This is a genomic window from Paenibacillus sp. SER-28, assembly GCF_052906305.1.
The window spans coordinates 1-57,671 of record NZ_JBRECM010000003.1 but is presented as its reverse complement, the minus strand read 5'-3'; the positions used below and the strand labels follow the sequence as shown (position 1 = coordinate 57,671).

Sequence of the window (57,671 nt, the reverse complement as noted above, 5' to 3'; positions counted from 1 at the left end):
TTACCATTATCGGCCCTCTTGGGCGAGAGTTAGCTAGTCTGGTCACCGTTTCGCTGCTTTGGATGACGCAAAACCTTGGGATATTCGGTTTTATGTTTTTTGCAGGCATTCAGCAGATCATTGTTATTACAGGCTTACATCATGTTATGGGTGCGGTAGAAGCGCAGTTGTTAACCGATACAGGCAGAAATTTTATCAACCCGTTGGCATCAGTAGCTTTGATGGCTCAAGGGGGCGCCGTTTTGGGGTATATTCTTTTGAATCGCAAAGACACCAAGGTTAAAGAAATGGGTTACTCTGCATTCGGGTCTGTACTTTTTGGAATCTCGGAACCAGCGATCTTTGGGGTCACTTTAAAGTATAAGTTCCCCTTAGTTGCTGGATGCCTCGGAGGAATGATTGCGGGAGCATATGTATATTTAAGCAAGCTGACAGCCATAGGATTCGGAACCACGGCTCTTCCCGGCTTTGCAATTGCCGCGTCAGAGAACCATGGTCATATGAATTATCTTATCGCTCATCTTATTGCCCTATTATGTGGAGCATTATTTACATTGGCTTACGGTGCTTTCAAGAGTAAGAGGTCAACAGTCTGAACCAAGAGAATATTGATAGGTTGAAAAAACTTAATCAGTTATAATCAAGCTTTTATGAAAACGGTTATAAAGAAGAGAATATTCGTGGAGTGGACAAGAGAGCATAGATGATAAAGTAAAAGAGCCGACCTCAGTCGTTAAAAATGACAGGGGACGGCTCTGAGTCACATAAATATACTTGTACATTCGTTAAAGCTAATCAATACTACGATCGGTCTCAATCAGCCCTTTGCCGATTACATTGGCCGAAACCGGAGGCTTGCCTAGCTCCCGAGACCATATGGACAACTGCCCAATATGGTGGATTTGGTGGGCAATGACATGCCGCATCACCTCGCCCCAGGCATCAATTACAATCCTGCCGTCCGGGAGGTGATCTTCGAACCTTTTTCGTTCCAGACCATCATGCCAGGCGAGCACGAACGGCTCGACATCGAGTCGAAACTTTGCATCCAGCTCACGGACTTTGTTGAGCGTATCATAGAGAGAGAAGTCCTCTTGAAAGTCGGGTTTGCCCTGAATCGTTTGAATCCAGCTCCACTCTACATCAACGATATGAAAGAGTGTCTTTAGAATGCCGCCGACTCCGCCGACGCGTTGTTTCAGTAATTCCTCCTGCGACATCTCTTCACACCAGCGGTACCATTGTTCCCGAATCATCCAGTTGTAACGAAAAAAAGTCTGCATCCATCAACCTCCAGAGCTGTATTTGAGAATCATCTCCACCAGTTTACCATGGAATGCCAAAAGGGCTGTCTCATTCGTAGAAAATCTACTTTTGAGACAGCCCTTTATAGGATAGAGATGTTGTTACTGGCTTATTTCTTTGCAGCCGCGTAACGTTTGTTTACTTCATCCCAGTTGATTACATTGTAGAATGCTGCAATGTAGTCTGGGCGTTTGTTTTGATATTTCAGGTAGTAAGCATGCTCCCAAACGTCCAGTCCAAGTACCGGAGTCAGACCTTCAGACAGCGGGCTATCCTGGTTTGGAGTGCTAGTGATCGCCAGTTTGCCGTCTTTGCCGACAACCAACCAAGCCCAACCGCTACCAAAACGTGTTGTAGCTGCTTTAGTGAAGTCTTCTTTAAATTTGTCGTAGCCGCCCAGCTCGTTGCTGATTGCTTCAGCAATAGCACCAGTCGGTTGTCCGCCGCCGTTAGGACCGATAACTTCCCAGAACAGGCTGTGGTTGTGGTGTCCACCACCGTTGTTGCGAACCGCAGTGCGGATGCTTTCAGGAACGCTGTCCAGATTGGAGATCAGATCCTCAAGGCTTTTGCTTTGCAGTTCAGGAGCGCTCTCCAGCGCTGCGTTTAAGTTCGTTACATATGTGTTATGGTGACGATCATGGTGAATTTCTACTGTCAGTGCATCAATGTGCGGTTCCAGTGCGTCTTTTGCGTAAGGAAGTTCTGGTAATTGAAATGCCATAGTAAAATCCCTCCTGGTTATATGGTTGGGTAAGTGTTCCTATGTAATAATACCCTCGATAGTTATATTAAACCGCATTCAGCCTATTTTATCAACATTTTTGTTTGTAAAATAGCAAACTGGGCAATACGGCCTGGTAGCTAGCATGTCCAAAAACCCGATTGGAATACACAATACATAGGTAATAAGAGGTAAATTGTGAACTTTAAAATGTAAACGCTTTATATGCAGCGCTTACATGAGAAAAAGGGATGTATTCCGTCAAAAAGTATGGTTTAATGGTCAAGGAAGCAGAAATTTCGGCTTTTTTGTCGTCTGCTATAATCTGTCATGTCTATGACATGACGAACTTGAGGGCATACACCCTTTTCCTGTTCTTCATTTCATATATAGCAGATCGTATGCATTTTTATCATAATGCCTTGTGATTAACACCATGATAAGAAATTTAAGGATTTATGTAAAAATGACGGTGCTGTCTCAATTTTTTTATTATGCTTACGAAAAGGGAGATATTACTTATGCACGTTCGTTCCTTTCAATTAAGTGATGTGAACTCAGTAACGGAACTCATGCAAATTGCCTTGTCAGAGGAGTGCTACAAAGAGACGGTGAGTGCGTTTGCCCGTCAGCTTTCGTGGGATTCCGGTTTGATCATCGTTGCAGAAGAAGAGGGAGAGATCGTTGGTGCTTTGATCGGCACGATGGATCAGAATGATGGTTGTTACTATCGTATCGCTATTCACCCGGATCGTCGTCGGATGGGAATCGGCAAATCGCTTGTGGAGTCCATGGAGCAGCGTTTTCAGCAACGTAAGGTTAGCCGTATTTGGGTAGCAGGGGACAAGCATAACAGTGCGGCCATGCCTTTGTACGAAGCGATGGGCTATGGAGCAAGCCAGATTTTACAGGCTTTTCAGAAGCTGAGTATTTTGGCGCCTCATTAATCGGGAATCGAAATAAAGAGAATTGAATAACATTAAGTATAATATTTACATTTAGAGCATATCTGAGTAACCGTTGCAATCGGGTACGGGATATGCTTTTCTATTTATAACAGGGTTGAGGAGGTTTAATTATGGACGCTTTGGCTCCTTCGTCAGGCCCGCTTCCCTCGCCGGAAACGTCCAAACAAGCAGGCCGCTCTGGTTACATACGCGATTGGTTAGTCACTCTGCTGATCGCCATGGTCGTCTTGCTGCTTCTAAACCTGTTCGTATTTAACTTGTCCACGGTCAGAGGACATTCGATGCAGCCGACGCTAATGGAAAGCCAGCATTTGTTCGTTAACAAGCTGGTTTATAATTTTCATGATCCGGGCAGGGGGGACATTGTGATTTTAAAAGATCCCGATTCCAAGCTGTCGAGCCCAAGATTTTTAGTGAAGAGAGTCATAGGTATTCCCGGAGATGTAATCCGAGTTGAACATAATCAATTGTATGTGAACGGTGAACTACTAAATGAACCTTACACCAACTCTGACGTGGAGGATGGTGATTATGGTCCTTTTACGGTGGAGCCGGAGCACTTTTTTGTCATGGGGGATAATCGCCATATTGCAGCAAGCAAGGATAGCCGCTATTTTGGCAGCATTAAATCTCAAGATTTACTGGGACGTGCAGAATTTATATTTTGGCCGATATCTGAGTGGAAATGGCTATAGAGCAACTATAGTCTGAAATCAATGCGGAACACGTCCAAACCGATCAGGACCATGACGGATCAGGCGGTTACCGATGAGGAAAGGAAGAGGATGATGAAAGAAGTGATGGTATATACCGACGGTGCTTGTTCGGGAAATCCGGGCCCTGGGGGCTGGGGGATCGTTTTGCTGTATGGGGAGCATCGTAAGGAGCTGTCAGGTGCCGAGAAAATGACGACAAACAACCGTATGGAGATCAAGTCCGTGATTGAAGCGCTAAAGCTGCTCAAGGAGCCTTGCCATGTGAAAGTACACAGTGACTCTGCCTATGTCGTCAATTGCTTTAAACAGGGCTGGATTAAGAATTGGCTTCGTAATGGCTGGCGCAACAGTAAAAATCAGCCAGTGGAGAACAAGGAACTATGGGAAGAACTGTGGGAACTGATGGGTAAGCATGAGGTTGAATATGTGAAGGTTAAAGGGCACAGTGACAACGAACTGAATAATCGCTGTGATTTTCTGGCGACCAGTGCTGTTAAAAATTTACGGTAGCATCTGCTGCTGTTTTCTGTTGAAATTTGAGATATGGGAATTTTGCAAATCCTCATATCTGTAATGATAAAAAGTGGAAGAGAGGTGAGTATCGGATGCAACGCGGATTGACTCAGGCGGCTGCCGGAACCGCTTCGACTTGGGCTGCGCTCAAGCAGGAAATTATTGAGGCAGCTCCAGGGCTGGGTATCGACTCCATCGGGTTCGCATCCGCCGACCCCTTTCTGTCTCTGAAAGCTATATTGGAAGAGCATCGTGCGAAAGGCTATGAATCCGGCTTTGAGGAGCCAGATATTGATAAGCGGATCTACCCGGAGCTGTATGGCTCACAGCCTGCATCTCTGATTGCTATTGCGGTGGCGTACCCTTCTAAAATGAAGGACCCGCCGAAGTCGGACAAGGGGAAGTACCGTGGTATTTTGGCGCGTTCAGCCTGGGGGAAAGATTATCATCTGGTACTACGCGAAGCGATGGAAAAGCTTGAGGCTTTTATAAGTGAGCGGGTGCCTGATGCCATATTGAAAAACATGGTGGATACCGGAGAACTGTCGGATCGAGCTGTTGCGGAGCGCGCAGGGATTGGTTTTAGCGGCAAAAATACGATGATGATTTCACCGACGCTGGGATCATGGATTTATCTAGGTGAGCTGTTGACGAACATTCCTTTCCAGCCAGATGAACCGGTAACGGATGGTTGCGGCGAGTGTACCAAATGTTTGGATGCCTGTCCTACGGGCGCGCTTGTGGGTCCTGGACAGCTGAATGCCCAGCGGTGTGTGTCCTTTTTGACGCAAACGAAGGGCTTTCTGGATGAGGAGTTTATGCGGAAGATAGGGAATCGGCTGTACGGATGTGATACCTGCCAAATGGTATGCCCCAAAAATCGGGGTCTCAACTGGGATCACCATCCCGAGCTTACACCCGATCCTGAAATTGTGAAGCCGTTGCTGCTGCCGTTACTGGATTTGAGCAACCGTGAATTTAAAGACCGATTCGGTCAAAGTGCAGCGGCTTGGCGGGGGAAGAAGCCCATTCAACGCAATGCGGTCATTGGACTGGGCAATTTCAAGGATATCAGCGCGGTGCCCAAATTAACGGAGGTTTTATTGGATGATCCGCGTCCCGAGCTGCGAGGCACGGCGGCGTGGGCTTTGAGTCGAATAGGAGGGGAAAACGCTATGACAGCGATCAAGCAAGCATCAGAGAAGGAACAACATGAGCAAGTACGCGAAATGATCGCGCAAGCGCATTCCAAACTAGAGGAACAAGAGCAGGCAGAACAGCAAAAGGCGTCTGAATTAATGATTGAGGACTCGCAGGGTCCAACTACGATTTATTATGATGAAATGGAGACACCTGTGGGCACGTTGACGCTGTGCGCTACAGATCGGGGGCTGTGCCGAATAGACTATGGCGTTTTTCATGCGAGGGAAGCACTGCTTCAGCAATGGGCCCGGACATGGATTGGGGAATATGTCTATGTGCAGGAACCTGACAAACTGCGCGAAGCCGCAGATCAACTGCGTGAATATTTTGCGGGAGAACGACGGGAATTTAGTATAGCCTATGATTTGAGAGGGACTCCTTTTCAAGAACAGGTATGGCGTGCACTGCAAAATATTCCGTACGGGCAAAGTGTGTCCTACAAAGATATTGCGGAATCGATCGGCCGAGCCAAGGCGGTACGTGCTGTTGGGGAAGCAAATAATAAAAATCCGTTACCCATCCTGTTTCCATGTCATCGGGTATCGGGTGAAAACGGAAGTTTGGTCGGTTATGCTGGAGGCTTGCCAGTCAAGATGAAGCTGCTGGATTTGGAGAAACAATAAGGACATATGTTTGCAAAAAGTGATTTGCTAGCTGTCCCATGTTTTGCTATGATAGGTTCGTGCAATTCAAGATGTTTCATATAAATATACAGAGGTGACGACTTCGTGGTGTGGAATATTGTCATTCCGATTATTACCCTGATTGCTGGTTTGGTTGGGGGATTTTTCATCGGTGCTTATTATCTTCGTAAACAGCTTGAAAAGATGCAAAACGACCCTGAAACGCTGCAAAAAATGGCCAAACAGATGGGTTACAACCTGAATGGGAAACAAATGCAAAAAGCCCAGCAGATGATGAAGAACCAACAGTTCTCCAAAAATCAGCCTGGTCCGCGTAAAAATCAGGGCCGTCGGAAATAATGAGCAACGTGAGCACGGATGCCGCATGAGGTTGCTGCATAGAGGAGGATTACTGTGGCTGGCGTAAAAGATTATATTAACCGCAAAGCTGCGGATAACCGGGATAAAATCGAGTACCATGTGGAGCAGATTTTACAACTGATCGGTGAGGACCCCAAGCGTGAAGGGTTATTGGAAACACCGGCACGCGTTGCGCGCATGTATGAGGAAATATTTGCGGGTTATGAGGTTGATCCCCGGGATGCGTTGGGTGTGACATTTGACGAGAATCACGAGGAGCTTGTGATCGTGAAGGACATCGTTTATTACAGCCAGTGTGAACACCATATGGCTCCTTTCTTCGGAAAAGTGCATATCGGCTATGTACCCAGCGGCAAAATTGTAGGACTGAGCAAGCTTGCACGTCTGGTAGAGGCAGTGACCCGCCGATTGCAGGTACAGGAGCGTATTACTTCACAGATCGCTGATATTTTAAATGAAGCAGTCTCCGCTCACGGGGTTATGGTGGTCGTGGAAGGCGAGCACCTGTGCATGTGTGCAAGAGGTGTCAAAAAGCCTGGTAGCAAAACGGTAACGTCTGCGGTACGTGGTACGTTTCGTGATGATGCAGCACAGCGCGCAGAATTTCTGTCGCTGCTCAAGGATTGATCGAACATCGCAAGACGTTTATGTGATGAACAAAAAAAGGGTGGTTTACGCATAGGCGTAGCCACCTTTTTTTGTTAACATCAGAAATAGAGACGACGGGATAGCCGCCTTAAAATACAATTAGCCTATGGATAACAGTTATTTTTACAGATAGGGGATAACGTATGGAGAATGTACATAGATCAACAGAAAAAACAACAGCTTTGCCTGAGTTGCAGTGGTTTGAAGCGCCACTCGCGGCCACTCAGGAGGACGTTTTGTCTCCGCTGGCTTGGGAGGAGCTGGCCTGTCGGCGAGTAGGGAAAGGAGCTGCACCCATTTTGCATCTATGGCGGCATCCGTCAGCGCTTGTGATCGGTCACCGGGACCGCAGGCTTCCCTACGCCCCACAGGCGATGGAGCGAGTGCGCAGCGCGGGAACCTCGGTATGCGTACGCCCCTCGGGTGGAGCAGCCGTCATGCTGGACAGGGGGGTGCTGAACCTGTCCTTGATCCTGCCGAATCCACAGCGGGCCATCAGCCTGCATGAGGATTTTCGGCTCATGGCAGCGCTAATTGCCGATGCGCTGGTTCCGTGGTCTGGCGAGGCGAAGACCGGAGAAATCCCCGGGTCCTTCTGTCCCGGGGATTACGATGTCAGCGTCCGAGGCCGCAAGTTTTGCGGCATTGCACAGCGGCGCCAAGCCAAGGCGTATATCATCACAGCTTTCGTGATGATTGAGGGCAGTGGTGTAGAGCGTGCACAGGCGGTACAGGAGTTCTACACAGAGGCAGCCGGGGACACGTCGGCAGGCGTGCAGCAGCAGGATTACCCCCGGGTGAATCCAGCAACAATGGGTAGCCTGGCAGAGCTGGCTGGAGTGCCGTCTGTTGAGGCGTACACGGCATCTCTGCGCCGTATCGTTGAGAGCCGGACAGCCGTTTTACCTGCCGCTGGCTGGCTGGTACAACCGGAAGGATGGACCGAACAAATGGCAGCACTCAGAGAGCGATACGATTTGCAGGTGTAGTTTTTCTTTAGCTTAGAAGCTTAGAAGGGTTGCCATCTCAGTTTGGAGGCTTGGGTATAGCGCTCTGCAACCTCTGGCCAGTTAACGACATGCCACCAATCTTCAATGTATTTGTTGCGTTCGGCCTGATGCTTTAAGTAATATGCATGTTCCCATACATCTAGCGCTAGCAGCGGAATGGACTCCCATTGAGTCAGATTCTGGTGCTTTTCGGCCTGCAAAATTTCAAGTCGTCCCGCGCGTGGACTCCATACCAGGATAGCCCAGCCGCCACCCTCGACCTTTTCGGCTGCTGAACTGAATTGCTTTTTGAATGCATCGTAGCTGCCAAAATCCTTTTTAATCTGTTCAGCCAGCGGTCCGCTTGGGTTTCCACCACCTTGTGGACTCATGATCGTCCAAAAAAGAGTATGCAGATAATGGCCTGCGCCGTTGAATGCCAGTTCCCGTTCCCAATGCTTTACGAGGTCAAAATCACCTGTTTTTCGAGCTTCTTCCAGCTTCTTTTCCGCTTTATTCAGGTCATTCACATAGCTCAAATGATGCTTGTTATGGTGAATACGCATTGTTTTCTCATCAATATACGGTTCAAGCGCATTATAGGGGTAAGGGAGCGGCGGTAGCCGATGTCCCCCAATAGGAACCGACCGGCCGATTGTGGTTTTTTCCGTTGCCGAAGGTTGCGCCTGGCTGGACTTGACGCCTTTAGTCGTCCATGCGCCTTCTCCCCTTATGTCTGCCTGCCGTTCTCGAAGTTCTTCCTCTGGGTAATTCTCACCCTCTGTAGCTACATGATACAACCTAGCAGCCCTTGCGATGGAGCCAGGTTCCTGAAAGGGGGTTGTCGAGATCAGGAAATATTGGCTTTCATGTGCCGCGTGTAATACAACTCCGGCGGATTTTGGTTGCTGACGCAATGCATGACTGTGCTCGCTTAGCAGCCCGAGCTGCCGTACATACTCCTGTGACTGACGGTTTGCGGTTTGCAGCAAATCGTCCAGTCGACGATTTAATTCTTGTGAGTCAAGCTGAGAGTTTGAGGCTGACTCTGACAATGGCATTTTTACAGATGATGATGTGTCTAATCCCCTTGACTGTTTAGAATGTTCAGTGAATTCGTGTGTATGTGCTTGTGGAGCAGCTGACATCTGTTTCCATTCCTGATGCCACGCCTGATCTGCCGGATCGAGTGCGCTCCGTTGCTCTTCAAGCAACTCTATGGCGGTGCGTTCCGTCTGTTCGAATACAGTCCGCCAATCATCCAGCAGCCGTACATAAGTAGGCTCCAGTCCCTCGGTAGCGGATTTAATCACTTCCACATGCCAACTTTCCTGCTGCTTCCAATGCCGAATTTCCTCCAGCACACGTAAGGGCAGGAAAGACCCATAAGTACTCAGCATCGTTTTTTACCTCCCGTATCCCACTATGGCTATCCGGCCGATCTGATAGATCTGCCCTGGATGCATACGTACCCAGTATATTCGCTGTCTCATCAGGAATATGTCTACGAACTCCCTTAATCCGGTCACATCTGTTAGGTAAAACAATGAATACCCATGGAACACGAAAAAGAAGCCCAGCTACGGCACGGGTTAAGTGTCCATAGACAGGCTTCTTCAAGGGGAAGAATAGAATATAGTTCTTCGAAAAATAATTTTTTACTTCGTATTCGTTTGTTTGTGGGCATCAGCGGTGGTTTTCTTGTCCTCCAGCTCCTGTACATTGCTTAGAAACGTCGATACCCGTCGCAAATATTCACGAGGGTGCTCTCTAAAAATAAGCTCATGTATCCCGTTTTTAACAATCCATACACTGGAAAGCGGGTTGGTTTGATTGGCAGCGAGCTTTTCCGCAATAGGATAAGGAGCTTTTTCATCCTGTGTACCATGCACAAACATGATCGGGAACGGGTAGTTTTCCTTTTTAACCTCCTGATATGGAATCTGATGCAAGCTGGTACCGTTCAAAACTGGAAACAGCAACTCCAGAATTTCCAAAGACGGATGCCTTGGCAGATTAATTTGATTGTGAATGTTATGGTACAGCGTATCTGGTTCCAGCAGGAAGGTGCTGTCCAAAATCATTGCGTCCACATCCTTGGTTTGCAAGCCCGCCTGAAGAGCGGTGCCTGCCCCCATGGAGAAGCCCCATACGATAATCTCCGATGAGCCGCGTTGCTTCGCAAGCTGAATTGCTCCGAGGAGCTGTTGGGATTCTGCTTTGCCTCCGGTTGCGACTGCTTTGCTGTTTTGTGACGCAAATCCATAATCGAACATGACCACATTAAAGTTCAAACTGTGGGCATAATGCGCCAGATCATACATGGGAATCCAGCTTTCTTCGCGGTTAGCCCCATAACCATGGCTGAAAATAATCGTTTTCCGCGATTGATCCGCCGGGATATACCAGCCTTGTACCATGCGGCTACCATCCTTGGCAGGGAAGCTGACTTCCTCATAAGGCATGCTTTTGGCCTGCATCGGATTAGAGTACAGTGGTGCAACGGTGGGATTCGTAAGAACCCATGCGATGTAAGCATGCAAGGCAATAAAACAAAACAACAGAAAAAAGACGACCGACAGCAGCAGAGCAATCACAACGTGCTTGAACCGCAGCAGACGGGGATTAAAGAGTGGGGTGGACGGCTCCTGAACAGCGGTCTGTAGCTGAGCGTTGCGCTGGGATGTCGAAATCATGTAAGAGCCTCCTTATATAAAATTGATCTTCGTTTCATAGAATTTAGGTATAATTCCACTTGAAAATAGTAGTGTAGATCCGTATAGATACCTATTATCGTATGATGGGGATTATCCAAAGTCAACGCCTGAACCGGAAAAGTAAAAATGATGCAAAGAATTGTCGATGTTTGTTCTCGTTCTGTAATATGGTTGTCACAAAAACATCGGTTTACAGTAGCCGCAACTATTCTATATAATTTATGTAACCATGTTTCATAGTGTGAAACGAATATGGATACAAGAGGAGCGGTTCACGATGGAAGACCGTAAATTAACCGTTCGCGCTGTAGAGCGTGCACTTGATATACTGCTGTGTTTTACTGCAAATTCGGATCTTGGCCTGACGGAGATTGCCTCCAAAATTGGTCTACATAAAAGCACGGTTCATCGGCTGCTGACTACGTTGGAGGATCGGGGCTTTGTCGTTCGGAATGCCGAAACGGAAAAATATCGACTTGGCTTCCGCATTTGGGAGCTATCCACGCATTTGTCCCAAAGTGACGAGCCGGCGGTGCTGTTACAACCTGCAATGGAAGGACTACGTGACCGTCTGGGGGAGACGGTCAGCTTGTACTTACGGGACGGCAGCATGCGTATTCGCATACAAGCCGTGCAGAGCAATCAGGCGATCCGCAGGGTCGCGCCTGTAGGTGCGCGTATGCCGCTGGCTGTAGGGGCCTCCAGCAAGGTGCTGGCGGCCTTTATGCCGCCGCAGGAGCTGGAAGCCCTGCTAAGCGGGGATGAATGGCCGCCCTCAGTAGACCCGGAGGTCTATAAAGCCCAGCTGCAGGACATTCGCGAGAAGGGCTATGCGACCAGCTATGAAGAACGGGAGCCAGGGGCTGCTGCTGTGGCAGCGCCAATTGTGAACCGGAAGGGACAGGTCACTGCGGCTTTATCTGTATCCGGCCCGGTCAGCCGACTTGCACCCGAGACGCTACATGACTTTGCTCCGATTTTGATCGAAGCGGCGAAGGAAATGGGGCTTATGCTTCCGTAACAAGAATGAACACAGTTGAAGCAAGCAGAGTGATTTGATAGGGAGTGTCTTCTTGGTAAAAGGGTACCTAGAAGGGTTGCCAAAGCCATAAATTTGAAGTAGTCTGGTAAGGAAGGCGGATGTCTGTTATATCCGCCTCATGTGAATAGAAGTATCACAGTTACTGGGGGAGCCTGTAATGCCGGGCTGAGATGGAATCGTGCAAGATTCCGGACCCTTTGCACCTGATCTGGATCATACCAGCGTAGGGAAGTAATCGGCCATTGAAATGTATACGCGGCTGCTGTCTACAGTGGCGCATTGGAATGGATTATTCCATATGCGCATTGTCTGGATAGCTGTCTCGTTAGATTAGCCGGTTCCCTGGGGAACCGGCTTTTTTGCATAGATCAGCGCCACCCTGGGAATGGTTCCGGATCGGTGTGTTATTTCATCGAAACGGGAGGAATGGACAATGAAGCCGACAGAAGCAGAAGGAACAAAAGGAACAGAATTGAAATCAGCAGAAGTAAGATTGGTAGGAACAAAAGAAGTTGAGGTAGAGAAGACAAACGGGGAGCAAGCCAGTGGGGTAACGCCCTTTCCAGGAAGCCGTAAGGTATATATTCAAGGCTCGCGGCCGGACATTGCCGTGCCAGAGCGCGAAATTGCTCTTCATCCTACACATACGCCGCAGGGCACGGAGCATCATGAGCCATTGCGTGTATATGATACAAGCGGTCCCATGACCGACGAAGCCTATCAGGTCGATATCCGTCAGGGCCTGCCTCCATTACGGCGAGCTTGGGCACTGGAACGGGGCGATGTGGAGGCTTACGAGGGACGCGCCGTCCAGCCGGAGGATAATGGACTGAAACCTGGCTCCAAACGGGAGACAGTGGAATTTCCCGGCGTGACCAATCGTCCGCTTCGTGCTTCGCAAGGGCGTACAGTGACGCAAATGCATTATGCGCGGCAAGGGATCATTACGCCCGAAATGGAATTTGCGGCGATCCGCGAAGGGGTGGAGCCTGAGTTTGTACGGCAGGAGTTGGCGGCTGGACGAGCCATTTTGCCTTCGAATATCAATCACCCGGAAAGCGAGCCAATGGTCATTGGGCGTCATTTTCACGTGAAGATCAATGCGAACATTGGTAATTCTGCGGTTACCTCCTCCATCGAGGAGGAAGTGGAGAAAATGACTTGGGCTGTGCGTTGGGGCTCGGATACGGTTATGGACCTGTCTACAGGCCGTAATATCCATACAACACGTGAATGGATCATTCGGAATTCTCCTGTACCGATTGGGACTGTGCCGCTGTATCAGGCACTCGAAAAGGTGAACGGTGAAGCAGAAGCGCTGACGTGGGAGTTGTATCGCGATACGCTGATTGAGCAGGCGGAGCAGGGAGTGGACTATTTTACAATTCATGCGGGTGTATTGCTGCGGTATATTCCGATGACGGCGAATAGAATGACGGGAATTGTATCCCGGGGCGGATCAATCATGGCAGCCTGGTGCCTTGCGCACCATCAGGAGAATTTTTTGTATACACATTTTGAAGAAATTTGCGAAATTATGAAAGCCTATGATGTAGCCTTTTCTCTCGGGGATGGTCTACGTCCGGGTAGTATCTATGATGCGAATGATGAAGCACAGTTTGCAGAGCTGGAAACGTTGGGCGAGCTAACGCAAATCGCATGGAAGCATGATGTTCAGGTCATGATTGAAGGGCCGGGACATGTCCCTATGCATAAAATCAAAGAGAATGTGGATTTACAAATGGAGATTTGTAAGGAAGCTCCTTTCTATACCTTGGGACCGCTCACGACGGATATTGCCCCCGGATATGATCATATTACCTCAGCCATCGGGGCGGCGATGATCGGTTGGTTCGGGACGTCCATGCTGTGTTATGTTACGCCTAAGGAGCATTTGGGTCTGCCCAATAAGGATGATGTCCGTGAGGGTGTCATTACCTACAAAATTGCGGCACATGCTGCCGATCTGGCGAAAGGGCATCCACGGGCGCAGCAGCGGGATGATGCTTTGTCCAAGGCACGCTTTGAGTTCCGCTGGCGGGATCAGTTCAATCTGTCGCTTGATCCCGAGCGTGCCTTATCCTACCATGATGAAACGCTACCGGCAGAGGGCGCCAAGGAAGCACATTTTTGCTCGATGTGTGGCCCTAAATTTTGTAGTATGCGTATCACTCAGGACATTCGCGCCTATGCAGCGGATAAGGGGCTGGACACTCAAGAAGCAGTAGCCGCGGGGATGCGCGAGAAGGCAGAGCAGTATCGGGATGGAGGTCAGTAAAACGAACGTGGGAGTTTAGGGACAAATGAATTAAAAAAGCCGTGGTTCTCTACAGTCGATGTAGGAAACTACGGCTTTTTAGCATATGTAAAGCGAATCATGCAACCGGATAAACGGCGCCTTATTTTTTACCCATTTTTTCATTTAAAATATCCTGAAAGCTGAGCTTCTTCTCCGAGCTATCTTCTTTCTTTTGCATACTCACCGCGTTGGCACGTTGGTATTGGTGGTGAAAGGGCATCAGGGTGTGGACGGTTAAGTTCATTGTATTCATGTAGGTCATTCCTCCAATTCCATATTGTCAAATTCAGATTGAGTTGCTTAGGACGTCTGTATAGGACTATTTGTATGTACTTGATGTCGTAATGCTATGTAGGTTGCTTGGTAATGTTTCAATCATTATACCCACATTTTTTCAAAGTAAAACGCTTTTGACATAAAACAGGAAGATGGTCATATGTGTCCAAAATGTCGATTAGGAGGATGGTCGTTTTAGAGGAAAATGTGCCTAGGTCTAAAACAAGGGCTAGAGGCCCGTTTTCTTAGTTTAGTAGTCGGGATTGTGTTATTTTGTCGAATAACCTTGTAAAAGGAGAATTTCGCGGAATCCAAGTCAGGATTGAGGCAGTCTGGTGGCGAATTAAAGTGTCAAAGTTGTATTGACTTTATGTTTGGTAGTAGATACCATGAACTGGTTGTCAGCGTATTTTGACAACAAGAATCAGCCAATCCATCTGGCGATTCATCCTTTGAAATGTTAGAGAAAGGATTAGAGCATATATGAAAAAAAGTATTGCAGATATTGCATTTATTATTCTGGGTGCATTTTTTTTCGCACTAGCTGTTAATCTGTTTGTGATTCCGAATGAGTTTGGGGAGGGGGGCGTTACTGGGGTCACGATCATCCTGTACTACCTGTTTCAGTGGTCTCCCTCGATCGTCAATCTGGTGATTAATGGCTTGCTGTTGATTGTCGGATATAAATTTTTGGACAAGAGAACGACCCTGTACACTATAATTGCGGTCGCCTTTAACTCGCTGTTTTTACATTTAACGGTCAACTGGCGGATTGATTCGCATGAACCGACGATTAATGCTGTATTTGCCGGAGTTTTGGTGGGGGTCGGCATTGGCTTAATCGTACGGGTAGGTGGCACAACGGCAGGAACGGTCATTTTAGCCCGGATTGCCAACAAGTATCTGGATTGGAATATCAGCTATGGCCTGCTGTTTTTTGATTTGATTGTCGCGTTCTCTTCTTATTTTATTATTGGTCCAGAAAAATTGATGCTAACTATCGTTATTTTGTACGTTGGTACGAAGGTGATGGACTTCATGATCGAAGGACTGAACCCGAAAAAAGCAGTCATGATCATTTCGGAGCACCAAGATAAAATTGCCGAGATGGTCATTACGAAAATGGATCGTGGAGTTACCGTGCTGTCAGGCCACGGATATTACACTAAAAATCCAAAAGAAGTGCTGTATATCGTCATTAGTAAACAAGAGGTGTCAGCGCTTAAAAAGATAGTGAAAGCCATCGACACAGCAGCGTTTATCACCATTCATGACGTGCGAGATGTGTTCGGAGAGGGTTTCCTGGATATTTCGAAGTAACTCGCGTGCGAAGGTAAGGTTATAGGAGAATATAGTTGGAAGTCGATCCTGAGAGGATCGGCTTTTTTTGTCCTATTTTTTACTTTATATAGGGTCTCATACAGATAAAAAAACACCCCCGAACCGCAGATAAATCTGCACTCGGGGGTTCTGTATATATAATGTTACATTATTAAGCTTGAATCATTTGACGCAATACGGTTTGCAGAATACCACCGTTGTGGTAGTAGTCGATATCGACGGTGCTGTCTAGACGGGCAATTACCGGGAATTCGAACTTTGTGCCATCCTCGCGTTTAGCCACCACTGTAAGCTCTTGACCAGGCTTCACGTCATTGTCGATGCCAAGAATGTCAAACGTTTCACGACCGTTCAGACCCAGGCTGGACCAGCCATAGCCCTCCTGGAATTGCAGAGGCAGTACACCCATGCCGACCAGGTTACTGCGGTGAATCCGCTCGAAGCTTTCGGCAATGACAGCCTTAACGCCCAGCAGAAGCGTACCTTTGGCCGCCCAGTCACGAGAGCTGCCTGTGCCGTATTCCTTACCAGCAATGACGATCAGGTTCTGATCGGCTGCCTGATATTTCATGGATGCATCATAGATGGACATTTCCTCATCCGTTGGCAAGTATTTGGTCACGCCGCCCTCGGTGCCTGGAGCCACATTGTTGCGGATACGGATGTTGGCGAATGTACCGCGCATCATGACCTCGTGGTTACCGCGACGTGAGCCGTAGGAGTTGAAGTCCTTGCGTTCCACGCCATGCTCCTTCAAATACAGTCCTGCCGGGCTGGAAGGGGCAATGTTGCCTGCTGGTGAGATATGGTCCGTCGTGACCGAATCATTCAACAGGGCAAGCACACGGGCATTACGGATTTCCTTGATATCTTGTACGCCATCCTGAAGTCCTTCAAAGAACGGCGGGTTTTGAATATAAGTTGAGTTTTCATCCCATTCATACAGTTCGCCTTCAGGAACCGGAATGGAGTTCCATTTTTCGTTGGCAGTAAATACATTTTCGTATTTGCGACGGAACATATCCGGGCTGAGAGACAGGCTGATGGCTTCCTTGATTTCCTCGGAAGTAGGCCAGATGTCTTTCAGGTAGACTGGTTGATTGTCCTGATCGTAACCGAGAGGATCATTCACCAAATCAATGTTCACCGTGCCTGCCAGCGCATAAGCGACAACCAGTGGCGGTGAGCCGAGATAGTTGGCTTTGACCTGCGCATGCACACGGCCTTCAAAGTTCCGATTGCCGGAAATAACTGCGCCAACCGTCAAATCATGGTCTGTGATGGCTTGACTCACTTCGTCAGGAAGTGGGCCGGAGTTACCGATACATGTTGCGCAGCCGTAACCGGCTACATGGAAGCCGAGGGCTTCGAGCGGTCCGATTAATCCGGCTTTTTGCAGGTATTCCGTCACGACGAGGGAGCCTGGTGTCAAGCTTGTTTTAACATAGCCTGGCTTTTTGAGCCCGCGCTGTACTGCTTTTTTGGCCAGCAAGCCCGCACCGAGCATAACGCTTGGATTGGAGGTATTCGTGCAGCTTGTGATCGCCGCAATAACGACTGCTCCTGTACCCAACTCGCTGGTGGAGCCGTCCGGATGGGTCAGCGGAATCTTCTGTGCGATTTTTTCATCGCTCAGTCCATAGCCGCCCTTGTCCACTGGGGTACGGATAATGCCTTCAAACGTTTCTTTCATGCGGCTAAGCTCAACACGGTCCTGCGGACGTTTGGGTCCGGCGAGACTCGGTACTACCGATGCCAGATCAAGCTCAATCGTATCGCTGAACACAGGGTCCGGTGTATCGGATGTGCGGAACATGCCTTGGGCTTTGTAATATTCCTCTACGAGGCTTACTTGCTCATCGGAACGTCCGGTGCTGCGCAGGTAGGCCAGCGTTTCCGCATCGACCGGGAAGAAGCCAATCGTTGCGCCGTATTCCGGTGCCATGTTGGCAACTGTCGCACGGTCAGCCAAGCTGATGTTTGCCAGACCAGGCCCGTAAAATTCTACGAATTTGCCGACTACGCCTTTTTTACGCAGCATTTGCGTAACAGTGAGCGCCAGATCGGTGGCAGTAGAGCCTTCCGACAGGCTGCCTGTCAGTTTGAAGCCAATCACATCGGGAGTGACAAAATACAGCGGCTGCCCCAGCATACCCGCTTCTGCCTCAATCCCGCCGACACCCCAGCCTACAACACCCAGCCCGTTAATCATCGTGGTATGGGAGTCTGTTCCTACGAGGGAATCTGGAAAGACGACCGTTTCACCGTCAATGGTTTTGGTGGCGGCAACGGAGGCGAGATACTCCAGATTGACCTGATGGACGATACCGGTGGATGGCGGAACGGCGCGGAAGTTGTTGAACGCCGTTTGCGCCCAACGCAGAAAACGGTACCGCTCCTCGTTACGTTCAAACTCTACATTGATATTGTAATCCAGTGCATCACTGGTACCGAAAGCATCGACCATGACCGAGTGGTCGATAACGAGATCGACGGGAACGAGCGGATTGATTTGCTTCGGGTCCCCGCCTGCTTTTTTCACCGTATCACGCATAGCTGCCAAATCGACAACCACCGGGACACCGGTAAAATCCTGTAGCACGATGCGTGCAGGAATGAACGGAATCTCTTTGTTGGTGTCACGATCCTCAGCCCAGCCTGTCAGCTGTTGCACATGTTCTTCCGTAATGGCGCGACCGTCAAACTGTCGAACCGCGGCTTCCAGCAATACTTTAATGGAGAAAGGCAACTTGGCGATACCGCTTTTTCCTTGTTCCTCCAGTGCCTTAAGACTGTAGTAGCGATAAGGCTTCCCGTTAACTTCCAGACTACGGGCAATGGAGAATTGATCTTTTCCTGACATAAGTATTACCTCCTTGAAGTGGATGCTTGGGGGAAAATAGGGATGTCGTTTTTTCGACGTCTTGCACACTTGGTTTAAATTGGTTGCGTTCTCAATTTCATCTTCAGTAGTTTATTGCGTGTTAGAGGTTAAGATGAATGTAATTCGTTTCATTAGATGAAACATGATTTCAAAATGATTGCTTTTGGATTAAGTATACCGTTTTCAGACGGTTCCGTAAAGTTTTTTTGGCCTAAATGATGCGTTGCAGATTGGAAAATAAAACGTTCCGCTCCCTCGCGTTTCGATGTTCATACCAAGCTTTAGAGATTCATACTTATAGATAGAGAGCATTTCAGACCAGAGAGGCAAGAAAGGAAGTTATTCATCATTCCGGTTATCCCCGGAAAAGGATAGCGGGACGAATATGGAGGGATTGGGATGGGGGAGCGGGAATGGAAACAGGCCCTTTTTGCTTACGTGAATCAATATAATCGCAGTGAAGTGAATGGTGTACCGCAGCCGGATGAGTATCTGGAGGTGGGTCAGCGGATGGAACGAGCAGCACGTGCGGCCAGATTGGAGCAGTGGTACAACGAACGGGATGCTGTTCCCCTACGCAGCGAGACACGCGCCAAGCCGCTACGAATGGTGCAGGATACCCCGGATGAGGCTGTGGTAGATGTACAACTGCATGTCCGACTCTTTTATGAGAAGGGTGGGATGACTCACCGGGAGGATCGGATCGAACGGGAGCGTCTGACGTTCACACGCGAGGGTGAAGCCTGGCAGGTAGCGAGAATTGAGCGCGATCCGGCAGAAAGGAAGCCAGCGGGGGGAGAGGTTCCTTTTGAACAGGCTTCGTTTAATCAAGGAGGAAGTCTGCCGCTGCTGAATCGCGGTGTGCTGGGCTTCGGCTCATCAGCACGTCCCAGCCGATATCGCCGCGAAGAAGCAGCGGCCTATGCAGATCAGTGGTGGGATAGCTTCAATCCGGAGTTTGAAGGTTTTGATGTGGATTGCACCAATTATATCTCGCAATGCCTCTTTGCAGGGGGAGCACCGATCCACTATACTGGTAAAAGAGAATCGGGCTGGTGGTATAAAGGACGGGTTGCCGGACGTGAGCTGTGGAGCTACAGTTGGGCAGTTTCCAACAGTCTGGAGCGGTATTTGGGCTCCAGCTCATGGGGGTTGACTGCTGAGCAGGTGAGTCGCCCAGAGCAGCTCATGCTGGGGGACGTCATTTTTTACGATTGGGATGGTGACGGAACCTTCCAGCACAGCACGGTGGTCACGGCCTTTGATGCGGGCGGCATGCCGCTAGTCAATGCACATACGGTAAGCTCCAGACATCGTTATTGGGACTATAAAAATTCGTATGCGTGGACGGACAACACGGTATATCGCTTTTATCACATCGCCGACTATTTTTAAATGAGATGGTGGATAACAGGTACAGTGATGCAAATCAGTCACAATGACGAAAGCAGGAAAGCGGAGGATAGGCATGGCAAATCAAAAATTGACCGTAGGGCTAGTGTACGGTGGCAAATCGGGCGAACATGAGGTTTCGCTGCAAACGGCGTATGCGGTAATGAACGCTTTTAACTATGAGAAATACGAGATTATTCCTTTTTATATTACGAAGGCTGGCGATTGGCGTAGAGGGGCGCTATTAAGCGCTCCTCTGGCTTCTGTAGAGCAATTGAAGCTGGAACGCGCAGAGGGCGGCACCAAGGCGGCATTAGATACATTGTTCGGCAAGCTGTACGGAGAGCAGACGCTGGATGTACTGTTTCCGTTGCTGCACGGCACCTTTGGCGAGGACGGAACGATTCAGGGTCTGTTCGAAATGGCGGATATGCCTTATGTCGGTGCGGGAGTGCTGGCTTCGGCAGCAGGTATGGATAAAGGCGTCATGAAGAAGCTGTTTGAGCATGCAGGATTGCCGCAAGTGAAATACTGTTATTTTAATAGTACACAGTGGGCCCAAACCAGTCATGATCTGGTACGTAACATGGAAACCGAGCTAGGTTATCCTTGCTTTGTCAAACCGGCTAATCTGGGATCAAGTGTCGGTATTTCCAAAGCCAGTAACCGAGAAGAACTGGAAAAGGCTGTAGATCTGGCTTTGCAATTTGACCTAAAGGTGATTGTCGAGGAGTACGTCGATGCCCGTGAGATTGAGGTCAGCGTACTTGGCAATGATGAGCCGATTGCCTCGGTACCGGGTGAAATTGTATCGTCGAGTGATTATTACGATTACGCTGCCAAATATACGGATGGCCAATCGGAAATGCTTATTCCGGCACCGTTGGATGAGGAAGTGGCAGATCGTATTCGTGAAGCCGCATTGCAAGCATTCCGTGCTCTGGAAGGCTGCGGGATTTCCCGTGCCGATTTCTTCGTCAGACGCTCGGACGGACATATCCTTATTAATGAAGTGAATACGATGCCTGGCTTTACACCGTTCAGTATGTATCCATTGCTGTGGAGAGAAACTGGCGTATCCTATGCAAGTCTGCTGGATCGCATGATTGCTCTTGCATTGGAGCGTTATGAGCGCAGGTCGGCACTGCACTACGAGAACTCATAAACGAAACAAAGGGGAGCTGATCACTCTCCTTTTTGTTCATATATATGGCATATCTTTGAGCACTGCACTAAACCCTTAATGATGAAAGGTGGCGGCTACACATGGGCTTTCAAACTGAATTTAACTCCGTGTGCAAATTCAAGAGCGAACAAGAACTATACGAACTGCTGGAATACGGACGTGGCAAAATGGTTAAATCCGGGCTGCGCGTGTTTCCGACAGGCCAGAAGGTCATCGCTTACAACGTGGACAACGTGGCAGTAGCCATCGTGCAGATTATGGGCTGTATCGCCGAAATTAATTTCCAAGGCGATGAAGTGACCGAAGTTGAAATGATCCTCATTCGTAAGCTGAATGATGAGGAATCAAGAATTCAGACCGCATTGGCGGATGAAATGTTTTTTGGAGCACAGCAGCAATCCTAGCTGTTTTCTTCTTGCAATTTGTGCGATAACACCGAATCAGCAGGTGCATTTCCGGGTATGATCAGTAGAAAAGGGGTTTAGGTCACTGAACCAAAGCGACCTTACCATCTACTGCGACTGCTGAAAGGAAGACACTCTATGATCGTAAGGTTCGGTTATGTAGCCATGTCGGTTACCGTTCAAAATGCATCCCCCTCTAAAACCATGACATTGAGCAGCTTTAACAAGATTGGAGAACGAGAAGCTGCAATCCGCAAGCTAGAACGGATAGCAGCCGAAAATCTCCATAATACTTTGAGGCTGCTGCGCCATAATCGCGCGAGTGATATCCAGGTCTATCGTTTCTCATCCAAGCTGATTCCGCTCGCGACCCATCAGGATCTGCGGGATTGGGACCCTTTTCAGGCGCTTGCTGCTGACTTTGCAGAGGTTGGGAACTATGTCAGGGCGAATAGGATGAGGGTATCGTTTCACCCCGATCATTTTACAGTCTTAAGCACTCCCCGTCCTGAGGTGTTGCAAAGCTCCATTAATGATCTGAAGTACCACAAAGCGATGCTGGAGGCCATGGGACTGGGTGCCGAAGCCAAGAACAACATTCATATTGGTGGTGCATACGGAGATAAGGTGACCTCAGGCCAGCGTTTTGTAGAGCAGGTTAGTGCTCTGGATCTTTCGTTAAGAGAACGGTTAACGCTGGAAAATGATGATAAAACGTTCAATGCGGTGGAAACGCTGGAGGCTTGCAAATTGACGGGGTTACCGATGGTTCTCGATATTCATCATCAATGGGTGAATAATGAGGGGGAAAAGCCGTGGGAGCTATGGCCGGATATTTTGGATACCTGGAAAGGGGAATTGGCCCAAGCCGGATCTTCTGTGGATCATCCATTGCCGCCCAAAATCCATGCGTCCAGCCCCAAAAGTGAAAAAGATCCTCGGGGCCATGCGGACGGTGTTCTAGTGGAGCCGTTGCTTACCTTTTTGCGCAATATTGCCGGATATACGGATCGGATTGATGTCATGCTTGAAGCCAAACTTAAGGATGAAGCGTTATTCGGGTTGATGAATGAACTGCGCCTTCAGGAAGCTAATGGGGTTAAAGTGCTGGATGGAGCTTCCGTAGAAATTATGCCTTAGAAAGTAGCATTTTGCGGATAAAGCTCCCATTTAGAGAAACTTTATGCAGATTATTGTGTATACTAGAATGTGTAAACTAGCAAACTTGTACTGAAACAGAGATGGTTAAGAGACTGTGTTGTAGAGCAGCTTCGTAAACCACGTAACAATGATATAGAAAGTAGAGTGAACACGTTGAACGAAAATGAAAACGAAAAGGTTCCCTATATCGTATCAGGAAAAAGCTATACTGCCGTGGCTATTAACGCGGCATCCAAAGCCGGGGAATGGATTAAAAGCAGGCTGGGAACTGTTGAACATTTGAATACCAAACAGTCTCCTACGGATCTAGTGACCGAGGTAGATAAAGGTGCAGAGCAGATGATTCGCAGACTGATTCTGACCCATTTTCCCGATCATGCTATTTTGGGTGAAGAGGGTGTAGAGCCAGGAGCCGAAGCTTCGACCCGCGCATTAGAGGCTGCCCGCGAAGAGGAATATCTATGGATTATTGATCCGGTAGATGGGACTACCAATTTTGTACACAGTCTGCCGTATTACAGTGTGTCTATTGCATTGGCCCATCGTGGAGAGGTGATTGTCGGGGTTATTTATGATCCGTCCCGTGATGAAATGTTTGTAGCGGAAAAAGGAAAAGGCGCATATGTACATGGCAATCGCATGCAAGCATCGAGAGAAGAAACACTGGGAGATAGTCTGGTGTGCATCGGCTTCCCGCCGGATCGTACGTATGCACAACCGCTAAATATGAAAATTACGCAGGTTCTTACACCTCAGGTACGCGGCATTCGGGCGCTGGGCTCGGCAGCATTGCATCTGGCTTATGTAGCATCAGGACGGCTGTCGGCTTATTGCGAAATTGGTTTGAATGCGTGGGATGTGGCAGCGGGCGCTTTGCTGGTACAGGAATCAGGCGGCACCATTACCGATACATTGGGCAGACCTTATGACCTGAGTGTACGGCATATTGCAGCGACGAATACAGCTATTCATTCTCAACTTATTCAAGTGCTGAAAGAAGCAGACGCAACCGGGTTATAATTCTACGTAGAACATCATCCTGAAGGAGGAAATCGCGATGAGCCAATCCGAAGAATTGGAACGCCAGCTCAGTGAACTGCTGACGGAAGGCGAAATTCGTGAGAATGAGGCCCAGAAGCGGGAAAGACTCAGTCCTAAATATGAGGTGCGGGTTCAGACTCATATCGATCCCATTGTTGAGGAGACGCGTAAATACCGGAGTATGGCGCGGGAACTTGATGACCGATACGACGAATATATGAGCAAGGCGGACAAATCGAAACCAACCGATCAACGCTAAGCAAATACAAATACCTCTTGCCGAATGACCAAGGCATGGGGTATTTTGTATGATATATAGAGTTTTCTCCATTTTGGGCTGGACCGGGCAGGATGAGCGAAGGAGGCGACATTCACTGATTACCTACTTTAAAAACGCTTACAAAAATGCTGGAATCCATCATAAAATGGTACTGCTGATTACGGTGCTTATGCTGGTTAATTTTGCAGTTGTTGCAGTCATACTTAAGTACGTATTTCATATTTATGATAATCAAATGTACAAAAAAACATCCGAAGTACTCAATATTTCTTCAATCGGCATAGAAAATGAGCTGAAGGATGTGGAAAAAGTTACTTTCAAGGTAACAACGGACGAGCAGCTTCAACGTTATTTGCTGCAATTGGAAAAGGAAACGTCACCTTATACCAAAATGGTGCTGCGTAAAAAAATAACGAATAGGCTCGTCGCCTTTGCCGGCTCTGAAACCTATGTCTATTCTATGATAGTGATCGACAAAGAGGGACAGGTCATGAGTGCGGGCAACCGCGAAGGTATTCCCCAGGAGCTTCGATCCACCCTGTCGGAGCTGGCAGACGAACATGACGGTTCCAATGCATGGTATGCGGCAGGTCATTCCTCCTTGCTGGCCGCTCGGCAGTTCAAATCCTTTACCGATTCTAATTTTACGCTGAATGGGCTCGGAACGCTTGCGATTCGTGTGCGAATTGACCGGATTGTAGCGGATCGTGTGCAGACCTCCGGCCGTGACGGACAACTAATGATTACAGATGGAAGGCGGATGATTTATCCCGAAACACCACTTTTGAGTGAGAGTGATATTCAGGCCGAGCTTGGCCGAAAGCAGCCTTACGGGATTGCGACCTACTCAGGAGGAACCTTTTTCGCTGCTCAAATCAAATCCTCTTATACGGGGTGGACGTATTTGCATATGACCCCCTTCGACGATATGTTTCGCAGTATTACGATCATCAAAGAAGTTGTAAGCGCTATTTTTGTAATTATGCTTCTTATCGCATTGGCACTGGGGGCTAGGTTGTCAGGGAGCATTACCCAACCGATTGTTCAATTAATCCAGAACATGCGTAAAATAGAAAAAGGCGATCTCGACCGTTTGGAAGAAGAAGCACTTGGCGCCGTCCCCCTTTCCACACAGGATGAGGTAGGCTTGTTACATCGGACATATAAGAAAATGATTCGCCGCATTCGTGAGCTCATTAATGAGAATGTTGCCAAGCAGCTATTACTGCGGGAAACAGAGCTAAAGGCACTACAGGCACAGATTAATCCACACTTTTTATACAACACGCTGGAATCCGTGAACTGGCTCGCCAAGGCCAATAAGCAGGATCGGATTTCAGAGATGGTGGAAGCACTTGCTTTTCTATTGCGTAGTGCGGTCAGTTTTGAAGAGCAGCTGATTCCGCTTCGAAAAGAACTGGATATTGTAAGGAGCTACGTAACGATCCAAAAAACACGTTTTGATGAACGTCTCGTCTTCCATCTGGATGTCCCGGAAGAACTGATGGATGCACAAATTCCGAAGCTAACGCTTCAGCCCTTGGTGGAGAATGCCATTCATTATGCGTTGGAGCCGCGAATTGAACCCTGTCGGATTGCTATTATTGCGAGAGAAAGCGAGGGGGCTTTATTTCTGCGAGTTGAAGATGACGGACCCGGAATGACGCCGGATTTCTTGGAAAAGCTGCGGAGCGGGCAGGTCATGACTCGTGGGCAGGGCATTGGACTTACGAATATTCAGGAACGGATTAACCTGACATTTGGTACACCTTGGGGGATAGAGCTGCATAGCGAGTCAGGAACAGGAACGTCGATTCATGTCTGTATTCCATATGTGAAAGGGGATCAGGGTCGTGTACAAGGTGCTACTGGTTGATGATGAGCGTATGATTTTGGAAGGCATATCACAGGTGGTTGATTGGGGGAAAGCGGGAACGAGATTGGTTGGTACGGCACGTAACGGGATTGAGGCTTATGATCAGATTCAGGCCAGCCCGCCTGATTTTGTGATTAGCGACATCTCTATGCCTGGATTGGACGGCATCGGACTGGTTGCCAAAACGACGGAGCATTTTCCAGACGTCCGTTTCATTCTGTTGTCTGGTTACAAAGATTTTGATTATGCCTGTCGGGCCATGCAATACGGGGTGAAGCACTACTTGTTGAAGCCATGCAATGAACGGCAAATTCATGAGGCTCTGACCGAGTTGGGGCAGGAGCGGGAGGAGCAGGAAGAACGCAAGCAGTTTGTAAACCGGATGAAGCTAGATTTTCAGCGTATGCTGCCTCATGTGAAGGAACACTTTTTGAAGGAGTTTATTTCCTATAAAACTTACGGTAGCCGTGATATCGCATTTTATGAGCGGTTATTCGGAATTGAATTGCAAGATAAGCAGGTTCGAATGCTGCTGCTGCGGGTGGAGGAATCCCATGAGCCGGAGCATTTGTTTGCATTGCAAAATATAGCGGCAGATTTGATGGATGATGTCTTGCTCAGTACGACCATGCAGGGGCAATTGCTCATCGTGCTGGAAAGTGAGGATGACACGTCACGGTTTATGAAACAGATTGAAGCGGTACGTGCGACATTTCATCGCTTTTACAAGCTGGAGGTAACAGTCGCAGTTAGTGAATCGGATAGTATGCAGCATTCACGGGGGATGTACCGGGAGACACTGCATTGTATGAATCACCGTTTTTACACCGGGGAGGGCAGTTTGATTACGAAGGAGGATTTAGCGGCTGAGGATACCCGGGAGATGGCAGATTTGGAGCTGGACGAGGAGAAGTTCGGTCTGCTAATCAAGGCTGGAAATACGGTGGAGGTGGCACAGGAAGTGGATCGGTTGTTCGGTATTCTGTCCCGGATGAAGCTGGAAATTTCCGTGACCCGCTCCTATGTGCTTCAGCTCTATGCTGCTATGATTCGTATATGCCCTGAAGAAGAGCGTGCGGCGTTTACGAGCCGAATGGTGGTGCTGGCAGAGCAAAAAACGCTGGCATGTCTCAAATCTTTTGTACAGGAAGCTGCCGAACGAATGACCGCAATCTATTATAAAAGTAATGTGTATCGCCAATCTTCCACCGTTGATAAAATGATCACTATTATTGAGCAAAACTACAGAAAATCCGATTTGTCGCTGAACGGAGTGGCAGGTCAAATGCTGTATATGAATTCCGACTACTTAGGAAAAATTTTCAAAAAAGTGACAGGTGAAAACTTTTCACACTACGTCAATCGTTATCGGATCGAACGTGCGGCTGAGCATATTCGAGAGACCGGGGACGTGAAGGTATTTGAACTGGCGGAATGGTTCGGCTTCGGTGGGAACGCGCAATATTTTAGCCAGGTGTTCAAAAAGTGGGCGGGTATGACGCCTTCCGAGTATATTAAATCACATGAACGGGGATGAGCCAATGGAGTCCCACTGTTTTTTAAACCTAGGAAACCTGATTTGTGTATTCCAATGTTTCTCTGCTTTTGGGAAAATAACAACAGGAGCTAATGTAAACGCTATCAAAATTGCGTAAATGCGTTGTCATTCGTGATTTGGCTCCTTTCTAGAACAGCGAAAAGGGGAGAGATAGGTGGGCAAAAAGGGATGGTTTCTGATCATAGCGATGCTGCTCGTTTTGACGACGGCATGTAGCGGAGCGGACGGCGGCAGCAATTCGGGCACAAGTGCAGACGGGAAAGTAAAGTTACGGATCGCTTGGTGGGGATCGGATACGCGTCATGAATACACGCAAAAGGTCGTTGATTTGTATAAGCAGAAAAATCCAAATGTAACGATTGATGTGGAATATGCCTCTTTTGATGACTATTGGAAAAAGCTCGCCCCGCAGGCTGCGGCTAATCAGCTGCCAGATATCGTGCAAATGGACATTTCGTACATTAGCCAATATGCGAAAAATGGTCAACTGGAGGATCTCGCGCCTTACTTGAATCAAAAAATTCAGGTCGCTGATGTGACCGAAAATGTACTCAAAACCGGCGTAATTGCCGGAAAGCAATATGGTATTCCAACCGGTGTCAATGTTCTGGGTTTCCAGTATGACCCGGCGTTGCTCAAAAAAGCGGGTATAGACAAAATCCCTGACAACTGGACATGGGATCAATACAAAGAACTGGCTTTAAAGGCTGGTTCCAATAAAGTATACTTTGACAGCTCGATGGCTGCTGATATTTTCTTCCACTACTATTTGCGTACGCAAGGAAAGACTCTCTACAATGCGGAAGGAACAGGATTGGGGTATGACGACGATAAGCTGTTTGTTGACTTCTTCAGCGGATTGGCTGATCTGATTAAAAAGGGAGCGACCCCGCCTCCTGAAATTATGAACCAGACCAAGGGGATTCTTGAGGAATCCGATATCGTAAAGGGAACAGGCATCGGCATTTGGCAGTGGTCCAATCAGTATGTGGGCTTACAGCAGGTCGTTAACCGCCCAATGGCATTGGCTCCAATGTTTGGGCCGAATATGGAAAAAGGCGTATACATGCAGCCTACGATGTACTGGACGGTTGCTTCCCGTTCACAGGTGAAGGATGAGGCCGCAAAGTTTATTGATTTCTGGATGAATGATGTAGAAGCGAATAAATTGATTAAAGGCGAACGGGGCGTGCCGATTTCCTCCAAAATCAAGGAGGCTGTTGCGCCAGAGTTAAGCGAGCCTACGAAGCAGGTGTTTGAATTTGTAGCTTCCATGGAGCCGAAGGCTTCTCCAATGAGCCCGCCGCCACCAGTCGGATCGCCGGAAGTGATTGCGACTCTGACCGATTATATTGAGCAGGTCAATTTCGGACAGATGACGGCTGAAGACGCAGCGGCCAAATTCCGGGCTGATGCGAATACTATCCTTGCGAATAACAAGCAATAATGAGCGCAATGAGACCTTTAGGGTATCTGACATCGTTTTAGCATAAGAACGACAAGATCGAAGGAACGTTTCGTTAAGTTAACCGTGCGTAGTCCAAAGCATGATTGCGCACGGTTGATTCGACGAACCAACTGCATAAGCACCCTTTGCAGACATCACAATAATATTCATATAACAACGAATTATTAACAACATAAAGTTTTTCTATTTCTTTAAATGCAACAGAAGGGAGGCTTGATGAGCTTGCGAAATCATCAGAGCTTGAAAGCCAATATGACCGGATATGCGTTTATCAGCCCGTTTATTGTGGGCTTTCTGGCGTTTACGTTAATTCCAATGTTTATTTCGCTGTATCTGTCCTTTACCACCTACAACCTGTTCACTCCGCCCAAATGGATTGGTCTGGGTAACTTCGAAAAAATGTTCACAGGCGACCCGAAATACTGGAATTCGATCAGGGTCACGTTTACGTATGTGCTGGTCGGAGTACCGTTGCGACTGATTTTCGCGTTGTTTGTGGCTATGATTTTGAATACCAAATCGCGCATGGTCGGCACCTATCGGACAATGTACTATCTGCCGTCGATTATCGGAGGTAGCGTTGCGGTATCCATTATGTGGCGGAACATTTTCAGTAATAACGGCATAGTGAACAGCCTGCTTTCGACCTTAGGGGCGACTCCGGTGAAATGGTTTGGTGATCCGGATGCTTCGCTTACAATGCTAATCACCCTGTCCGTATGGCAATTTGGCTCCTCCATGCTGATTTTTCTGGCAGGTTTAAAGAACATTCCTGTTGAATTGTACGAGGCGTCCAGTGTAGATGGCGCTAAGCCAGTACGAAAATTTTTCAGTATTACGCTACCGTTGCTTAGCCCTATTATTCTATTTAATCTGATTATGCAGACGATCAGCGCTTTTATGACCTTCGTCCCGGCTTATGTTATTTCTAAGGGTGAAGGAGGCCCGATGGATGGAACGATGCTGCATTCACTGTATCTGTTCCGGCAGGCGTTTATGTTCAGCAACATGGGATATGCGGCAGCCATGGCTTGGGTCATGCTCATTATGATTGGGATACTGACAGCGATTTTATTTATAACCTCCAGATACTGGGTATTTTATGAAACGGAAAAGGGGCGCTGATACCGATGGCATGGAAAACGGTCAAATGGCCAATTTATCACATACTGGTTGCTGCACTGGCGCTCCTGATGCTGTATCCCGTTTTTTGGATGCTGTTCAGCTCGTTTAAAGAAAGTCGGACGATATTCGTCACGGCATCCTCGCTTTTCCCTACTGAATGGATCTGGCAAAACTATGTAACAGGCTGGAAAGGGACAACTGGCTACAACTTTGGCACGTACATTCTAAACTCGCTCACGATCGTGGTAATTTCAACGATTGGAGCTGTGCTTTCCTCCTCTTTGATCGCATTTGGCTTTGCACGCTTGAAATTCAAAGGGCGTAACTTGTGGTTTGCTTTGATGATGGTGACACTTATGCTACCAGGGGATGTGGTACTGGTACCGCAATATATTATTTTCACCAAGCTCGGTTGGATCAATACGATCTTACCGTTGGTGGTACCCTCCTTTTTCGGGATGCCGTTCTTCATCTTCCTGATGGTGCAGTTTATACGGACGATTCCAGCAGAGTTGGATGAAGCGGCGACGATTGACGGATGCGGCAAGTTCCGGCTGTATTTCAGAATTATTTTACCCTTACTCAAATCGTCGTTGGCTACAGCGGCAATCTTCTCTTTCTACTGGAAGTGGGAGGATTTGCTTGGTCCGGTACTGTATCTGAATTCGCCGGAGAAATATACCGTATCTATTGCACTCAAGATGTTCCTCGACAGCGAGTCGGCTTCCAACTGGGGAGGAATGTTCGCGATGTCTATCCTAAGCCTGCTTCCAGTTATCGCTGTATTCTTCGCATTCCAGAAGCAAATTGTAGAAGGAATGAGTACGAGTGGTTTGAAGGGGTAAGATCCAAAATCCATAACGTGAGGATATGAAGCTTACGAGTGGAAATGGAAGGCATCCGGGTTTGTACGATTGAATGGACGGGATTTGAGGGCGATGGCTGAGAGGTGAGTAAATTGTGGAAGTTTGATTTTGGTCCGGGAGAGCCTGCGGATGGCTACAAGGGAGTGTCTCCGGATTGCTTATATACAACTGAACAGGGCTATGGCTTCGAGGCTACGGAGCATGTGTACGGTCGAAAAAGGCAGAGTGCAGCCAAGGATGCACGCACGCGGCTACGAAGCAGCTTTTGTATTCCACTGAACGCTACATTTGTTGCAGATGTGCCAGACGGGATATATCTCGTCACTATACTGGTCGGCGATTCGCAGGCGGAAACGCTCACGCGATTCAAGGCTGGTGAAGGTAAGCATATGCTGCCTCCAGTACACACGCTGCCGGGCCAGTTCACTGAAGCCCTATTTACGGTGCCTGTCCGGGGTGGCAAACTACGCCTCACCGTGTCAGGCACCGCGCCACGGCTCAATGCGCTGGAGATTGCGCCAGCGCCACAGACCCTCCGGCTATTCCTAGCCGGAGATTCTACGGTTACGGATCAGGACGCATCCGGCTATCCGTATACTGGCTGGGGCCAGGCTTTGCCCGCCCTGTTCAAGCATGATGTTTGCGTGGATAATCATGCCGTATCGGGACGAAGCTCCAAAAGCTTTGTGGACGAGGGACGGCTGGACGCTATTTTGGGCGAAATAAAGGCAGGAGACTTCCTGTTCATTCAATTCGGCCATAATGATCAGAAGCCTGATCCAGAGCGGGCTACGGAGCCTTTTACAACCTACAAGGAGAATCTGCGCCTCTACATCGACGGAGCGAAAAGCCATGGGGCCACCCCGGTACTGGTCACGCCCGTACATCGTCGCTATTTTAACGCAGATGGTACGCTATCTGACACACATGGTGACTATGTAATAGCGGTTCGTGAGCTGGCGGAAGAAGCGAATGTACCGCTGATTGATTTGTCTGCTCGCACGCAGGAGTTATATGAGCAGCTGGGTCCCGAAGAGAGTAAAGAGCTTTTTATGTGGCTGCTGCCTGGTGAATACATGAACTTTTCCGGCGGCTTAGAGGATAACACACATTTTCATGAGAATGGCGCGGTTCGTATTGCAGACATGGTGGTGGATGCTGTGAAGGAACTGGATTTGCAACCGCTGCGCATGTATTTACGTTGAAGGACGACCTTTTCATGTACGGGCGTCAAGGAGGTAACTCACGTGAAACTTACCAAAGGGGGAGACGTGGAAATGCCTGCATTGATTTTTGATGAAGAACAAGTTAAGCAGGTGATCGACCGGGTCGTAGAACGCACATTTCAAATGCACTACAGCTGGGATTGGCCGGGCGGAGTCGCCTTTTACGGAGTATGCGAAGCGTATGAAGCGACAGGGAACGAAAAGTATTTGACCAAGCTGAAAGAATGGGTTGATGAAAATATTGAGGACGGACTTCCATCTCTCTCGGTGAACGGCGTTTCTGTCGGGCACTGTTTGTTGACGCTTTATCAGGCCACAGGTGAGCAAAAATACCTTGATATTGCTATCGAGATGGCCGAATTTTTGGCCCAAAAAGCGGAGCGGTTTGCCGACGGCATTTTCCAGCATACGGTGAATTCACTTCATGATGTATTTCCGCAGCAAGCATGGGTGGATACGATGTTTATGGCCGGTTATTATTTGCTTCGTATCGGTCATCTGTTGGGCAACAAGGAGTATTGGGAGGATGGGGTTCGTCAATATCACGGGCATGAAGAATTTTTACAGGACCCGGATACGAATCTGTATTATCACGGATGGGATCATGCGAATCAAAGCCGGATGTCAGGAATATATTGGGCGCGCGGCAATTCATGGGCAGCCCTCACGATGGCAAAAGCGCTGAAATTGGTGGAGGTGCAGCATCCATCTTATATGATCATCGACGGCTCGCTGCGTGACCAGCTCAATGCGCTGGTGCGGCTGCAATCCCCGGAAGGGCTGTGGCATACGGTGCTGAACGATGATACCTCTTATCTGGAAACCTCGGGCTCGGCAGGAATTGCGACTGCCTTGCTTATGCAAGGAAGATTGTTTAACAAATACACCCAAAAGGCGATCGACGGTATTCTTTCTCGCATTAAGGACGACGGCACAGTAACGGGGGTATCCGCTGGAACTGCTGTGATGAACGATATTGACGGCTATCGAAACGTTCCGTACAAACGCCTTCAGGGCTGGGGGCAGGGATTGGCGCTTGCTTTTCTGGCTCAACTGTTGCGTACCAAGGAGAATCCGTACGGCTAGAAGAAGGGGCATAAGCGCCTAAAAGTATGATGGGTAAAGGAGGCCAATAGTATGGGAAATGCTGAACTTTCTCAGGAAAAGGTGGCTAATCAGCCGCGAGGCAGTCTATTCTGGGTCATCCCCGATGGGTATATTCCACCGGAAAGCCGGGGAGAGCTGCTCAGTCATGAGAGTATATGTGTGCTGAATTGTGGGAGCCGTGTGGCAAATCTAAGTATAGACATCTATTTTGAAGACCGCGAGCCATTAGAGGGATTGATCGAGGTGGTGGAAGGAAGACGAACCCGTCATATCCGAACAGCCTCGTTGGAGAAATCCGGCGAACGGATTCCGGTAGGTATTCCTTACGCAATTACGGTCACCAGCGATGTGCCCATCATCGTACAATATAGCAGATTGGACACGACACAGCCGGAATTGGCGTTAATGAGTGTCATGGCGTACCCGATTTAATCCGACGAAGACTAAGAAATGAAAAAAGAAATCTCTCGGCTGGAATTGCGCAGCTGGGAGATTTCTTTTTTTGCAGGCAATGTAGTGTTTATTTTTAGCCCGTTTTTTGTGATTTTGCCGAAGTTGTTTTGATCGGCGTGAAGTTTTTTCGCCCTCCGAAATTGGTACCCAGCACGCCGATAATGATCATCACAGCCCCAACAATGTGATAGTAGGCGAGCTGCTCCTTCAAAATGTAAGCACCGGCAATCATGGAAATGAGGGTGGATAAATTGCCGATCACACTCATTTTGGAGGCTTCGATCCACTTCAAGGCAAAGCTCGATAACAGCGAGGTGACGAGGGTAGACAGAATGCCCAGATAAATCAGTGCCATCCAATAACCAGGCTTCACCAGTGGAGCGATATAGGCGCTCATGGAGCCGTCTATAGCATGATATCCCAGTGCCACCACGTTAAAAACGATACATCCCAAAATAGAGGTAACGTAGGTCAATTCCATGGGGTTGTACTTTTGTGTTAATGGTCGTGCCAGCACATTATAGCCGGATAGGCATATCGCAGAAAGCACGAGCAGAAGAATACCGCCATAGCTATTGGATGCTAGCGGTGCTCCGCTTTTCATCACAAATATAAAAACCACGCCAAAGACAGAGAGCAGTAAGGAAATTTTTTGGACTACCGTTGTACGCTCTTTAATAAAATAGGAAGCTAACAGCAACGTAAAAATAGGAACGGTTGCTTGAATAATTCCACCTTCCGATGAAGAAGTGCTCATCAGCCCGAAGGCTTGCAGTGGAAAATACACTAATGGCGAGAGCAGCGCCAGTGGTAAAATGCGCAGAATGTCACGCATCTTGATGTTGATCTTGATCCAACCGAGCAACACGGGAATGGTCAAAGCGATAAATGACAGCGCAAAGCGATGGGCAATCACATCCAGCGGGCTCGCTTCAGTGACTGTCAATTTTACAAATAAAAATGAAAATCCAAGTATAGCTGCATAGCTGAGAGCTGCCAGATAGGCGGCTCCATTTCTGGAACGACTGTGCATAATAAACCTCCGTAATCATGACCTTAACCTGTTGTTCTCTCAATATACCCGGATGGCATCATCTGATACAATCCATAAAATCTGCAACTGTACGGGTACAGTTGTCAAATAAAAAAAGCCGAAACGAAGTCCTAGAGGTCGGATACCCATCCCTAAGACTACTTCCAGCTCTTATCCTATTCATATTCTATCACTTACTGCTTAGTTTACTTACCTTGTGACATCGCCCGGAACGAATCGTCCGCCGCTTCCAGCGTAGCATCCACATCTTCGTCCGTATGCGCTGTTGTGAGGAACCAGGCTTCGTACTTGGATGGTGCCAGATGAATACCGCGATCCAGCATGTGACGGAAGAAGGATGCGAATGCTTCGCTATCCGTATCCTGCGCCTGTGCGTAATTCGTGATCGGATGATCACAGAAATGCGTCGAGAACGCTCCACGAATACGGTTGATCGTCAATGGCACGCCGTAGCGTTCAGCAGAGGACTGAATACCGTCCGTCAGTCTCACGGCCAGACGTTCCATCTCTTCGTACACGCCTTCCCCTTGAAGGACTTCAAGGCAGGCGATGCCTGACGAGATGGAAGCCGGGTTGCCGGCCATCGTACCCGCCTGATAAGCCGGGCCGAGTGGGGCAACCTGCTCCATGATGTGCTTGCTGCCGCCGTAGGCACCAATCGGCAGACCACCACCCATGATTTTGCCCAACGCGGTCAAATCTGGCTGAATCGCATCATGGTTGTCCAAACCTGCATACGTTTGGGTGGAACCGAAGTGGAATCGGAATGCGGTAATGACCTCGTCATAAATGACGAGTGAGCCGTTCGCACGCGCCATGGAGCAGAGCCCTTCCAGATAGCCTGGCTGCGGCATGACCATGCCGAAATTACCAACAATCGGCTCGACCATGACTGCCGCTACATCGTCGCTCCAACGCTCCAAGGCTTGGCGCAACGCGTCGAGATCATTGAATGGCACGGTAATAACCTCGCTCGCAATGTTGGTCGTAATGCCTGCACTGTCAGGTATGCCCAGCGTAGAAGGGCCTGAGCCTGCGGCTACAAGTACCAGATCCGAGTGACCGTGGTAGCACCCGGCGAATTTGATGATCTTGTTCCGCCCAGTATAGGCCCGTGCCACACGAATCGTCGTCATAACCGCTTCTGTGCCAGAATTCACAAACCGGACCTTGTCCATAGAAGGAATGGCCTCTTTTAGCATCTTCGCCAATTTGATTTCCAATGCCGTCGAGGTTCCATACAATACGCCATTCGCTGCCGCTTCGCTGATGGCCTTAGTAATATGGGGGTGAGCATGTCCGGTAATAATTGGGCCGTAGGCCGCCAAATAGTCGATATATCGATTATCATCCGCATCCCAGAAATGAGCGCCTTGGGCGCGTTTCATGAATACTGGAGCGCCGCCGCCTACAGCTTTAAAGGAGCGTGAAGGGCTGTTAACGCCCCCGACAATATGCTCCAGGGCTTCTTTATATAGTGCTTCGGAGTTTTCCCGTTTCATCATCAAAACTTCCTTTCCGTTCATTAAAATAGGGTATACACACGCCAAAGGGCAGCGTTCACGGCTGCCCCTGCATACATCATTATAGCTCTTTTTGACCTGTCTTTGTTGTTGATTGTGTGGAAGCATCCTCATTACTGGTTTTACTGCCCCCTGTAAAAGAAGCTTTATCCTTCTTGGTAGACGATGCACTGTCTGGCTGTTTCGTTTCGTTCTGATCCTTATTTTGTTCCTGTGTTTGTGAGGGTGGATTATTAAATATATCCTGCACATACGTTTTCAGTTCTTCCGGATCGCGGACAGTAAGAACTGCCGCGCCGCCCACATTCTCTTCTCCGAGCATCTTCATCGGTGGGACCTGCTCGCTGCCTGCAAAGTTGCTTTGGTACCCCACATTTGCCAGCTTCCACATATCGTTAACACTGAGATTCGTGTCGATGTACGGGTTAACCTGCTCTAAAATATTCGGCAAGTTAGCGATGGAAGTCGTGGTCTGCATTTTCTGGGCTACGGCTTCCAAGAATGCCCGTTGCCGTCCTGATCGGGAGAAGTCGGACATTGCATCGTGGCGGAACCGCACATATTGAAGCGCCGTGTTGCCATCTAGATGCTGCATGCCCTTTTTCAAATCAATATCGTACTGATGTTTATCCGCATTACTTGTATAATGCATATCCTTTTCCACTTCAAAATCAATCCCGCCTACGGCATCCACCAGTTTGATAAAGCCCTGGAAATCCGTGTAGACATAATATTGCACCGGGATGCCTAACAGGTCGCCAGCCGTCTTCATGGCCGTGTTGGGTCCGTGAGTAATGGCAGTGTTAATTCGATTTTTTCCGTAGCCGGGAATATCCACGTACGTATCACGCAAAATAGAGAACAGGTGGATTTTTTTCTTAACGGGGTCCAGTGATACAACCATCATGCTGTCTGATCGGGGGACTTCCCCTTTCTGGATACCGCGCCCATCGACACCCATCAGTAAAATGTTAACCATATCGGTACCTTCCCACTTGGGTGGTTCTGGCGTACGAACCTGATCGACCTGCTTTACATTTTTGAAGGGGGAGTTAGCGCCCTCTTTATGCAGATTATCCAGCTGATTATAAATGGATGTAAAATAGTACACGGCAAAGCCGACAATCGCGACGATTACCACGGCTAGAACCGACCATATCGTCCTTTTGGTTCTGCTTGTCATGGATGCTCTCCCTTTCGCTTTTCAGTTCATTACATTATAATTTCTTTTTGGAGCACAATCAATTTAACTATGGATTTTACAAATCCTGATTGAGAGGTATAACATGCTGGCAATTGATGTGCAGGATCTGCGCAAAACATTTAAGGTTCAAAAAAATCGCGAGGGCTTAAAGGGTGCCTTCCTTGATTTATTCGCCCGCGAATACAACGAGGTAGCCGCGGTCAAAGATATATCTTTCCGTATTCCGCAAGGAGAAATATGCGGTTATATCGGTGAGAACGGCGCCGGAAAGTCCACCACGATTAAGATGCTGACAGGCATTCTCGTGCCGACATCGGGACATCTCAAGGTGGGCGGTTATGTCCCTTATGAGGAACGCGAGAAATTTGTAGGCAACATTGGCGTTGTTTTCGGTCAGCGCAGTCAGCTTTGGTGGGACATCGGTGTGATCGAGTCTTTTCAACTACTGCGGAAAGTATATCAGGTTCCGGCTACGGACTTCAAACGTAGGCTGGATGAGCTGGTAGAGAGGCTGCAATTGCAGGATCTGCTAAGCCGCCCGGTACGCAAGCTTAGTCTCGGGCAAAGGATGCGCTGTGAGTTGGTAGCTGCCTTGCTGCACAATCCGTCTATTGTTTTTCTGGACGAGCCGACCATTGGGCTTGATATTATGGTGAAATCCGAAATTCGTGAGTTTCTGAAGGACATGAACCGGGATCACGGTACGACTATTTTGCTGACGACCCATGATTTGCAGGATATTGAAGCGCTGTGCTCGCGCGTCATTATGCTGGATGATGGAAATATCATTTATGATGGTGGTCTGGAGGATCTGAAGGCGCGTTGGGGGACAGGTCGAGAAGTACGGTTCCAGTTTGGCACATCGACCCAATTGGAGCAATTACAGGCATGGACTGCTGATATGCCACTGGCTTGGACGATGGATAATGATTTGGCTGCCAAAGTTTGGATTCCTCTTCATATTAATGTATCGGATGTGCTCGCTTGCGTAGTCGGTCGCACGGACATTACGGATATCAAAATCATTGAAACCAACACGGATGATATCGTCCGCAGTATCTATCAGTCTGGTTCGGCTGAACGCCAGGGCAATCCGATAGTGGAGGCCAAAGTTCATGCTTAGCGTATACACCGATTTTATTCGTATCCGATTTCTCACGATGCTTGCGTATCGTGTGAACTATTATTCAGGAATCCTTATTTATTGCATGAATATTGGCGTGTATTATTTCACATACAAAGCGATATATGGCGATGCGGGTAGCATTGGAGGCTTTACCGCTGCTCAGATGACGACGTATGTAGCAGTATCGTGGATGGCGAGAGCTTTTTATTTTAACAATCTGGATCGTGAGATCTCGACGGATATACGTGATGGAAGCATTGCAATTCAGATGATCCGACCTTATAACTATGTACTTGTTAAATTTATGCAAGGACTCGGCGAGGGTATGTTCCGTTTTCTGCTGTTTATGATTCCAGGCATGGCGATTGCGATGCTGTTATTTCCGGTAAAGCTTCCCACGGATCCGGTAGCCTGGGTTGGTTTTCTGGTCATGCTGTTTTTTAGCTTTATGATCAACACTCAGATTAATATTATTACGGGATTAACGGCCTTTTTTATCGAAAATAATGAGGGCATGATGCGTATGAAGCGCGTAGTTGTAGATCTGTTTTCTGGGTTGATTTTGCCAATCAGTTTGTTTCCAGGCTGGCTGGCGACGATCGCCCAATGGATGCCGTTTCAGGCGATTACCTATTTGCCGGGTTCTGTATTTACGGGACGTGTAAAAGGCGTTGGCATCTGGAATGTACTGGGTATCCAAATCATTTGGCTGGTCGTTCTGCTCGTGCCGATGATCATCATTTGGCGACTGGCGCGCAGACGTCTGTTCGTGCAGGGAGGGTAAGCCGATGATGTACTATTTGGGTCTCATTAGCGAATATTTGAAAAATTACATGAAGTCACGGCTCACCTATCGGGCTGACTTTTGGGTAGAAGTGATTTCAGACCTGCTGTTTCAGGCCACGAATCTTATTTTTATCCTGGTTATTTTTATGCATACAGACAGTTTGGGAGGCTGGAGTGAAAATGAAGTCGTGTTCGTTTATGGATTTTTCATGGTTCCTTACGGACTATTCAGCTGTTTCGTCAACCTTTGGAACTTTAGCGAACGTTATATTGTGAAAGGTGAGCTCGATCGGGTAATGACTCGTCCTGCATATAATCTGTTCCAGATTTTCCTTGAAAATGTGGACCCGCCCGCGCTGGTGGGCTCAGTGATCGGTCTGATTATTATGGGGATCAGCGGGGCACAGATGGACTTGGCTATGGAGTGGTGGTTCGTACCAGCGCTGATCGTTTTGAGCCTAAGTGCCGTGGCAATCTATACGGGCATTTACACCATATTGACTTCTCTTTCATTCTTTTCGGATGCGCCCACTGGAATTATTCCGCTCATGTACAATATTCAGGGCTACGGACGTTATCCGGTGACCATCTATAACCGTGCCATTCAGGTTGTGCTGACTTGGATACTACCTTTTGCTTTTGTTGGTGTATATCCAGCCTCCCTATTCCTCCACCGAGAGGACATGCGCCATATGGCTCTCTTAACTCCTGTGATGGGGATTGTCTTTCTGACCTTGGGCTTACTGGCATGGAACTGGGGAATTCGCCGCTACAGAGGGGCAGGCTCGTAGGTCAGATCACATAAGCCCCCACAAGATAGGAGATGATGAGATGTCCACGATATTTACCGTTATTGGGCAAGAGGCACCGGATTTTGAATTGCCTGGGAGTGAAGGAAAGCGTGTCAAGCTGTCTGATTATCGAGGTAATAGGGTGTTGCTGTATTTCTATCCCAAGGATTTGACCTCTAGCTGCTCGACCCAGGCTTGTGATTTTCGGGATAAACATACGGAGTTTGAAGGCTTGAACACGGTGATTTTGGGGATAAGCCCAGATCCACTCAAGCAGCATGACAAGTTTATTGCAAAGTACGGACTCCCTTTTCAGTTGTTATCTGATGAAGAGCATCAGGTCGCTGAGACGTATGGTGTATGGCAGCAAAAACAGATGTACGGCAAGCAGTACATGGGTATTGTTCGGTCTACGTTCCTTATTGACGAAAATGGAATTTTAGTTCATGAATGGCGTGGTTTAAGAGTGAAAGGGCATATCGATGCTGCGCTGGCTTACATTCAGGATATGGCGTAAGTGAAGAACAAAGAAAACCTTTTGGAATCGGATTATGCTTTTTTAAGCATCGGTTTCAAAAGGTTTTTGTTAATTTTTAGATGCGTTTTGTCGATGCTTCCACTTTTGCTTGCAGAGATAAACACCCCATAAAACAAGCGGAATGATCAAGCCGTTGGTATAATGCCAAGTAGACATAGGATAAACCAGAGTTCTTACATAATAAAACACATTTGGGGTTATCGAAATGGTCATGCCAAACACAAGCCCTCCTGCGGGGATGACAAAGGGACGGATATTAGAAATTCGGAATAGTTGGGTTGTTCCGAAGGTAAACGCGTAAAAGAAAATGACTCCCTTGAAAAAAGCGGCCAGTGCCCAGGTTAATGAGACAAGCGACTCAATGCGTGTAATATAATTCAGTTCATTGATTTTTGTTGTAAGTGCAGAAGAAATGTATGGACTGTAGTTGGTCACAAAGGGCCCAATGATAAGGAGGGAGAGCAGTAAAAAGAGGGTAATCAGCACTCCGCCTATGAGCGACGCCAGCAGCATATCTCTTTTAAAGTGGCCTCTTTTGTTTACAAAAGGAAATACCATGAGCATGATAGACATGCTGGCAAAAGGCATTCCCGCGCCTGGAACCATCCCTTTAGCAACAGGAGCGAGCCCGTTTTCCAAAACAGGCCGTACATTAGAAAGCTGAATTTGTGGCAGGAGTGCCAAGATCAGACCACAGAAGATGAGTACATACACAGGTAGCAAAATCTCGCTAACCCGACTAAAGGCTTCAATTCCCGCTAGCGCAGTAAGCACCAGTAGTGAAACTTCCATCGCCAGTAGAACGCTCAAAGGGGTTTCTTCAAATAATTGTGTACTCAGAAAATCTCCTACCTCTCTCGCATTAAGGGCGGTACCCATAAAAAAATAAAACAGATACCAGCAGGAAACAATAGATCCGAACACAGGTCCCAAAATTTTGCGGATGGCTTCAATAAGCGAAAGATTCGGGTAGAGCTCATGAACGCGAATAAGTACATAAATGATAACTAAGCCCAACGGGATAGATAATATAGAGCTGATCCAGGCATCCTGCTGAGCAATATGTGTAATGATAGTCGGATAGATTAAGAGCATATCCCCGATTAAACTCAGGAACATCAGGACAGTCACTTGCCGAACGCTAATACGTGCTTTTTTTAACATGTGGCTGCCTCCTTTCTAAAAACCAAATATATTTGACACAAAAGCGTTAACAGGGTTATAGATGGCTTCAATCAGAATCAGCGGGCTTGGCGTAACCTCTAATTTTGCAGCAAGAATACTAAGCCATGTGCCTAATCCGAGCATAATGATATACACGAACATATCCTTAAAGCGATGCTTTCGGTACAAGCCTGGTAAATCTTTGGCAGCAATGGCTAGACCGATACAGATAATGACAATGGTGATCAGCATGTTAAGGCTCCTTCCGTTAAGGGTGAGGGTCAACCAGGTCCCAGGCTGTGACGGCCTTTCGATCTAAACTTGTATACGACAAGCAGCAGCAAGGGAAGGACCACGGAATCAGTCAAATCCCAATAAATCCAGGCGTGAACGATCGTATCCAGATAATAAGTAATGTTGGGTGCCGACACGATAATCAGACCAAACAGGATCATGAAGCTAGGGCCCAGAAAAGTCCGTACATTGTCTAAACGCAGTAGCTGAGTCATTCCTAAGGTAAAGGCATAAAAGTGTAAGATGGTTTTAACAAAAGTAGTGATAATCCACGCTGTGCTCATCAGGGATTCAACCCTCTGTAAGAAATTCCCTATGTTAATTTTTTTAGATAGCATATAAGAGGTATACACGCTGTGTTCGGTTACAAAAGGGCCCAGAACCATGAGAGAAACCAGGAGTAGTACGCTTAACAGAACGCTGGCAGTAAGGCCGGCTAGTAAAACCGATTTTTTTAGACCCGGTTTTTTGCTTACATAGGGGAAAATCATGAGTAAAAAAGCTAATTCTCCGAAGGGGTAGGAGAGCGCAAATAGGCTGCCTTCCATAATCTTAGGAATACCTTGCTCCATAATAGGCTTAAGCTGCTGACTTTCACATTGGGGAAGCAAGCACAGGATTAAAAACAAAGCGAAAGCCAAGCACAATGGAAATAAGATTTGAGCCGTACGGGCAATAGGCTCCAATCCCATATACATCCCCCACATCAGCACAAGGATTAAGAGTAAATTGATAACGGGAAGAGGTGTCATCACATAGGTCTGGCTGTTCATAAAATCTCCAACTTCTCTTAAATAAATCGCTGAATTCATCATTAAATGGAACAAATACCATATTGAGATGAGGGCGCCTAGCCACGGACCCAAAATTCGCTGGCAGAGCTGAATAAAGGTAAGTTCAGGGTATAGCTGGTGTACCCGCAGGAGCAGCAGCAGTACAGCTAGTCCTGCGGGGATGCTTAGAAATGAGCTGATCCAGGCATCCTGCTTGGATATGCTAGTAATGAGGGAGGGATACACCAATACGCAGTCTCCGATAATACTCAAAAATACGAGTACGGCTATATTTGTAATGCTGATACGCCCTTTCTCCTCCACCCAGCTCACTCCTTCATTTCTTTTTGGAACGATTCAAACAAAGAACCAATTTTTTTGATCGTCGTCTTTGCCTTATATTCAATCTGTAAGTCCATAAATGGATTTTCTTTTTCTTCTTTTAGTCTTTTCCAAAGCTCTGGTTTGGACTGGTGGATCAGCTGACCAAAGCCGAAAATGTCTGATTTAAACTCACGACGAACAGTCTCTACGGAATGCTTCATAATTTCAACGATTTTTTCATTGCTTGCGGCCTCAATTTCTTTAATATCAGCCATACTGCTTAATTTCATATGCTTACAATTGACCTCTCGTACAGTGCTGTCGTTGGTAACGGATATGGAGATAACAGGTTCTCCATCGCGAATGATCACTTTTTTTTGGGTTTCGCTGTTCAAGGCTAATAAGGCGATAGTCCCCCCTCCCTGACAGTCGACGTGTCCTGTAGTTGATTCCACTGTATTCCGAATGTAATTAAACCCTTTGCTGTCTTGTTCATTGATCCAGCCCAGCAAGCGGTCTTTTTTTAAGACACCGATACCGGAGAACCTCAGTATGGTTCCAGGAGATATGCTTTTGGTGTCATCTATACCTTTTTCATTAGACGATTCTATATCTCCCAAAGCTTCCAAAGCGGGCAGAGTGGACTGGATGTCAGGATTAGCCAAGTCGCTCAGCAGTTGATCCATGGTTACTTTGGTGGCAGGAGCCCATGTTTTGGTTAACGTATCCAATGAAGCAAACATTTTATTGGCCGGTAACTTTTCAAGTGGAGTGGGGATCTTTAGCATCGTGGAAGCCTTGTTATCTTTGGCTATCGCAATATAAAAGTCACTTCTAGTAAAAGGCTCTCGCATCAAGGCTTCAATCGCATCAGAAATTCCTCTTCTCGCATACTCTTCACCTAAAATCAGCATACGAATATGAGATAAATAGATGATTCGCGGGCTTGTATCCGTCATTTTTTGAATAGCCTCTTGAATTGTGGGCGCAGTGGCCTCATAAGTAACGACGGGCGAGCCTGCACTTGGTGAAGATTTGGAAGCTACTGCCGAAGGAATAACCACCTGAGCCGTCACCTGATACTGGTCACCTTCCATATCCACTCCGATCCCAATAGCGATGCCCAGCTCGTTTAATTCTTTGCGATCCCAGCATCCACCCAATAGTAAAGCAATCAGCCCCCAGACGATGAGCAAATGTATGGTCTGCTTCATGGTTGATCCCTTCTGGTTTTTGATTTATTGCCAATCCGTCTTTTTTTCGTTTTTTGGCGGATCATATTTTGGATAGAAATGGATTGAGGCCGTGTCGTCATGCGAGGCCAAGGTAGGCGAAACAGCGTATCTTTCATATCGCTTTCCACATAGGGACCAAACGGGCTCATATAAGATACTCCAAACGATCGCAGACTGGTTAAGTGCAGTAAAAGCACGATTAAACCCATCAATATTCCAAGAAGCCCGAAGGCTGCGGCTAGCATCATTAAGGCGAAGCGTATAATACGAACCGCTATCGACAGGCCGTTTTCTGGAATAACATAGCTGGAGATGGCGGTGATTGACACGATAATGACCATAGCCGCCGAGACAACCCCCGCATCCACGGCTGCTTGCCCAATAACCAGTGTCCCTACAATAGATACAGCCTGTCCGACTGTCCTCGGAATTCTGACTCCTGCTTCACGCAAAATTTCATAAGTAATTTCCATGAGCATCGCCTCGATAAAGGCTGGAAACGGTACGCCTTCCCTTTGTGCTGCGAGACTGACCAATAAGTTTGTAGGAATCATCTCTTGATGAAAGGTAGTTACCGCAATATAAACTGCTGGTGCAAGCAAAGCGATAAAAAAGGAAAAGAAACGCAGCAAACGCAGCAAAGTGCTGATGTCAGCACGCTGGTAATAGTCCTCCGCCGACTGGAAAAATTGAACGAACAATGCGGGTATCAACAGTACAAAGGGGGTCCCGTCCACCAAGATAGCGATTCGGCCCTCCAGTAGGCTAGCAGCGACCGAATCCGGGCGCTCGCTGTTATAAATGGTGGGAAACGGGGTGAAGGTTTCATCCTGAATTTCCTCCTCGATGTAACCCCCTTCCAAAATCCCGTCAATATCAATTCGGTCCAGACGTTCTCTCAGTTCCTGAATAACTCCTTCGTCAGCAATCCCTTTGACATACATCACGGCCACATTGGTATGAGTCACTTGGCCGATCTGTCTTGTTTCCATCCAGAGACGCGGATCGCGGATTCGCCTACGAATTAGGGCAGTATTGGTACGCAAATTTTCGGTAAAAGCCTCCATTGGACCCCGTACGACACTTTGGGATTGGGGTTCGCTGACACTGCGATCCTCCCAACCGACCGCATCAATCCATATGCCCTTTGCGTATCCGTCCAGCAAAATGATAATACCGCCAGATAGCATCTGGTTGAATAAGGCATCCATTTCGTCCACACTACCTGAGTTACCTGCAATCAAAACTTGATCCTTTAAATAGTCGAACGGTTCCGCACCCTCCGGTACATGATGCTCGTTTACCCGCATTAATGAACGTAGAACGGAATCATGGAGCAATTGAGTGTTAATCAGACCATCGATATAAAACAAAGCTGCTGGCCATTTTTGCATCCATAATAGCTCTTTAATGATTACATCTCCGCTGTTTCCAAAGGAGCTTTCGATATGGTTTACATTATCCCTCAAGTTAGAGGACACATGAGTAAGTGGACAACTTTTATTCTGATTTGGCATACGTAAAATCCTCCGATATTGGAGTTTGTTGGCTTAGTATGCTCTGAATATATGAATTTATGCCTTGACGATTATAGAGCGATTTTTATAAATTAGATATATAACTAATTAGATTTATGTATAATGAATGAACCCTAAGTATCGGAGTTGATTAAAATGGTAGATAGACAATACAGGAAGTTATTTGCCGCAGGTATCATTAACGGAATGGGAGACCGATTCTGTCAGATCGCTTTGTTGGCTTTAATTTATCGGCTTACCGGTTCGGGATTCAGTGTGGGTATCCTGCTGGGATTGCGGGTGATTCCTTTTTTAGTCCTGTCACCTGCGGCGGGCGTGCTTATTACCCGCATATCCCGGCGTATGCTTATGATGACCACGGATCTTTTCAGAGGCTTGGCAGCCCTTGCCTTTTTAGGTGTTCATAGTCCTGAGGACATATGGATCATTTATGGAGTCAGTACCCTGCTAGCCTGCGGAGAAGCTTTGTATGCTCCTGCTCGTAAATCATCCATTCCGCTGCTTGTTCGTCCCTCCAAATTATTGAAGGTGAACAGTCTTGAGCAGGTGATGAGCGGGCTGGTGCTGGTCGTTGGTGCTGCTGCCGGAGGCATCATATCTGCTCTCTTTGGACCACAAGCTGCATTTATATTGAACGCAGCAAGTTTTTTTGCCGCAGGTTTGATCGTTCGCAATATTGCATTTCCACCTGTCATGAAGGAGAAAATAAGCAGGGAGGATCATCCAAACCGGAGCAGATCGCGAATGTTGGACTGTATTCGTGCATCCGTTCCTCTCCAAGTTGTTGTTGCATTTGAGTTGCTGGTTCCCATGCTCAATGGCATTGATAATGTTCTGATTAGTGTATATGCAGTGCAGGAATTCAGGCTGGGCGATGCCGGAATCGGATTGTTTTACGCCGCTTTGGGCGCGGGTCTGGTTGCCAGCTATGCAATAGGATATTTATTCAGTGGTTCTTTGTTGAAGGGAGGACTGGTATGCCTTTTGTTGGAGGGGATTTTACTTATGGGTTTAAGCGGTATTTATCACGCATGGGCGGCGGTTGCTATTTACTTCTTAATTTCGTTGGCTGGCGGGGTAGGGGCCATTTGTCTGGATACATTATTAATGCGGGAGACCCCATTGTATTTACAGGGTCCATTGTTGGGCATGCTGACGGCGTGGAGCCAAGGTACCATCGGATTGTCTATGTTTGGAGCAGGGGTGGCGATTGAAATGATGGAGCCGCGTATGTTGGGTTGGGTTGGAGGCGCGGGATTTGTGGTGATATCTATCGTGATTTCGATGTATTATGCAAGGATTCGTAGCCGTAAGGCAGCAGGAGTTTGACTACTTCAAGTCATCCTTGTTGCTGGTTTTCACCGATTTTTCAGATTTGCGTAGCGAGCTAAACAGGGAGCTTCTCCACCGGTAAATAATATACAGCAGGATTATGAACCCGACGACTCCCGCAATTCGCAGCGCATACAGCTCTACCAAATGGAAAATGGCATCCCATTGGGGACCAAATAGCTTGCCGATGCTTAGAAAGAGGATGACCCAGAATAAAGCGCCGCTGTAAGCATACAAGACAAATTTACGGAAAGAAAGAGCAATAATCCCGGCAAAATAACCGGTAAAATGCCTGACACCGGGGATAAAATATCCAAGGAAGATAAGCCAGTATCCATATCGTTGGAACCATTTTTGTGTTTTCTGAAGCTTGTCCGGCGATAACAAAACCCATTTACCGTATTTCTGAATAAAGGGGAGTCCAGCCCATCTTCCAATAAAGTAGGTAATAGTCATACCGAGGGTTGTGCCCAGAAAAGCTAGTAGCACCAGTTTACCGAAATCCAAGGTACCGGCATAGGAGAGATATCCCGCATAAGCCATTGTGGTTTCCCCGGGAAATGGTAAAGCAATAAACTCAAGCAGCAAGCCGAAAAAAAGGACGCCGTAGCCGTATTCTTCGAACAATTGCGCGATCCACTTCAGCACATCCATCGTTTACACTCCTACGAACAGATTGAGTATTTTAGAATCAATTCATTTTAACAATCTTTTCATGCCCACTCAACTCCGGTTGATTTCTTGACGTCTTGTTTTATCGTTGCGTATAATGAAACGAACAATTGAGGGAGGCACGGTAATGAATAAGCCTAATGAAATCGTTGTAGTTCTTGATTTTGGAGGACAATACAACCAGTTAATCGCAAGAAGAATTCGGGATCTCGGCGTATATAGCGAGCTCCTTCCATACAATACGCCTGCGGAGAAGCTGAGAGAGCTGGCGCCAAAAGGGATTGTTTTCTCAGGCGGACCTTCCAGCGTATATACAGACAATGCTCCTCAGGTGGATCGGGCAATTTATGATCTTGGCATCCCTATCTTTGGTATTTGTTATGGCATGCAACTGATGGCTCACCAACTGGATGGTAAGGTAGAACGTGCGGGCAAGCGTGAGTATGGCAAAGCAGACGTGCAATTCAATCAGGATGCCCGCTTGGCTAAAGGATTGGATTCTCGTCAAACCGTATGGATGAGTCATGGGGATCACGTTACAGATCTGCCGACTGGCTTTACACTGGATGCAGGAACAGAGAGTGCGCCGATTGCCGCGATGAGTAACCTGGAGCGGAATCTGTATGCGGTGCAATTTCATCCAGAGGTGCGTCATTCCGTTCAAGGTAACGAGATGATCAGCAACTTCCTTTATGAAGTGTGCGGTTGTGAAGGCAACTGGACCATGGAGTCGTTCATTGAAGATCAGATTCGTGAGATTCGTCAACAGGTAGGCGACAAGAAAGTATTGTGTGCCTTAAGCGGTGGCGTGGATTCTTCCGTTGTAGCGATGCTCATTCACAAAGCGATCGGTGACCAACTGACGTGTATGTTCATTGACCATGGATTGCTGCGCAAAGGTGAAGCCGAAAGTGTAATGGAGACGTTCGTTGGTAAATTTGATATGAAAGTTGTCAAAATTGACGCACGTGAGCGCTTCTTGTCCAAGCTGGCAGGAGTCGATGATCCAGAACAAAAACGTAAAATCATCGGTAACGAGTTTATCTATGTGTTCGAGGAAGAATCTTCTCAATTTGACGATTTTACTTTCCTGGCACAAGGTACGCTGTATACGGATATTGTAGAGAGCGGAACAGCAACGGCACAGACCATTAAATCTCATCATAATGTGGGTGGTTTGCCAGAGAACATGAAGTTCAAGCTGATCGAGCCGTTGAATGCTCTGTTCAAGGACGAAGTGCGTAAAGTCGGCGAAGAATGTGGATTGCCAGCTGAGATTGTATGGCGTCAACCATTCCCAGGTCCGGGTCTTGCCATTCGTGTGCTGGGTGAAGTGACAGAGGACAAGCTAACGATTGTTCGTGAGTCGGATTACATTTTGCGCGAGGAGATTGCTAAAGCCGGTCTGGACCGGGAAATCTGGCAATACTTCACCGCTTTGCCGAATATGAAGAGTGTTGGCGTTATGGGCGATGCTCGTACGTATTCTTACACTGTAGGTATTCGTGCAGTAACCTCCATCGACGGTATGACCGCCGACTGGGCACGTATCCCTTGGGATGTGCTGGAGAAAATTTCGGTACGTATCGTAAACGAAGTGGATAACGTGAATCGCATCGTGTACGATATCACCTCCAAACCACCAGCAACGATTGAGTGGGAATAAACGCGGGAACTCCCGCCCTGTAATCACAAACCTTTTGAGATTCACCAATACAACATCAGGACTCCTCCGCATCGGCCGAAATATCGCTGTGCGGCAGGAGTCTTTTTTACGGATTCAAGGTCGAACATCTGCTCCCACTCCAAAATGAGAGCGGGGAAGAGAGTATTTTTATGGGTCAAAATCAAGGAACCCCAGTTATTTACAACGGATATGAGGTTGAAAAAGAGGAGATATTATTCAATAATAATGTCTTCTTTTTTATATGACTTTATCAGCTTCAAGCTTTTTATGTTATCCTCCAATGGTGTCATGTTTTGATACTAATATATTTTATAATATACCTAGAGTAAAGTGTTACATATCCCGTTTCATTAGACGCTGTTCTAAGGAGAATAAAGAGATGAAAAAATTATTTTTGTCGTCCTCATTTAAGGATGTTGCACCATGGTTAGTCCATTTCGTCGGTGAAAACTTGGAAGGAAAAAAAGTCACCTTCATCCCAACCGCAAGTATTCCAGAGAAAGTTAAGTTTTATGTGGAATCAGGAAAAAAAGCATTAGAGAGTTTAGGATTAGTCGTGGATGAAATCGAAATAAGCACAGCAACCTGGGATGAAATAGCGAGTAAAATTAGAGGAAATGACTATATTTATATTACCGGAGGCAACACATTTTATTTACTTCAAGAGTTAAAAAGAACTGGGGCTGACAAAATCATTGCTGAAGAAGTTAACGCAGGGAAATTGTATATAGGCGAATCTGCCGGTTCGTTGATTTTATCACCGAATATCGAATATGTTCAACTTATGGACGATGTTCAGGAGGCCCCTGCATTAGATTCCTTTGCTGCGCTAGGGGTCATTGGATTCTATCCAGTCCCCCATCATACGAACATTCCGTTTAAAAAAGCGGTGGAGAACATCATTGAGGAATATGGCAGCCAATTAAATTTATATCCAATCAGCAACGCCGAAGTTATTTTGGTTGAAGGTGACAGGATAAAAGTGGAGAACACATGACTTCATTAAAAAGGTAGCACAATATAAAGAACCTTTAACTCCACATCTATCGTGGGGTTGAAGGTTCTTTTTTTATAATCCTACCTTACCATACGATCTTTTTCCCAGTTGCAGCCGATTCCTCAATGCGGTCCAGTAGCTGGTGCAGCTTTAAGGCATGGTTGAAATCGGGAGCGAGACGGGTGTGTGTCAAAATATCCTCGGCAAAAACATAATGAGCCTTGGCTACATTCAGGGTTACCCCTTGTTTTGGGAAATCCAGGCTTGTATTAGGCTCTCTAGTTATACTTATTTGTTCAAAAGAGCCATTAGGACCATGACTCTGCGTACTGCTTGGATCGTACACAAGTTTTTCGAGCGTTAGATTCCCAAATTGAACATGCCCAAGCGAAGGATTCTGTGTCAAACGCAAAATGCCCTTTTTCCCCTGAATCTCTATCTCAAACTTAGAATTTACTCCACCTTGAATGTGAACGGATACCGGTACTCCTTTTTCCAACAGCCCGTGAATCAGAATCTGATCGGCTGTATCCTTGGAAATGACTTCACCCGTTTCCTGAATAGTGGCTTCGTTATAGCGGGATGATGTGATGGCCGATAACTCGCGGAATTCGCCAACGATGTATTGCAGTGCATCTAGGGAATGCCCGCCATTAATCGTGAGCAGATTAGCCCCATTGGCTCTATTCAGCAAATAAGCAGTGTCCTGATTTACTTGTCCTCCTTTACCGGGAGTAGCTACTTGCATATGACAGGATATAATTTCACCAATCTCTCCGCCCTCTACGAGTTTTTTCATCGTTTGCACTTCAAGATCCTGTCGTGCCTGCAAGCCGACGGTATGATGAATGCCTGCCAATTCCGCCGCCTTGGCCATTTTAGCAGCTTCCGCAGTGTTTGCCCCCAAGGGCCATTCACAAAAAATGTGCTTACTCTCTTGAATTGCCGCCATCACCGCCTCGTAATGATGGGGAACTTTTATGCTCACCACGACCATATCCACATCCTCGGAAGCTGCGAGCTTTTTGGCATCATCAAAAGCCAGTGCCGCGCCTACTTCTTCTGCGCTTTGTCGCGCACTCTCCATACGAGAGGTACCGACGGCAGTGATATCCAGGTTTAAGTGCTTGAGCAAAGCCGGAATATGCGTTTGACTGGCCCATTTATTATTCATCGAACCTCCTACGATACCTACACGAATCTTCTTTTTGATCATGTTGCCATACCTCCTGATTTTTAAAATGAGGGTGGAAAATAGCATCCAAGGCCAATATAATACATTTAACTCATAAATAATAATGCTTGTTTATGATATAGATATCATTTTATTTGATGGGAGATGAAGAGATGGATATTGAAAATATGCAAGCATTTGTTTCGGTGGCAGAGCTGAGAAGCCTGACAGAAGCAGCTCAAAAGTTGAATCACCTGCAATCGAATATGACGGCCAAAATAAAGAAGCTGGAGGCTCATTACGGCACAGCGTTATTTTACCGAAAGCCCCGTGGTATGGAGCTGACACCTGCAGGAGAAATCCTATATGCTCAGTTCAAGCAAATGTTGTTGCTATGGCAAGACACGGAGATGAAAATGAGACCGCAGGAGGAAAAGCTGCGCATCGGTACGATGCAGTCCATTGTTGCGGGGGAAACAACAAGGGCGCTTACGAAGGTATACGAGCTGTACCCGCAGGCCTCGGTTACATTAAAAACCGGAACCACCACGGAAATGGAGCGATTGATCCTCGATGGCGAGCTCGATATTGCTTTTGTCACAGGCTATCCCACCAACCCGTATATTCATTATCAAAAAATATGCCGTGAAGAGCTGGTGCTGGTGGGGAAAGGTATACATGAAGGCTCGGATCTCAAACAGGTGCTGCAAGGAGCTTCTATTATCATATTGTCGGATGGCTGCCTGTACCTAACGCATTTAAAGAAGATGTATCAGGACATGCAATTGACCCATGGCGAGGTGGTGGAGGTCGGTGTGTTTGATACGATGGTGGAATTTGCCTTGATGGGAATGGGAATCACCCTTATGTCTAAAAGGCTTGCGCGGCAATTCAAAGTAACATCCTATTTGCCCACTCCCCCAACCTTCGGCTACATGGATACATATTTAATCTCTCGTCCAAATCACGAAATGACAGCGATTGAACATAAATTTATCGAAATCAACAATACGATCTAATAGATAGGAGAGACATCGAATGACAATTAATCAAGGCAAATACCAAGGCAGCCATGCTGTATTTCTGGGCGATAGCATTACGTATGGATATGAATTGCGTGATAAAGAAAAGCCTTATCCCCATCTTGTGAGCGACGCACTGGGATTCCAAACCTTTGAGAATCACGGCATATCCGGCAGCAGTGTAGCCAGTGGCGGTTTTGAACCGATGTGTGAGCGTTATGAGAAAATGAACCCTCATGCGAACGTGATCTTTTTTATGGGGGGGAGAAACGATTTTTCGATGGGAGAAATATCGTTCGGTAGCTTGAATACGCCATCGACAGAAACGCGTACGTTTTATGGTGCGCTCAAGCATATCGCCGAAGGATTAATTAACCGTTATCCGGACAAGCTGATCGTCTTTTTGACTCCGCCTCACGGATCAAGTGATACGGTTCCTGAGCATCTGCCTAATGCCATTACTGGTCAAGTCTATAGCGCGTATGCACAGGCTGTGAGAGAAGTGGCCTCACTTTATTCTTTCCCGTGCTGCGATCTGTGGAATATCACCGGAATTCAACCACTATTGCCTGTACATAAACAAATGTACTTTACAGGGGAAAATGGTGTTCCTGACGGCCTGCACCCGAATCAGGCAGGCCACGAGCGGATGGCGGCCCGTATTATCGGATTTATGAATACACTGTAATTTGGACCATTTCATCGTTTTATTGAATGACCCTACTAACTACAAGTTCTAGAATGCTCAGGCTATCCGCTTAGCTTGAGCTTTTTTTTGTGAATGTAGGATTTGTATATACTTGTCTCAGACTTGTTTATTTCTAGTGACGGTGTATAATACCTGATACATCAATTGATGGGTCAAGCATTAGAAGGAGGGTTTGTCATCGAACATTGCTCTGAAAGAAGCCAGTTGTTTTATCGCATGCATCTTTTGTGTAAAGAAATGAATAACGCTTTTGAAGCACAATTAAAAACCAGTTTTACCAAGGTCGAAATTTTGTATCATATTGATCATCGTCAGGAACTAAGTCAGCTAGAGCTCCAACATCTGCTCGTTCTGGATGGTGCAGCAGTGACCCGACATCTGAGAAGGCTGGAAGAGGAAGGTCTGATTTTACGTAGTAAAAAAGAGCAGGATAAGCGTGTGACCTATATACGTTTGACCGAATTAGGGGTTCAAGAGCTGCAAGTTTTGTCAGAGCAAAGACAAGCCTTTCAGGAAAAGCTGCTATGTAAGTTTACAGATGAGGAAATTGTGGTTTTGACAGATGTGCTACAACGTATGTCTAGCAATGTAAAGAATATGTAAATGTGCGAGGAGGAAATGAATATGAAAGCCATCGTTATAGATCAGTATGGAAGCAAGGATGAATTGAAAGAAAGAGAAGTGCCTACTCCTACACCACAGGCTCACCAGGTTGTAGTCAAAGTGGCGGCTACCTCCATCAATCCAATTGACTGGAAGCTACGTGAAGGTTACTTAAAACAAATGATGGATTGGGAGTTCCCGATTATTTTAGGCTGGGATGTAGCCGGTACTATTTCGGAAGTAGGCAGCGAGGTCACCGATTGGAAAGTGGGAGATGAAGTGTTTGCACGCCCGGACACCACCCGATTCGGTACTTATGCCGAGTATACCTTGGTGGATGATCATCTGCTGGCACGTAAACCCGCCTCAATTTCTTGGGAGAAAGCCGCTTCTGTACCTTTGGCGGGGTTGACTGCTTGGCAGGCGCTCTTTACACATGGTCAACTGACCAAAGGGGAAAAAGTATTAATCCATGCAGGTGCAGGTGGCGTAGGTATGTTTGCTATCCAGTTTGCCAAACAGGCCGGAGCCTATGTCATTACTACAGCCAGTGAGCGTAATCATGAATTGCTTGCTTCATTGGGAGCCGACCAAATCATTGACTATCGTACAACTCGTTTTGAGGAAGTTTTATCTGATGTGGACGTGGTGTTCGATACGATGGGTGGGGATGTTCAGAAAAACAGCCTTAAGGTAGTGAAAAAGGATACCGGACGGATCATATCCATTGTCAGCAATTTTGACGAAGAGTTGGTGAAGGAGTACAACGTAACAGCCCAAAATATATGGCTGGAGCCCAACGGACAGCAACTACAGGAAATTGCCGATCTGTTGGAGCAAAAGAAAGTAAGATCGGTAGTAGGAGCTACGTTTCCTTTTTCACAAAAAGGTTTGTATGACGCACACGCTTTAAGCGAAACCCACCACGCTGTTGGTAAAATTGCAATAACCTTCTCATAAGGACGCATACACATATACAGCATGAAAGGAATTGCACGATGAAGATTTTATCTGATTCCTCTAAATGATAACCCGTCAGCTGCATAATAGCTTGCGGGTTTTCTGTTTTCCGAACAATACATATGTGTTCAATTTGTAACATTCGCTTTTTCTGTTGACAAGCAGTAGGTGAGAGCCTAAAATAACGAATGTAATAATATAGCGCATATGAATGCGAATATTACTTCAAACGAACGACAACAATACGAGTATGCTTTGCGTAGGAGGAATTACGACTCATGGAGCGTTTCTTTAAATTAAAGGAACATGGCACGAACGTCCGCACAGAGATTATTGCGGGGATTACTACTTTTATGACCATGGCTTATATTCTGGTGGTCAACAATACCTTTTTAGGTCCGACTGGAGCAGGTATGCCCAGTGAAGCTGTCTTTTTTGCGACGGCGGTAGGTGCAGGTTTGGTTACCATACTGATGGGGTTATTCGTTAATGTGCCGATCGGCATGGCGCCGGGTATGGGCTTAAATGCTTATTTTATGACTGTAGTCCTGAGTTCCAATGGCATGATTACTTGGCAAGCGGCACTTGGCGCTGTATTTATATCCGGTATCGTCTTTCTGATTTTAACCGTGACACGAGTAAGACAGATGCTGCTTGTTGCAGTTCCGGAAAATTTAAAGACAGCCATTACAGTAGGTATCGGTTTGTTTATTACGATTGTCGGCTTCAAGCTTTGTAATCTGGTTATGGTGAGCATCGTTCCAGGGACAGATGTTGGTCAACCGGTTCCGGGTCATGCTTTTAATTTGATTCTGGGAAGTCTGGTACATCAAAAGGATGCACTGCTGGCGCTAATCGGATTGCTTATTATCGCAGCACTGATGGTCGTACGGGTCAAAGGTGCATTGCTGATTGGGATCGTAGCTACTACATTAATCGGTATTCCGATGGGAGTAACAAATTTGAGTAGCTTGACAACAGGCAACTGGATTCCTGATTTCAGTAATTTGGCTGTAGGTCAGTTAGACTTGAAAGCAGCTTTGCATATCGGTCTGTTTGATATCATTTTCATTTTCACATTTGTAGAGTTGTTTGATACGTTCGGTACCTTGGTAGGTACGGCTACACGCGCGGGTATAATGAAAGATAAGAAAAAAGGCGAGAAAATTATCGGTAAAGCGATGCTGGTGGATGCAGTTGGGGTAAGTACTGGTGCAGTATTGGGTACAAGTACGATTACAGCATTCGTAGAAAGCTCCGCAGGGGTAGAAGAAGGTGGACGTACCGGATTGACTGCTGTAACGACAGGTATTCTGTTCTTGTTGGCCCTGTTTATTGCACCGTTGGCTCTGGTTGTGCCTTCTGCCGCTACTGCTCCAGCTCTGATTATCGTTGGGGTCCTAATGATGAGTCAGGTTCGCAATATCGACTGGGATAACTTTCTGTTGGCGTTTCCTGCATTTTTGACCATTGTGCTGATGCCTTTCACAGGTGGAATCGCGAATGGTATCTCTGCTGGTATTCTGTCTTACGTTGTGCTGGCTGTGTTTAGTAACCTGTTTACCAGCAATAAAGTTAAAATTCACTGGCTCATGTGGGTGCTTGCTATTATTGTAGTGATCCGCTTTGCCTTTATGGGCTCCGAATAATCAGTAGATATATAACACAGAACCTCTTTCCTGTTGCTTAAGGGAAGAGGTTCTTTTTTTGTAGTTAGATGCAGATAGATACAAAGGAGCTATTATATAGAAGGAAAACGAATAATAATAAAGCATTGTGACATCTTATCTAATAAATGCTTGCAAAAGGGATATGTATATGGTATATTCTAATTCCGGCCAAGAAATACAATATTGTGAGCGAGTGTTACAAAAAAAGATTTCAAAAAATGCTTGCAAAGTTGGTTCGGACATGATATGATATAAGAGTTGATGAGGCGACAAACTGAATCCACAAGAAAAGAAGTTTGATCTTTGAAAACTGAACAACGAGTGAGTAAAACGATTTTGTTCGCAAAATCAAACAAGAGATATTTTATCTCGTCAGTTTCAAAATGAGCTTATCGCTCTTTCTATAAACCAGCTTCGGTTGGTCTTTAATGGAGAGTTTGATCCTGGCTCAGGACGAACGCTGGCGGCGTGCCTAATACATGCAAGTCGAGCGGGGTTATGTAGAAGCTTGCTTCTACATAACCTAGCGGCGGACGGGTGAGTAACACGTAGGCAACCTGCCCACAAGACAGGGATAACTACCGGAAACGGTAGCTAATACCCGATACATCCTTTTCCTGCATGGGAGAAGGAGGAAAGACGGAGCAATCTGTCACTTGTGGATGGGCCTGCGGCGCATTAGCTAGTTGGTGGGGTAAAGGCCTACCAAGGCGACGATGCGTA

53 protein-coding genes, 1 rRNA gene and 1 riboswitch (1 of these 55 running past the window's edge) are annotated in these 57,671 nt (G+C 47.2%); of the genes, 38 read left to right on the top strand and 16 right to left on the bottom strand.

The window, feature by feature from the left end:
• Positions 1–596 carry the end of a PTS transporter subunit EIIC gene (locus tag ACUYLD_RS10365; RefSeq protein WP_446674949.1) on the top strand. Its footprint begins 838 nt before the window's first position, so only the last 596 of its 1,434 coding nucleotides appear in the window; the start codon falls outside the window, past its left edge; the stop codon is at positions 594–596.
• 195 nt (positions 597–791) lie between these two features.
• Here the strand turns inward: ACUYLD_RS10365 and ACUYLD_RS10360 are convergent, their stop codons facing one another.
• Entirely contained in the window at positions 792–1,283 is a 492-nt protein-coding gene (locus ACUYLD_RS10360; protein ID WP_322162827.1) for a DinB family protein, read from the bottom strand.
• Positions 1,284–1,414: 131 nt separating this feature from the next.
• Positions 1,415–2,029 (bottom strand): superoxide dismutase, encoded by a 615-nt coding sequence (locus tag ACUYLD_RS10355; protein ID WP_023986992.1) that lies wholly within the window; start codon positions 2,027–2,029, stop codon positions 1,415–1,417.
• Positions 2,030–2,550: 521 nt separating this feature from the next.
• On the opposite strand from ACUYLD_RS10355, the gene ACUYLD_RS10350 reads away from it, so the two are divergent.
• The 7 genes from ACUYLD_RS10350 (at position 2,551) to ACUYLD_RS10320 (ending at position 8,070) form a co-directional block, all read left to right on the top strand.
• Entirely contained in the window at positions 2,551–2,976 is a 426-nt protein-coding gene (locus tag ACUYLD_RS10350; RefSeq protein ID WP_069291098.1) for a GNAT family N-acetyltransferase, read from the top strand.
• A gap of 131 nt (positions 2,977–3,107) precedes the next feature.
• Positions 3,108–3,692: a signal peptidase I gene (gene lepB, locus ACUYLD_RS10345; RefSeq protein ID WP_235307236.1), complete on the top strand. Its 585-nt coding sequence runs from the start codon at positions 3,108–3,110 to the stop codon at positions 3,690–3,692.
• Positions 3,693–3,785: 93 nt separating this feature from the next.
• Positions 3,786–4,223 (top strand): ribonuclease HI, encoded by a 438-nt coding sequence (gene rnhA, locus ACUYLD_RS10340; RefSeq protein WP_023986996.1) that lies wholly within the window; start codon positions 3,786–3,788, stop codon positions 4,221–4,223.
• A gap of 95 nt (positions 4,224–4,318) precedes the next feature.
• Entirely contained in the window at positions 4,319–6,052 is a 1,734-nt protein-coding gene (gene queG / locus ACUYLD_RS10335; protein WP_446674948.1) for a tRNA epoxyqueuosine(34) reductase QueG, read from the top strand.
• Between the two features lie 105 nt (positions 6,053–6,157).
• Positions 6,158–6,412: a YneF family protein gene (locus ACUYLD_RS10330; RefSeq protein WP_013308742.1), complete on the top strand. Its 255-nt coding sequence runs from the start codon at positions 6,158–6,160 to the stop codon at positions 6,410–6,412.
• 54 nt (positions 6,413–6,466) lie between these two features.
• A complete protein-coding gene (folE, locus tag ACUYLD_RS10325; protein WP_013308743.1) occupies positions 6,467–7,060 on the top strand; it encodes a GTP cyclohydrolase I FolE in 594 nt (197 codons plus the stop codon).
• 164 nt (positions 7,061–7,224) lie between these two features.
• Positions 7,225–8,070, top strand: coding sequence for a lipoate--protein ligase family protein (locus ACUYLD_RS10320; RefSeq protein ID WP_446674947.1), 846 nt, complete (start codon positions 7,225–7,227; stop codon positions 8,068–8,070).
• A gap of 20 nt (positions 8,071–8,090) precedes the next feature.
• On the opposite strand, the gene ACUYLD_RS10315 is transcribed toward ACUYLD_RS10320, so the two are convergent.
• Together ACUYLD_RS10315 and ACUYLD_RS10310 are read right to left on the bottom strand one after the other, a co-directional pair.
• Complete coding sequence (locus tag ACUYLD_RS10315) at positions 8,091–9,470, bottom strand: Fe-Mn family superoxide dismutase (protein WP_254351214.1); 1,380 nt, start codon at positions 9,468–9,470, stop codon at positions 8,091–8,093.
• Positions 9,471–9,728: 258 nt separating this feature from the next.
• Positions 9,729–10,766, bottom strand: a complete 1,038-nt coding sequence (locus ACUYLD_RS10310) for an alpha/beta hydrolase (RefSeq protein ID WP_061831534.1) — start codon at positions 10,764–10,766, stop codon at positions 9,729–9,731.
• A gap of 298 nt (positions 10,767–11,064) precedes the next feature.
• On the opposite strand from ACUYLD_RS10310, the gene ACUYLD_RS10305 reads away from it, so the two are divergent.
• Complete coding sequence (locus ACUYLD_RS10305) at positions 11,065–11,808, top strand: IclR family transcriptional regulator (RefSeq protein WP_061831535.1); 744 nt, start codon at positions 11,065–11,067, stop codon at positions 11,806–11,808.
• 155 nt (positions 11,809–11,963) lie between these two features.
• Positions 11,964–12,076: riboswitch (TPP riboswitch) on the top strand.
• A 186-nt stretch (positions 12,077–12,262) separates the two neighbouring features.
• A complete protein-coding gene (thiC, locus tag ACUYLD_RS10300) occupies positions 12,263–14,107 on the top strand; it encodes a phosphomethylpyrimidine synthase ThiC (protein WP_061831536.1) in 1,845 nt (614 codons plus the stop codon).
• 121 nt (positions 14,108–14,228) lie between these two features.
• Here the strand turns inward: thiC and ACUYLD_RS10295 are convergent, their stop codons facing one another.
• Positions 14,229–14,381, bottom strand: a complete 153-nt coding sequence (locus ACUYLD_RS10295; protein WP_010348453.1) for a hypothetical protein — start codon at positions 14,379–14,381, stop codon at positions 14,229–14,231.
• Positions 14,382–14,887: 506 nt separating this feature from the next.
• Between ACUYLD_RS10295 and ACUYLD_RS10290 the strand changes: the two genes are divergently transcribed.
• Positions 14,888–15,724: a YitT family protein gene (locus ACUYLD_RS10290; protein ID WP_023987004.1), complete on the top strand. Its 837-nt coding sequence runs from the start codon at positions 14,888–14,890 to the stop codon at positions 15,722–15,724.
• Positions 15,725–15,896: 172 nt separating this feature from the next.
• Here ACUYLD_RS10290 and acnA read toward each other — a convergent pair whose 3' ends face one another.
• Positions 15,897–18,608, bottom strand: a complete 2,712-nt coding sequence (gene acnA, locus ACUYLD_RS10285; protein WP_446674946.1) for an aconitate hydratase AcnA — start codon at positions 18,606–18,608, stop codon at positions 15,897–15,899.
• Positions 18,609–19,028: 420 nt separating this feature from the next.
• On the opposite strand from acnA, the gene ACUYLD_RS10280 reads away from it, so the two are divergent.
• The 14 genes from ACUYLD_RS10280 (at position 19,029) to ACUYLD_RS10215 (ending at position 33,751) form a co-directional block, all read left to right on the top strand.
• Positions 19,029–20,024, top strand: coding sequence for an amidase domain-containing protein (locus ACUYLD_RS10280; RefSeq protein WP_069011283.1), 996 nt, complete (start codon positions 19,029–19,031; stop codon positions 20,022–20,024).
• Between the two features lie 73 nt (positions 20,025–20,097).
• Positions 20,098–21,186 carry a D-alanine--D-alanine ligase gene (locus ACUYLD_RS10275; protein WP_039270664.1) on the top strand — a complete coding sequence of 363 codons (1,089 nt, stop codon included), beginning with the start codon at positions 20,098–20,100 and terminating at the stop codon, positions 21,184–21,186.
• A 101-nt stretch (positions 21,187–21,287) separates the two neighbouring features.
• Complete coding sequence (locus tag ACUYLD_RS10270) at positions 21,288–21,611, top strand: hypothetical protein (RefSeq protein ID WP_061831541.1); 324 nt, start codon at positions 21,288–21,290, stop codon at positions 21,609–21,611.
• Positions 21,612–21,749: 138 nt separating this feature from the next.
• Complete coding sequence (uvsE, locus tag ACUYLD_RS10265; protein WP_446674945.1) at positions 21,750–22,751, top strand: UV DNA damage repair endonuclease UvsE; 1,002 nt, start codon at positions 21,750–21,752, stop codon at positions 22,749–22,751.
• A gap of 174 nt (positions 22,752–22,925) precedes the next feature.
• Positions 22,926–23,792: an inositol monophosphatase family protein gene (locus ACUYLD_RS10260; RefSeq protein ID WP_446674944.1), complete on the top strand. Its 867-nt coding sequence runs from the start codon at positions 22,926–22,928 to the stop codon at positions 23,790–23,792.
• Positions 23,793–23,829: 37 nt separating this feature from the next.
• On the top strand, positions 23,830–24,072 hold the full coding sequence (locus ACUYLD_RS10255) for a hypothetical protein (protein ID WP_029515768.1): 243 nt from the start codon (positions 23,830–23,832) through the stop codon (positions 24,070–24,072).
• Between the two features lie 166 nt (positions 24,073–24,238).
• Positions 24,239–25,969, top strand: coding sequence for a histidine kinase (locus ACUYLD_RS10250; protein WP_446675181.1), 1,731 nt, complete (start codon positions 24,239–24,241; stop codon positions 25,967–25,969).
• Positions 25,947–27,506: a response regulator transcription factor gene (locus tag ACUYLD_RS10245; protein WP_029515766.1), complete on the top strand. Its 1,560-nt coding sequence runs from the start codon at positions 25,947–25,949 to the stop codon at positions 27,504–27,506. Before ACUYLD_RS10250 ends, ACUYLD_RS10245 begins: the two co-directional genes overlap by 23 nt.
• 175 nt (positions 27,507–27,681) lie before the next feature.
• Entirely contained in the window at positions 27,682–28,974 is a 1,293-nt protein-coding gene (locus tag ACUYLD_RS10240; protein WP_069291103.1) for an ABC transporter substrate-binding protein, read from the top strand.
• A gap of 237 nt (positions 28,975–29,211) precedes the next feature.
• Positions 29,212–30,120 carry a carbohydrate ABC transporter permease gene (locus ACUYLD_RS10235; RefSeq protein ID WP_023987015.1) on the top strand — a complete coding sequence of 303 codons (909 nt, stop codon included), beginning with the start codon at positions 29,212–29,214 and terminating at the stop codon, positions 30,118–30,120.
• A gap of 5 nt (positions 30,121–30,125) precedes the next feature.
• Entirely contained in the window at positions 30,126–30,965 is an 840-nt protein-coding gene (locus ACUYLD_RS10230) for a carbohydrate ABC transporter permease (RefSeq protein WP_023987016.1), read from the top strand.
• A gap of 113 nt (positions 30,966–31,078) precedes the next feature.
• On the top strand, positions 31,079–32,191 hold the full coding sequence (locus ACUYLD_RS10225) for a rhamnogalacturonan acetylesterase (protein ID WP_446675180.1): 1,113 nt from the start codon (positions 31,079–31,081) through the stop codon (positions 32,189–32,191).
• Between the two features lie 72 nt (positions 32,192–32,263).
• Positions 32,264–33,298: a glycoside hydrolase family 88/105 protein gene (locus tag ACUYLD_RS10220; protein WP_209949450.1), complete on the top strand. Its 1,035-nt coding sequence runs from the start codon at positions 32,264–32,266 to the stop codon at positions 33,296–33,298.
• A gap of 51 nt (positions 33,299–33,349) precedes the next feature.
• Complete coding sequence (locus ACUYLD_RS10215) at positions 33,350–33,751, top strand: sensory rhodopsin transducer (RefSeq protein ID WP_446674943.1); 402 nt, start codon at positions 33,350–33,352, stop codon at positions 33,749–33,751.
• Positions 33,752–33,845: 94 nt separating this feature from the next.
• On the opposite strand, the gene ACUYLD_RS10210 is transcribed toward ACUYLD_RS10215, so the two are convergent.
• From ACUYLD_RS10210 to ACUYLD_RS10200, 3 genes are all read right to left on the bottom strand, one after another.
• On the bottom strand, positions 33,846–34,805 hold the full coding sequence (locus ACUYLD_RS10210; RefSeq protein WP_446674942.1) for a DMT family transporter: 960 nt from the start codon (positions 34,803–34,805) through the stop codon (positions 33,846–33,848).
• Between the two features lie 206 nt (positions 34,806–35,011).
• Positions 35,012–36,328: a glutamate-1-semialdehyde 2,1-aminomutase gene (locus tag ACUYLD_RS10205; RefSeq protein WP_302057436.1), complete on the bottom strand. Its 1,317-nt coding sequence runs from the start codon at positions 36,326–36,328 to the stop codon at positions 35,012–35,014.
• Between the two features lie 82 nt (positions 36,329–36,410).
• Positions 36,411–37,532 carry an LCP family protein gene (locus ACUYLD_RS10200; RefSeq protein WP_250259420.1) on the bottom strand — a complete coding sequence of 374 codons (1,122 nt, stop codon included), beginning with the start codon at positions 37,530–37,532 and terminating at the stop codon, positions 36,411–36,413.
• 103 nt (positions 37,533–37,635) lie between these two features.
• Here ACUYLD_RS10200 and ACUYLD_RS10195 point away from each other — a divergent pair, with 103 nt between their 5' ends.
• Genes ACUYLD_RS10195 through bcp form a run of 4 tightly spaced genes read left to right on the top strand, consistent with a single transcriptional unit; the run spans position 37,636 to position 40,773 of the window.
• Positions 37,636–38,676, top strand: a complete 1,041-nt coding sequence (locus ACUYLD_RS10195) for an ABC transporter ATP-binding protein (protein WP_028540997.1) — start codon at positions 37,636–37,638, stop codon at positions 38,674–38,676.
• The gene (locus tag ACUYLD_RS10190) at positions 38,669–39,463 is read left to right on the top strand and encodes an ABC transporter permease (RefSeq protein ID WP_053324641.1); all 795 of its coding nucleotides are present in this window, start codon (positions 38,669–38,671) and stop codon (positions 39,461–39,463) included. The genes ACUYLD_RS10195 and ACUYLD_RS10190 overlap by 8 nt, the downstream gene beginning before the upstream one ends.
• Positions 39,464–39,467: 4 nt before the next feature.
• Complete coding sequence (locus ACUYLD_RS10185) at positions 39,468–40,256, top strand: ABC transporter permease (RefSeq protein WP_080710685.1); 789 nt, start codon at positions 39,468–39,470, stop codon at positions 40,254–40,256.
• A gap of 40 nt (positions 40,257–40,296) precedes the next feature.
• Positions 40,297–40,773, top strand: a complete 477-nt coding sequence (gene bcp / locus ACUYLD_RS10180) for a thioredoxin-dependent thiol peroxidase (RefSeq protein ID WP_250259419.1) — start codon at positions 40,297–40,299, stop codon at positions 40,771–40,773.
• Positions 40,774–40,842: 69 nt separating this feature from the next.
• On the opposite strand, the gene ACUYLD_RS10175 is transcribed toward bcp, so the two are convergent.
• Genes ACUYLD_RS10175 through ACUYLD_RS10155 form a run of 5 tightly spaced genes read right to left on the bottom strand, consistent with a single transcriptional unit; the run spans position 40,843 to position 46,101 of the window.
• Positions 40,843–41,958 carry a GerAB/ArcD/ProY family transporter gene (locus ACUYLD_RS10175; protein WP_446674941.1) on the bottom strand — a complete coding sequence of 372 codons (1,116 nt, stop codon included), beginning with the start codon at positions 41,956–41,958 and terminating at the stop codon, positions 40,843–40,845.
• 15 nt (positions 41,959–41,973) lie between these two features.
• Entirely contained in the window at positions 41,974–42,210 is a 237-nt protein-coding gene (locus ACUYLD_RS10170) for a hypothetical protein (protein WP_250259417.1), read from the bottom strand.
• Between the two features lie 29 nt (positions 42,211–42,239).
• Positions 42,240–43,349, bottom strand: coding sequence for a GerAB/ArcD/ProY family transporter (locus tag ACUYLD_RS10165; RefSeq protein WP_250259416.1), 1,110 nt, complete (start codon positions 43,347–43,349; stop codon positions 42,240–42,242).
• Positions 43,350–43,354: 5 nt separating this feature from the next.
• Positions 43,355–44,563 (bottom strand): Ger(x)C family spore germination protein, encoded by a 1,209-nt coding sequence (locus tag ACUYLD_RS10160; RefSeq protein WP_446674940.1) that lies wholly within the window; start codon positions 44,561–44,563, stop codon positions 43,355–43,357.
• On the bottom strand, positions 44,560–46,101 hold the full coding sequence (locus ACUYLD_RS10155; protein WP_446674939.1) for a spore germination protein: 1,542 nt from the start codon (positions 46,099–46,101) through the stop codon (positions 44,560–44,562). The genes ACUYLD_RS10160 and ACUYLD_RS10155 overlap by 4 nt, the downstream gene beginning before the upstream one ends.
• A 156-nt stretch (positions 46,102–46,257) precedes the next feature.
• Between ACUYLD_RS10155 and ACUYLD_RS10150 the strand changes: the two genes are divergently transcribed.
• Positions 46,258–47,451, top strand: a complete 1,194-nt coding sequence (locus ACUYLD_RS10150) for an MFS transporter (RefSeq protein ID WP_250259414.1) — start codon at positions 46,258–46,260, stop codon at positions 47,449–47,451.
• Here ACUYLD_RS10150 and ACUYLD_RS10145 read toward each other — a convergent pair whose 3' ends face one another.
• Positions 47,452–48,108 (bottom strand): DedA family protein, encoded by a 657-nt coding sequence (locus tag ACUYLD_RS10145; protein WP_250259413.1) that lies wholly within the window; start codon positions 48,106–48,108, stop codon positions 47,452–47,454. It abuts the gene before it with no gap.
• Positions 48,109–48,253: 145 nt separating this feature from the next.
• On the opposite strand from ACUYLD_RS10145, the gene guaA reads away from it, so the two are divergent.
• Together guaA and ACUYLD_RS10135 are read left to right on the top strand one after the other, a co-directional pair.
• The gene (gene guaA, locus ACUYLD_RS10140; protein WP_013308777.1) at positions 48,254–49,792 is read left to right on the top strand and encodes a glutamine-hydrolyzing GMP synthase; all 1,539 of its coding nucleotides are present in this window, start codon (positions 48,254–48,256) and stop codon (positions 49,790–49,792) included.
• A 400-nt stretch (positions 49,793–50,192) separates the two neighbouring features.
• Positions 50,193–50,810 carry a Type 1 glutamine amidotransferase-like domain-containing protein gene (locus ACUYLD_RS10135; protein WP_446674938.1) on the top strand — a complete coding sequence of 206 codons (618 nt, stop codon included), beginning with the start codon at positions 50,193–50,195 and terminating at the stop codon, positions 50,808–50,810.
• 85 nt (positions 50,811–50,895) lie between these two features.
• Here the strand turns inward: ACUYLD_RS10135 and ACUYLD_RS10130 are convergent, their stop codons facing one another.
• The gene (locus ACUYLD_RS10130) at positions 50,896–52,026 is read right to left on the bottom strand and encodes a Gfo/Idh/MocA family protein (RefSeq protein ID WP_446674937.1); all 1,131 of its coding nucleotides are present in this window, start codon (positions 52,024–52,026) and stop codon (positions 50,896–50,898) included.
• A gap of 131 nt (positions 52,027–52,157) precedes the next feature.
• On the opposite strand from ACUYLD_RS10130, the gene ACUYLD_RS10125 reads away from it, so the two are divergent.
• From ACUYLD_RS10125 to ACUYLD_RS10100, 6 genes are all read left to right on the top strand, one after another.
• A complete protein-coding gene (locus tag ACUYLD_RS10125; RefSeq protein WP_348621544.1) occupies positions 52,158–53,003 on the top strand; it encodes a LysR family transcriptional regulator in 846 nt (281 codons plus the stop codon).
• Between the two features lie 19 nt (positions 53,004–53,022).
• Positions 53,023–53,694, top strand: a complete 672-nt coding sequence (locus tag ACUYLD_RS10120; protein ID WP_446674936.1) for an SGNH/GDSL hydrolase family protein — start codon at positions 53,023–53,025, stop codon at positions 53,692–53,694.
• A gap of 153 nt (positions 53,695–53,847) precedes the next feature.
• Positions 53,848–54,318 carry a MarR family winged helix-turn-helix transcriptional regulator gene (locus tag ACUYLD_RS10115; protein WP_446675179.1) on the top strand — a complete coding sequence of 157 codons (471 nt, stop codon included), beginning with the start codon at positions 53,848–53,850 and terminating at the stop codon, positions 54,316–54,318.
• A gap of 21 nt (positions 54,319–54,339) precedes the next feature.
• Entirely contained in the window at positions 54,340–55,278 is a 939-nt protein-coding gene (locus ACUYLD_RS10110) for an NADP-dependent oxidoreductase (protein ID WP_254351198.1), read from the top strand.
• Between the two features lie 278 nt (positions 55,279–55,556).
• Positions 55,557–56,927, top strand: a complete 1,371-nt coding sequence (locus ACUYLD_RS10105; protein WP_446674935.1) for an NCS2 family permease — start codon at positions 55,557–55,559, stop codon at positions 56,925–56,927.
• A 446-nt stretch (positions 56,928–57,373) separates the two neighbouring features.
• Positions 57,374–57,671: ribosomal RNA gene (locus ACUYLD_RS10100) — 16S ribosomal RNA — on the top strand; the annotation flags it as partial.

Excerpts from the sequence above, each read along its gene's own strand:
- rnhA (WP_023986996.1), top strand. The coding sequence starts at position 3,786 with ATGAAAGAAGTGATGGTATATACCGACGGTGCTTGTTCGGGAAATCCG.
- ACUYLD_RS10290 (WP_023987004.1), top strand. The coding sequence starts at position 14,888 with ATGAAAAAAAGTATTGCAGATATTGCATTTATTATTCTGGGTGCATTT.
- ACUYLD_RS10110 (WP_254351198.1), top strand. The coding sequence starts at position 54,340 with ATGAAAGCCATCGTTATAGATCAGTATGGAAGCAAGGATGAATTGAAA.
- ACUYLD_RS10150 (WP_250259414.1), top strand. The coding sequence starts at position 46,258 with ATGGTAGATAGACAATACAGGAAGTTATTTGCCGCAGGTATCATTAAC.
- ACUYLD_RS10145 (WP_250259413.1), bottom strand. The coding sequence starts at position 48,108 with ATGGATGTGCTGAAGTGGATCGCGCAATTGTTCGAAGAATACGGCTAC.
- ACUYLD_RS10210 (WP_446674942.1), bottom strand. The coding sequence starts at position 34,805 with ATGCACAGTCGTTCCAGAAATGGAGCCGCCTATCTGGCAGCTCTCAGC.
- ACUYLD_RS10135 (WP_446674938.1), top strand. The coding sequence starts at position 50,193 with ATGAAAAAATTATTTTTGTCGTCCTCATTTAAGGATGTTGCACCATGG.
- ACUYLD_RS10320 (WP_446674947.1), top strand. The coding sequence starts at position 7,225 with ATGGAGAATGTACATAGATCAACAGAAAAAACAACAGCTTTGCCTGAG.
- ACUYLD_RS10125 (WP_348621544.1), top strand. The coding sequence starts at position 52,158 with ATGGATATTGAAAATATGCAAGCATTTGTTTCGGTGGCAGAGCTGAGA.
- guaA (WP_013308777.1), top strand. The coding sequence starts at position 48,254 with ATGAATAAGCCTAATGAAATCGTTGTAGTTCTTGATTTTGGAGGACAA.
- ACUYLD_RS10130 (WP_446674937.1), bottom strand. The coding sequence starts at position 52,026 with ATGATCAAAAAGAAGATTCGTGTAGGTATCGTAGGAGGTTCGATGAAT.
- ACUYLD_RS10310 (WP_061831534.1), bottom strand. The coding sequence starts at position 10,766 with ATGATTTCGACATCCCAGCGCAACGCTCAGCTACAGACCGCTGTTCAG.
- uvsE (WP_446674945.1), top strand. The coding sequence starts at position 21,750 with ATGATCGTAAGGTTCGGTTATGTAGCCATGTCGGTTACCGTTCAAAAT.
- thiC (WP_061831536.1), top strand. The coding sequence starts at position 12,263 with ATGAAGCCGACAGAAGCAGAAGGAACAAAAGGAACAGAATTGAAATCA.
- ACUYLD_RS10195 (WP_028540997.1), top strand. The coding sequence starts at position 37,636 with ATGCTGGCAATTGATGTGCAGGATCTGCGCAAAACATTTAAGGTTCAA.
- ACUYLD_RS10155 (WP_446674939.1), bottom strand. The coding sequence starts at position 46,101 with ATGCCAAATCAGAATAAAAGTTGTCCACTTACTCATGTGTCCTCTAAC.
- ACUYLD_RS10350 (WP_069291098.1), top strand. The coding sequence starts at position 2,551 with ATGCACGTTCGTTCCTTTCAATTAAGTGATGTGAACTCAGTAACGGAA.
- ACUYLD_RS10170 (WP_250259417.1), bottom strand. The coding sequence starts at position 42,210 with ATGCTGATCACCATTGTCATTATCTGTATCGGTCTAGCCATTGCTGCC.
- ACUYLD_RS10105 (WP_446674935.1), top strand. The coding sequence starts at position 55,557 with ATGGAGCGTTTCTTTAAATTAAAGGAACATGGCACGAACGTCCGCACA.
- lepB (WP_235307236.1), top strand. The coding sequence starts at position 3,108 with ATGGACGCTTTGGCTCCTTCGTCAGGCCCGCTTCCCTCGCCGGAAACG.
- ACUYLD_RS10250 (WP_446675181.1), top strand. The coding sequence starts at position 24,239 with ATGGTACTGCTGATTACGGTGCTTATGCTGGTTAATTTTGCAGTTGTT.
- queG (WP_446674948.1), top strand. The coding sequence starts at position 4,319 with ATGCAACGCGGATTGACTCAGGCGGCTGCCGGAACCGCTTCGACTTGG.
- ACUYLD_RS10190 (WP_053324641.1), top strand. The coding sequence starts at position 38,669 with ATGCTTAGCGTATACACCGATTTTATTCGTATCCGATTTCTCACGATG.
- ACUYLD_RS10255 (WP_029515768.1), top strand. The coding sequence starts at position 23,830 with ATGAGCCAATCCGAAGAATTGGAACGCCAGCTCAGTGAACTGCTGACG.
- ACUYLD_RS10220 (WP_209949450.1), top strand. The coding sequence starts at position 32,264 with ATGCCTGCATTGATTTTTGATGAAGAACAAGTTAAGCAGGTGATCGAC.
- ACUYLD_RS10315 (WP_254351214.1), bottom strand. The coding sequence starts at position 9,470 with ATGCTGAGTACTTATGGGTCTTTCCTGCCCTTACGTGTGCTGGAGGAA.
- acnA (WP_446674946.1), bottom strand. The coding sequence starts at position 18,608 with ATGTCAGGAAAAGATCAATTCTCCATTGCCCGTAGTCTGGAAGTTAAC.
- ACUYLD_RS10160 (WP_446674940.1), bottom strand. The coding sequence starts at position 44,563 with ATGAAGCAGACCATACATTTGCTCATCGTCTGGGGGCTGATTGCTTTA.
- ACUYLD_RS10230 (WP_023987016.1), top strand. The coding sequence starts at position 30,126 with ATGGCATGGAAAACGGTCAAATGGCCAATTTATCACATACTGGTTGCT.
- ACUYLD_RS10275 (WP_039270664.1), top strand. The coding sequence starts at position 20,098 with ATGGCAAATCAAAAATTGACCGTAGGGCTAGTGTACGGTGGCAAATCG.
- ACUYLD_RS10355 (WP_023986992.1), bottom strand. The coding sequence starts at position 2,029 with ATGGCATTTCAATTACCAGAACTTCCTTACGCAAAAGACGCACTGGAA.
- ACUYLD_RS10280 (WP_069011283.1), top strand. The coding sequence starts at position 19,029 with ATGGGGGAGCGGGAATGGAAACAGGCCCTTTTTGCTTACGTGAATCAA.
- ACUYLD_RS10120 (WP_446674936.1), top strand. The coding sequence starts at position 53,023 with ATGACAATTAATCAAGGCAAATACCAAGGCAGCCATGCTGTATTTCTG.
- ACUYLD_RS10185 (WP_080710685.1), top strand. The coding sequence starts at position 39,468 with ATGATGTACTATTTGGGTCTCATTAGCGAATATTTGAAAAATTACATG.
- bcp (WP_250259419.1), top strand. The coding sequence starts at position 40,297 with ATGTCCACGATATTTACCGTTATTGGGCAAGAGGCACCGGATTTTGAA.
- ACUYLD_RS10215 (WP_446674943.1), top strand. The coding sequence starts at position 33,350 with ATGGGAAATGCTGAACTTTCTCAGGAAAAGGTGGCTAATCAGCCGCGA.
- ACUYLD_RS10205 (WP_302057436.1), bottom strand. The coding sequence starts at position 36,328 with ATGAAACGGGAAAACTCCGAAGCACTATATAAAGAAGCCCTGGAGCAT.
- ACUYLD_RS10175 (WP_446674941.1), bottom strand. The coding sequence starts at position 41,958 with ATGTTAAAAAAAGCACGTATTAGCGTTCGGCAAGTGACTGTCCTGATG.
- ACUYLD_RS10235 (WP_023987015.1), top strand. The coding sequence starts at position 29,212 with ATGAGCTTGCGAAATCATCAGAGCTTGAAAGCCAATATGACCGGATAT.
- ACUYLD_RS10360 (WP_322162827.1), bottom strand. The coding sequence starts at position 1,283 with ATGCAGACTTTTTTTCGTTACAACTGGATGATTCGGGAACAATGGTAC.
- ACUYLD_RS10200 (WP_250259420.1), bottom strand. The coding sequence starts at position 37,532 with ATGACAAGCAGAACCAAAAGGACGATATGGTCGGTTCTAGCCGTGGTA.
- ACUYLD_RS10270 (WP_061831541.1), top strand. The coding sequence starts at position 21,288 with ATGGGCTTTCAAACTGAATTTAACTCCGTGTGCAAATTCAAGAGCGAA.
- ACUYLD_RS10305 (WP_061831535.1), top strand. The coding sequence starts at position 11,065 with ATGGAAGACCGTAAATTAACCGTTCGCGCTGTAGAGCGTGCACTTGAT.
- ACUYLD_RS10295 (WP_010348453.1), bottom strand. The coding sequence starts at position 14,381 with ATGAATACAATGAACTTAACCGTCCACACCCTGATGCCCTTTCACCAC.